At 36.1% G+C, this 57671-nt stretch carries 56 protein-coding genes and 2 other annotated features (1 of these 58 only partly in view); of the genes, 15 read left to right on the forward strand and 41 right to left on the reverse strand.

The genetic code is table 11. From position 1 onward, the window contains the following. Together HMPREF0072_RS11200 and HMPREF0072_RS00370 are read left to right on the forward strand one after the other, a co-directional pair. Window positions 1-229, forward strand: a 229-nt coding sequence (locus HMPREF0072_RS11200; protein WP_004826653.1) for a branched-chain amino acid transporter permease, incomplete at its 5' end; no start/stop codon positions are given. 49 nt (window positions 230-278) lie between these two features. After that, window positions 279-2015, forward strand: a complete 1737-nt coding sequence (locus HMPREF0072_RS00370) for a hypothetical protein (RefSeq protein WP_004826654.1) — start codon at window positions 279-281, stop codon at window positions 2013-2015. Window positions 2016-2422: 407 nt separating this feature from the next. Here the strand turns inward: HMPREF0072_RS00370 and HMPREF0072_RS00375 are convergent, their stop codons facing one another. The 7 genes from HMPREF0072_RS00375 to srtB form a co-directional block, all read right to left on the reverse strand. Then, the gene (locus HMPREF0072_RS00375) at window positions 2423-3970 is read right to left on the reverse strand and encodes a hypothetical protein (RefSeq protein ID WP_004826656.1); all 1548 of its coding nucleotides are present in this window, start codon (window positions 3968-3970) and stop codon (window positions 2423-2425) included. A 9-nt stretch (window positions 3971-3979) separates the two neighbouring features. Next, entirely contained in the window at window positions 3980-5425 is a 1446-nt protein-coding gene (locus HMPREF0072_RS00380; protein WP_004826659.1) for a TFIIB-type zinc ribbon-containing protein, read from the reverse strand. A 19-nt stretch (window positions 5426-5444) separates the two neighbouring features. Beyond that, window positions 5445-6671 carry an SPFH domain-containing protein gene (locus tag HMPREF0072_RS00385; RefSeq protein WP_004826660.1) on the reverse strand — a complete coding sequence of 409 codons (1227 nt, stop codon included), beginning with the start codon at window positions 6669-6671 and terminating at the stop codon, window positions 5445-5447. A 223-nt stretch (window positions 6672-6894) separates the two neighbouring features. Then, entirely contained in the window at window positions 6895-8502 is a 1608-nt protein-coding gene (locus tag HMPREF0072_RS00390) for a helix-turn-helix transcriptional regulator (RefSeq protein ID WP_039930908.1), read from the reverse strand. A gap of 15 nt (window positions 8503-8517) precedes the next feature. Then, window positions 8518-9837 carry an ABC transporter substrate-binding protein gene (locus HMPREF0072_RS00395; protein ID WP_004826664.1) on the reverse strand — a complete coding sequence of 440 codons (1320 nt, stop codon included), beginning with the start codon at window positions 9835-9837 and terminating at the stop codon, window positions 8518-8520. Window positions 9838-10028: 191 nt separating this feature from the next. Next, the gene (locus HMPREF0072_RS00400) at window positions 10029-10934 is read right to left on the reverse strand and encodes a DNA-3-methyladenine glycosylase family protein (RefSeq protein ID WP_039930909.1); all 906 of its coding nucleotides are present in this window, start codon (window positions 10932-10934) and stop codon (window positions 10029-10031) included. Beyond that, window positions 10931-11713, reverse strand: coding sequence for a class B sortase (gene srtB / locus HMPREF0072_RS00405; protein WP_004826667.1), 783 nt, complete (start codon window positions 11711-11713; stop codon window positions 10931-10933). Before srtB ends, HMPREF0072_RS00400 begins: the two co-directional genes overlap by 4 nt. A gap of 87 nt (window positions 11714-11800) precedes the next feature. On the opposite strand from srtB, the gene HMPREF0072_RS00410 reads away from it, so the two are divergent. Beyond that, window positions 11801-12037 carry a glutaredoxin family protein gene (locus HMPREF0072_RS00410; protein ID WP_004826670.1) on the forward strand — a complete coding sequence of 79 codons (237 nt, stop codon included), beginning with the start codon at window positions 11801-11803 and terminating at the stop codon, window positions 12035-12037. 8 nt (window positions 12038-12045) lie between these two features. Beyond that, entirely contained in the window at window positions 12046-12852 is an 807-nt protein-coding gene (locus tag HMPREF0072_RS00415) for a Cof-type HAD-IIB family hydrolase (RefSeq protein ID WP_004826671.1), read from the forward strand. Window positions 12853-12967: 115 nt separating this feature from the next. Here the strand turns inward: HMPREF0072_RS00415 and HMPREF0072_RS00420 are convergent, their stop codons facing one another. The 14 genes from HMPREF0072_RS00420 to HMPREF0072_RS00485 form a co-directional block, all read right to left on the reverse strand. After that, the gene (locus tag HMPREF0072_RS00420) at window positions 12968-13222 is read right to left on the reverse strand and encodes a hypothetical protein (protein ID WP_004826674.1); all 255 of its coding nucleotides are present in this window, start codon (window positions 13220-13222) and stop codon (window positions 12968-12970) included. 142 nt (window positions 13223-13364) lie between these two features. Beyond that, window positions 13365-13844 (reverse strand): ferritin, encoded by a 480-nt coding sequence (locus HMPREF0072_RS00425; RefSeq protein WP_004826676.1) that lies wholly within the window; start codon window positions 13842-13844, stop codon window positions 13365-13367. After that, window positions 13837-14142 (reverse strand): hypothetical protein, encoded by a 306-nt coding sequence (locus HMPREF0072_RS00430; RefSeq protein WP_037327834.1) that lies wholly within the window; start codon window positions 14140-14142, stop codon window positions 13837-13839. The genes HMPREF0072_RS00425 and HMPREF0072_RS00430 overlap by 8 nt, the downstream gene beginning before the upstream one ends. 42 nt (window positions 14143-14184) lie before the next feature. Continuing rightward, window positions 14185-14808 (reverse strand): epoxyqueuosine reductase QueH, encoded by a 624-nt coding sequence (locus tag HMPREF0072_RS00435; protein ID WP_004826682.1) that lies wholly within the window; start codon window positions 14806-14808, stop codon window positions 14185-14187. A gap of 54 nt (window positions 14809-14862) precedes the next feature. After that, window positions 14863-15255 (reverse strand): 30S ribosomal protein S9, encoded by a 393-nt coding sequence (gene rpsI / locus HMPREF0072_RS00440; protein ID WP_004826683.1) that lies wholly within the window; start codon window positions 15253-15255, stop codon window positions 14863-14865. A gap of 10 nt (window positions 15256-15265) precedes the next feature. Beyond that, complete coding sequence (gene rplM / locus HMPREF0072_RS00445; protein ID WP_004826685.1) at window positions 15266-15706, reverse strand: 50S ribosomal protein L13; 441 nt, start codon at window positions 15704-15706, stop codon at window positions 15266-15268. 178 nt (window positions 15707-15884) lie between these two features. Then, window positions 15885-17348 (reverse strand): TrkH family potassium uptake protein, encoded by a 1464-nt coding sequence (locus tag HMPREF0072_RS00450; protein ID WP_004826688.1) that lies wholly within the window; start codon window positions 17346-17348, stop codon window positions 15885-15887. A 2-nt stretch (window positions 17349-17350) separates the two neighbouring features. Beyond that, complete coding sequence (gene trkA, locus HMPREF0072_RS00455) at window positions 17351-18712, reverse strand: Trk system potassium transporter TrkA (protein ID WP_004826689.1); 1362 nt, start codon at window positions 18710-18712, stop codon at window positions 17351-17353. A gap of 65 nt (window positions 18713-18777) precedes the next feature. Then, entirely contained in the window at window positions 18778-19971 is a 1194-nt protein-coding gene (locus HMPREF0072_RS00460) for a M20 metallopeptidase family protein (RefSeq protein ID WP_004826691.1), read from the reverse strand. Window positions 19972-20078: 107 nt separating this feature from the next. Further along, a complete protein-coding gene (locus HMPREF0072_RS00465; RefSeq protein WP_004826693.1) occupies window positions 20079-21158 on the reverse strand; it encodes an ABC transporter substrate-binding protein in 1080 nt (359 codons plus the stop codon). Continuing rightward, window positions 21142-21945: an ABC transporter permease gene (locus tag HMPREF0072_RS00470; protein WP_004826695.1), complete on the reverse strand. Its 804-nt coding sequence runs from the start codon at window positions 21943-21945 to the stop codon at window positions 21142-21144. Before HMPREF0072_RS00470 ends, HMPREF0072_RS00465 begins: the two co-directional genes overlap by 17 nt. Beyond that, a complete protein-coding gene (locus HMPREF0072_RS00475; RefSeq protein WP_004826697.1) occupies window positions 21935-22732 on the reverse strand; it encodes an ABC transporter permease in 798 nt (265 codons plus the stop codon). The genes HMPREF0072_RS00470 and HMPREF0072_RS00475 overlap by 11 nt, the downstream gene beginning before the upstream one ends. Beyond that, complete coding sequence (locus HMPREF0072_RS00480; protein ID WP_004826698.1) at window positions 22725-23837, reverse strand: ABC transporter ATP-binding protein; 1113 nt, start codon at window positions 23835-23837, stop codon at window positions 22725-22727. Before HMPREF0072_RS00480 ends, HMPREF0072_RS00475 begins: the two co-directional genes overlap by 8 nt. 142 nt (window positions 23838-23979) lie before the next feature. Continuing rightward, complete coding sequence (locus tag HMPREF0072_RS00485) at window positions 23980-24729, reverse strand: hypothetical protein (protein ID WP_037327819.1); 750 nt, start codon at window positions 24727-24729, stop codon at window positions 23980-23982. Window positions 24730-24834: 105 nt separating this feature from the next. Between HMPREF0072_RS00485 and HMPREF0072_RS00490 the strand changes: the two genes are divergently transcribed. After that, window positions 24835-25107, forward strand: coding sequence for a GNAT family N-acetyltransferase (locus tag HMPREF0072_RS00490; RefSeq protein ID WP_004826702.1), 273 nt, complete (start codon window positions 24835-24837; stop codon window positions 25105-25107). 107 nt (window positions 25108-25214) lie between these two features. After that, window positions 25215-26375 (forward strand): MFS transporter, encoded by a 1161-nt coding sequence (locus HMPREF0072_RS00495; protein WP_004826703.1) that lies wholly within the window; start codon window positions 25215-25217, stop codon window positions 26373-26375. Window positions 26376-26500: 125 nt separating this feature from the next. Here HMPREF0072_RS00495 and HMPREF0072_RS00500 read toward each other — a convergent pair whose 3' ends face one another. Both HMPREF0072_RS00500 and HMPREF0072_RS00505 read right to left on the reverse strand, forming a co-directional pair. Continuing rightward, window positions 26501-27796: a HAMP domain-containing sensor histidine kinase gene (locus HMPREF0072_RS00500; RefSeq protein ID WP_004826705.1), complete on the reverse strand. Its 1296-nt coding sequence runs from the start codon at window positions 27794-27796 to the stop codon at window positions 26501-26503. Between the two features lies 1 nt (window position 27797). Next, a complete protein-coding gene (locus HMPREF0072_RS00505; protein ID WP_004826706.1) occupies window positions 27798-28493 on the reverse strand; it encodes a response regulator transcription factor in 696 nt (231 codons plus the stop codon). A gap of 128 nt (window positions 28494-28621) precedes the next feature. Between HMPREF0072_RS00505 and HMPREF0072_RS00510 the strand changes: the two genes are divergently transcribed. The 3 genes from HMPREF0072_RS00510 to HMPREF0072_RS00520 are packed head-to-tail and all read left to right on the forward strand — an operon-like array spanning window position 28622 to window position 30982. Continuing rightward, window positions 28622-29515, forward strand: a complete 894-nt coding sequence (locus tag HMPREF0072_RS00510) for an ABC transporter ATP-binding protein (RefSeq protein WP_004826708.1) — start codon at window positions 28622-28624, stop codon at window positions 29513-29515. Between the two features lies 1 nt (window position 29516). After that, on the forward strand, window positions 29517-30269 hold the full coding sequence (locus tag HMPREF0072_RS00515) for an ABC-2 transporter permease family protein (RefSeq protein ID WP_004826710.1): 753 nt from the start codon (window positions 29517-29519) through the stop codon (window positions 30267-30269). A gap of 8 nt (window positions 30270-30277) precedes the next feature. Beyond that, the gene (locus HMPREF0072_RS00520; protein ID WP_004826712.1) at window positions 30278-30982 is read left to right on the forward strand and encodes an ABC transporter permease; all 705 of its coding nucleotides are present in this window, start codon (window positions 30278-30280) and stop codon (window positions 30980-30982) included. A gap of 133 nt (window positions 30983-31115) precedes the next feature. On the opposite strand, the gene glsA is transcribed toward HMPREF0072_RS00520, so the two are convergent. After that, a complete protein-coding gene (gene glsA, locus HMPREF0072_RS00525) occupies window positions 31116-32048 on the reverse strand; it encodes a glutaminase A (RefSeq protein WP_004826713.1) in 933 nt (310 codons plus the stop codon). Between the two features lie 97 nt (window positions 32049-32145). Here glsA and HMPREF0072_RS00530 point away from each other — a divergent pair, with 97 nt between their 5' ends. After that, on the forward strand, window positions 32146-32736 hold the full coding sequence (locus HMPREF0072_RS00530; protein WP_004826715.1) for an HD domain-containing protein: 591 nt from the start codon (window positions 32146-32148) through the stop codon (window positions 32734-32736). A gap of 54 nt (window positions 32737-32790) precedes the next feature. Then, the gene (locus HMPREF0072_RS11025) at window positions 32791-33954 is read left to right on the forward strand and encodes a C40 family peptidase (RefSeq protein WP_004826716.1); all 1164 of its coding nucleotides are present in this window, start codon (window positions 32791-32793) and stop codon (window positions 33952-33954) included. Between the two features lie 39 nt (window positions 33955-33993). Here HMPREF0072_RS11025 and HMPREF0072_RS00540 read toward each other — a convergent pair whose 3' ends face one another. Both HMPREF0072_RS00540 and HMPREF0072_RS00545 read right to left on the reverse strand, forming a co-directional pair. Further along, window positions 33994-35001: a DUF1002 domain-containing protein gene (locus HMPREF0072_RS00540; protein ID WP_004826718.1), complete on the reverse strand. Its 1008-nt coding sequence runs from the start codon at window positions 34999-35001 to the stop codon at window positions 33994-33996. Continuing rightward, the gene (locus HMPREF0072_RS00545) at window positions 34998-35792 is read right to left on the reverse strand and encodes an Mrp/NBP35 family ATP-binding protein (RefSeq protein WP_004826719.1); all 795 of its coding nucleotides are present in this window, start codon (window positions 35790-35792) and stop codon (window positions 34998-35000) included. The genes HMPREF0072_RS00540 and HMPREF0072_RS00545 overlap by 4 nt, the downstream gene beginning before the upstream one ends. 172 nt (window positions 35793-35964) lie before the next feature. Beyond that, window positions 35965-36193, forward strand: a binding site (T-box leader). 66 nt (window positions 36194-36259) lie between these two features. On the opposite strand from HMPREF0072_RS00545, the gene HMPREF0072_RS00550 reads away from it, so the two are divergent. From HMPREF0072_RS00550 to murJ, 4 genes are read left to right on the forward strand one after another with little or no spacing between them, the layout of a single operon-like run. Beyond that, entirely contained in the window at window positions 36260-37834 is a 1575-nt protein-coding gene (locus HMPREF0072_RS00550) for an ABC transporter substrate-binding protein/permease (RefSeq protein ID WP_004826721.1), read from the forward strand. After that, window positions 37812-38546 carry an amino acid ABC transporter ATP-binding protein gene (locus HMPREF0072_RS00555; RefSeq protein WP_004826723.1) on the forward strand — a complete coding sequence of 245 codons (735 nt, stop codon included), beginning with the start codon at window positions 37812-37814 and terminating at the stop codon, window positions 38544-38546. Before HMPREF0072_RS00550 ends, HMPREF0072_RS00555 begins: the two co-directional genes overlap by 23 nt. Continuing rightward, window positions 38546-38710, forward strand: coding sequence for a hypothetical protein (locus HMPREF0072_RS11920; protein WP_004826726.1), 165 nt, complete (start codon window positions 38546-38548; stop codon window positions 38708-38710). The genes HMPREF0072_RS00555 and HMPREF0072_RS11920 overlap by 1 nt, the downstream gene beginning before the upstream one ends. After that, a complete protein-coding gene (gene murJ / locus HMPREF0072_RS00560; protein ID WP_004826729.1) occupies window positions 38703-40202 on the forward strand; it encodes a murein biosynthesis integral membrane protein MurJ in 1500 nt (499 codons plus the stop codon). The genes HMPREF0072_RS11920 and murJ overlap by 8 nt, the downstream gene beginning before the upstream one ends. 671 nt (window positions 40203-40873) lie before the next feature. Here murJ and HMPREF0072_RS00565 read toward each other — a convergent pair. The 15 genes from HMPREF0072_RS00565 to hydG form a co-directional block, all read right to left on the reverse strand. After that, on the reverse strand, window positions 40874-41158 hold the full coding sequence (locus tag HMPREF0072_RS00565; protein WP_004826730.1) for a GIY-YIG nuclease family protein: 285 nt from the start codon (window positions 41156-41158) through the stop codon (window positions 40874-40876). A 14-nt stretch (window positions 41159-41172) separates the two neighbouring features. Then, the gene (pepT, locus tag HMPREF0072_RS00570) at window positions 41173-42414 is read right to left on the reverse strand and encodes a peptidase T (protein ID WP_004826733.1); all 1242 of its coding nucleotides are present in this window, start codon (window positions 42412-42414) and stop codon (window positions 41173-41175) included. Between the two features lie 75 nt (window positions 42415-42489). Next, window positions 42490-43758 carry a hypothetical protein gene (locus tag HMPREF0072_RS00575; protein ID WP_004826734.1) on the reverse strand — a complete coding sequence of 423 codons (1269 nt, stop codon included), beginning with the start codon at window positions 43756-43758 and terminating at the stop codon, window positions 42490-42492. Window positions 43759-43879: 121 nt separating this feature from the next. Then, window positions 43880-44914 carry a lipid II:glycine glycyltransferase FemX gene (locus tag HMPREF0072_RS00580; RefSeq protein ID WP_004826736.1) on the reverse strand — a complete coding sequence of 345 codons (1035 nt, stop codon included), beginning with the start codon at window positions 44912-44914 and terminating at the stop codon, window positions 43880-43882. Window positions 44915-45089: 175 nt separating this feature from the next. After that, window positions 45090-45539: an 8-oxo-dGTP diphosphatase gene (locus tag HMPREF0072_RS00585; protein WP_004826738.1), complete on the reverse strand. Its 450-nt coding sequence runs from the start codon at window positions 45537-45539 to the stop codon at window positions 45090-45092. A 104-nt stretch (window positions 45540-45643) separates the two neighbouring features. Further along, a complete protein-coding gene (gene ileS, locus HMPREF0072_RS00590; protein WP_004826739.1) occupies window positions 45644-48763 on the reverse strand; it encodes an isoleucine--tRNA ligase in 3120 nt (1039 codons plus the stop codon). 242 nt (window positions 48764-49005) lie between these two features. Then, complete coding sequence (locus HMPREF0072_RS00595; RefSeq protein WP_004826740.1) at window positions 49006-49497, reverse strand: hypothetical protein; 492 nt, start codon at window positions 49495-49497, stop codon at window positions 49006-49008. After that, complete coding sequence (locus tag HMPREF0072_RS00600; RefSeq protein WP_004826741.1) at window positions 49490-49972, reverse strand: glutathione peroxidase; 483 nt, start codon at window positions 49970-49972, stop codon at window positions 49490-49492. Before HMPREF0072_RS00600 ends, HMPREF0072_RS00595 begins: the two co-directional genes overlap by 8 nt. Window positions 49973-50071: 99 nt before the next feature. Next, window positions 50072-50956, reverse strand: a complete 885-nt coding sequence (locus HMPREF0072_RS00605; protein WP_004826742.1) for a MetQ/NlpA family ABC transporter substrate-binding protein — start codon at window positions 50954-50956, stop codon at window positions 50072-50074. A gap of 380 nt (window positions 50957-51336) precedes the next feature. Then, window positions 51337-52215, reverse strand: a complete 879-nt coding sequence (locus HMPREF0072_RS00610; protein WP_039930911.1) for a MetQ/NlpA family ABC transporter substrate-binding protein — start codon at window positions 52213-52215, stop codon at window positions 51337-51339. A gap of 67 nt (window positions 52216-52282) precedes the next feature. Beyond that, window positions 52283-52948, reverse strand: a complete 666-nt coding sequence (locus tag HMPREF0072_RS00615) for a methionine ABC transporter permease (RefSeq protein ID WP_004826744.1) — start codon at window positions 52946-52948, stop codon at window positions 52283-52285. Continuing rightward, window positions 52935-53966 (reverse strand): methionine ABC transporter ATP-binding protein, encoded by a 1032-nt coding sequence (locus HMPREF0072_RS00620; RefSeq protein WP_004826745.1) that lies wholly within the window; start codon window positions 53964-53966, stop codon window positions 52935-52937. Before HMPREF0072_RS00620 ends, HMPREF0072_RS00615 begins: the two co-directional genes overlap by 14 nt. Further along, entirely contained in the window at window positions 53963-55168 is a 1206-nt protein-coding gene (locus HMPREF0072_RS00625) for a M20 metallopeptidase family protein (RefSeq protein WP_039930912.1), read from the reverse strand. Before HMPREF0072_RS00625 ends, HMPREF0072_RS00620 begins: the two co-directional genes overlap by 4 nt. 49 nt (window positions 55169-55217) lie before the next feature. Then, window positions 55218-55448 (reverse strand) — a binding site (T-box leader). 64 nt (window positions 55449-55512) lie between these two features. After that, complete coding sequence (gene hydF, locus HMPREF0072_RS00630; RefSeq protein ID WP_004826747.1) at window positions 55513-56670, reverse strand: [FeFe] hydrogenase H-cluster maturation GTPase HydF; 1158 nt, start codon at window positions 56668-56670, stop codon at window positions 55513-55515. Beyond that, on the reverse strand, window positions 56654-57671 hold the 3' portion of the coding sequence (gene hydG, locus HMPREF0072_RS00635) for a [FeFe] hydrogenase H-cluster radical SAM maturase HydG (RefSeq protein WP_004826748.1). 401 nt of this gene lie beyond the right edge of the window; only the last 1018 of its 1419 coding nucleotides appear in the window; its start codon lies off the right edge, out of view; the stop codon is at window positions 56654-56656. Before hydG ends, hydF begins: the two co-directional genes overlap by 17 nt.

The following is a 57671-nucleotide window of genomic DNA, read 5'->3' on the forward strand; positions in this document are numbered from 1 at the left end:
CCCGGACCTTATTAAATATTTTGGGAAATACTTACCCTTTGCCCTCATGCCCCTACTTGTAATCTTTGCCATTAGAAATATAAACCTTATGGTTTATCCCTACGGGCTGCCTGAAATTATAGCTTCTTTATCAGTTATAATCCTTCATGCCAAGTTCAGAAAACTCTTTCTTTCAATTTCTATTGGCACTTTTATATATATGGTCCTCATTCAATTAGTGTTTGTCTAAAATAGTAGTAAAGTATTAATATAGAAAAGAATTAATTAATGAGGTTCATATGAAAAAAGAAATAAACATTTCAAACAATAAGGCCGTGATTAACTTTTCAAAGGCCTTTTTTAATGACACTGATGACCTACTAAAGAGCGAAGGATTTTTTGAAGTAATCTGTTCTTTTGTAAGGTTCCACAAGGAAAACCAGACAAGGATCTATACATATCTTGAAAAATTTTTCAGGGCTAGTGATATAGAAGTCCTTGCAGGAGAAATTAGGGATATCACTAAAATCCTAACAGTCATGAGTCTTGATGAGATTTCAGAAAAAATCAACAAGTACCACGATCTTGATAAGGAAAGAGATGCCCTAATCAGGATAGTTGAAGACATATATGACTATTGGAGAAAGCTTGAAAGATACTCAATTATCGAACAATCTGATTATGAGAGAGGCCTGGAGGTAGAAAACTTCCTAAGTTCTAATATTAGATTTAAGGACCTAATCCTAGATGTCTACAGGAAAGCAGAATTTTCTGTTACAGGCAAGGTTCCAAAAGTATTTAGGCAAGTGCCAGCAGGTGCCAACGCTTCTGTAATAGTTAAAAATTTTGAAATTTCTTATCCGGAAGAATTACAATTTTTAAATGAAATACCTTTTATAACCAAGGTTATGATTGAAACACCTTACATCACCTATACCAAGTCAAACAAGAGGGATGGTTACTTCAAGGAAGTTTTTGAAAACCCAATCGAAGGCCTTGATATAGATACAGATGAGTTTTTATGTTATCCAGCTAAGGTTGGTGACAATCTCATTTATATCTACTTCCACCAAGACCTAATCACCCACGGTATTTCTGCATCAAACCTCTTTGACCTAGCAGATGAAGAAGAAATTTTAAATAAAAGACCAGATGCTATCTACTTATTTGGCGGAGAAAATTCTAAGGACCAAAACGTATTTTATGAAAATAAAAACGGACTTCTAATTGGTTATGTAAACTATACTGACAAGAAAGATTACTTTGGCTATTTGAAAAAAATGTGCCTCACCCTTTCAAACATCATTTCAATGAAAAAATCCTACCTCCCTATCCATGGAGCAGGGGTAAACATAGTTTTACAAAATGGAAAGTCTGCCAATGTAGTAATCCTCGGAGACTCTGGAGCAGGTAAGAGCGAATCAATTGAAGCCTTCAGAACCCTTGCCAAAGACTACATCAAGGATATGACAGTAATCTTTGACGATATGGGTACATTTAGAATAAAAGATGATAAGGTAATGGCTTATGGTACAGAAATCGGTGCCTTTGTAAGACTAGACGACCTAGATGCAGGCTATGCCTTTAAGCAAATAGATAGGTCCATCTTCATGAATCCTGATAAGGTAAACGCAAGACTAATCATGCCAGTTGCTGATTATGCAACAATCATGCAAGGCTATGAAGTAGACTTTTTCCTCTATGCTAACAACTACGATAAGTTAAAAAAGGACGAAGACTCAATCTCAATTCTAGATGATGAGAAAGAAGCTATCAAAATCTTTAAAAGAGGTGCAAGATTTGCTAAGGGCACAACCACAGAAACAGGCCTCGTAGAATCCTACTTTGCCAACCCATTCGGCCCTTACCAAAAACAAGATACTTGTGATAAGCTAATCGAAACATATTTCAATAAACTATACGAAAACAATAAGAAAGTCGGTCAAATCAAAACCCAACTTGGTGTTAGTGGCATGGAAACAGACGGTCCACTAAAATCAGCTAGGGAACTTTTTGAAATAATCAAGGCCCTATAAAATAGAAATTAAAAATCATCTCCAATAGACAAGGAGATGATTTAGGCTATAGACAAAGTCATATTCTGATGTCATTCAGACGAACGAAGTGAGGAAGAATCCTGTAATTTATAGGATTCCTCGTCGAATCCTGATGGATTCTCTGTCGGAATGACGTATGTTTATATACTTTGTAGACATTCTGAATCATCTCCAATAGACAAGGAGATGATTTTTTTATTGAAGCTAAAACTTGGTCATTTTTATCCTGGGGTTAAATTTTTATTAATATTCAAGATTATTTTAGCATAACTATTTTTATATTTACTTAAAAAACTATTTTCATTGTTTTTTTGAAATAATCATTTCTATACTCCAAACGATAAAGCTTATAAAAACAAGCTAAAATCATTAATCTTTTACTCTTTTTATCCCCTACCCATAATTGTTAGGATCTTTTCGTAGAGTGGCCCTGAGAATGAATATTCTAGGACTGTTTTATCCCAATCTAAAATCTTTCTTGCATCTATTATCTCTGGATTTAGACCAGTAAGATTGCCATTTTTATCTAAACTTACAAGGCTTTCTATTTCCTTATCCCTGTAGGCGATTTTGATTTTCACACCTGGAGTGTCTTTTTCTTGGCTCTGGCAAATGAGAACTGTTGACCTCTGGCAAATCCCATCAAGAAAGTCATTATCTTTTTCGATGACTTTTCCATCATTACGCTTCTCAACAGACCTTAGACTTACTACTGCATTCTCCCATTTTGGTACGACTAGGTAAAAGTCATTACCAGTTAAAAATGCATTATTATCATCATAAGGATCTCTCTGGCCTTCTAAGATTAGTCTTGGGTCTTTATAGTCTGCAAAACATGCTTGCCAGGCAAATAGTTTGCTCATTACATTAGGTAGAGTATCTTCAGCATTGGCCCTGCCCATATAGATTATAAAAGCATTTACCTTTTCATCATCTGGGTCTATACCAAGCTTTGTAGCCATCCTTACAAAGTCATCTGAGTATCGATTAGTTTTATAATCAGGTCCAGCAAGGGTTTGGGTTTCTATTACTTCCCCTATGCCTGTATCTGGATAGATTTTGCTAAAAAACATTAGCCTACCTACTTCATTTACATAAAATATATTAGGATTATCTTGCCACAAGTCTTTGATGGCAAAACCTTCTTTATTTCCCATGTCATACTGGTAGGAAGGATTTGATAAATAACTGTCATAATGGTCAATTATGTGCCTATAGTAGTCCGCTAAGCTTTTTTCCATGAGGTCTAATTTCTGGTCAGGACTAATAGCAAAATAGGATAAGAGCTCATCATCTGTAAGACGCTTGCCATCCTTAATTGAAAAATTATAGGTCCTATATACTTGAAAACTTGAGTCAATATTATTGTAGAGATGGATAAAGAGGCTTAGGATTTCTTCGTCTTGGTAGGTTGAAAACTCTGCATGAACAAAGGGTTCATCGCTATTTTTAGAATATTCGTCCGCATCCTTATACATGGTCTTTAACTCTTCAAGGTCCTTTTCTATTTCCTTATTGGCTAGGTCCGCATCCTTTGAATCTAGCAAAATTTTTGGTAGGTGGATACCAAAGCGGAGGCCCTTGGCCTTTTCCATTTGTTTTTTAGTTACAAAATCCTTCCGGGCTTGCCTATCTTCTACTAGGGTTGACTTACTACCTGCCTTTGCTCCTTCTAGGGCCTGAGCCTTTATTGGTTTTCTTTTAAAATTTATTTCATTTACTAATTTTATATCTTCATTGCTTTCTTTCTTGGCCAGGGTTTTTTCTTTAGGATTTTCTTCTTCATCTTCAGATTTTTCTGCCAAGGTATTTACTTTTTTATCCCTTTCTTCTTCGCTTACCTTTGTAAGTTCTTCGTCAAGCTTTTCTTTACCACAGCCTACTAGAGCCAAGGCTAGAAAAATAAAAAGAACTTTTTGCTTTTTGCCTATCATAACCCCTCCTTACTCAAATTTAATCTTATTTTCCTTGATTTCACAGCTATTTTCTCCATCAATACAAGAGTTTTTAAGGCCGTATTCATGCCTTATAAATTCATCAATGCTTATAAGATTAGTCACTTCGTGTTTGTTTTCAACCTCATAGGAGTGCCTTGCATCCTGATTCCTATATTTGCTGTAGACATTAAAATAATATATGAAGCCAGCAACTAAGAGTACCCAGAAAAAGTTTCTGGAATCTTGAAACTTTGTATCATCAAATATATCAAAAGCTGCAACGAACCATAGGACAAGGGCTATTAAGAAGCTTATAACTTCCACAAGGGCTGATGCCATAAAAAGTTTTTTGAAGTTTATAGGCACTGATCCCATGGTTTCCTTAGTCCTTGCATTTACTGCAACATAGTGTAAAACGTGTTTATCGCCCTTATTTTCCATATAGGAGTAAAGCCAAACCGGCAAATAGGAAGCCTTCCAAGAATCGCCTTTTACAATAAATTCTTCTTCTTGCCAGTTAACTCCTCTGTCATATTCTTCGATGGTATCTTTGATGGCAAATCTAGCCACATCTGAGCCCCACACGTCTGTAATTTTTTTAAGGTCAGATACATTGGTATCTCTCTTTTCGGATGTATAGCCCTTAAGGTAGTTGGCATTGTATTTGACACAATTTTCTGTATCAAAAGGCATGATTGAATTTATGATATTTGTTGTCTTTTCCTTTGAAGAATAGTCAAGTTTATCCAAACTTGATTCTATTGTTAAATCATCAATGCTTATGTCAAAGTCCCTGCCTACCCTGTAAAGATCAGCATCATAAACGGTTTTTTCACCATCACCATCTTTTACTTTCCTAGTATTGGTTAAGATTTCTCCCTTGCCACTAAGTTTCATATGGCCGTTTATATCAACAAGCATATATGGAAAATACACCCCACATATATTTTCGGCATTAAATTCCTTGATAAATTGTGGGTGAGCAAAGGTCTTTCTTTGACCAACAAAATTTTCAATCTCTTCTTTTGCTTCATTCCTAGTCACAGAAAATGGCAAAATCACATCAGGTACAGCTCCATTGTCAATTTTAGAATTTATTGAAAGGGTATTTCTGCACCAATGACACCTGGCTTGGGTAGAAGTTGCTGTATCGATAACTACCTCAGCCCCACAACTTTCACATTTTAGGGTAATGATATTACTAGCTTCTAAGTCTATATCTGCTGCCCCACTATGGGACTTGCTCCCTTCAAGACTTGATATTTCATCATCTGCCTCTGCTAAATCTAAGTCAAATTCATTCCTACAGAAATTACACCTAAGCTTGCCTGTTTTGGTATTAGTAGAAATATCAGTAGAACCACACTTCGGGCACTTAACCTGGCCATCTTTTACTTGGTCTGTGTCTTTAATAATGTTTATGTTTTCATTATTATCTCTTTCGCCTACCATAGCCTCCTCAGCCTCCTCCTTATAAACCTAAAAGATCAGATTTAACCTTATCAAATTCTTCCTGGCTAATAACTCCTGCATCTAAAAGTTTTTTCATTTGGATTAATTTTTCTGTTGGATCGACTTGTGAGTTATTTGACGCTTGTTGGTTTTGTTGATTTTGGTTTGGCATATTTTGTCCAACGCCAAAATTAGGTTGGTAAGAATTTGCTCCCTCTGGCTGGTTAAGTCCACCTGCCATGGATCCTGCAGCATTCATTCCCATGCCCATAAAGGCCATTCCTGCACCACCGCCATTTTCTCCTGCACCTTGCATACCCCTAGCAACTGATTGTTGGAAGAATGAATTTCCACGATTTCCAGAAAGAGCATCCGCTTTTTTGACATCTGATAATAATTTTTTTGTATCTTCGTCATATTCGATAGCAAGGATTGCTGTTTTTATAATTTCTAGTCCCCTATCTGTCTTCCATTGGCAGGCATCCTCAACAGCCTTGGTTAGGGACTTCGCAAAACCAATTTGATCCCCCTGGATTTTGCTCATCCTATTTCCCCTTGAAGGGTCATTTGTATAATTAGAAAAAGCTGCGGAAAGGCTGCCTACAACTTCGTTAAAGAGTTGTTCACCTAGCTCATTATCCATATCACCAAAGTCAAAAACAGGTGCATCCTCAATTAAGTATTTTTGAGGAAGGAAATTTTTGACAAAAAGAAGGGGATCGACAATCTTAAGTGTATATGTTCCCCTGGTTACAGCCCCTACTTGGGTACCAAGATAGGCATCATCCCAATAAATTTCACTTTGGGTGCCAAAGCGGTTGTTTGGAATTTCTTTTAGGTTAACATAGAAGGCAAGTTGTTCAGCTCCTGGTTGGCCGCCAAACTTAATCTTTTCCCAAGTTGACTGAATTAGCGAACTCATGACTCCATCACCTACGAAAATTGACTGGGAACTTGTTTCGTCACTTGAAAATATAAAGCCACCGGCTTCTGCAACTATACCAGTAATCATCCCATTTTCGATGGTAATGAGAGCTGTACCTTCTGGCACGATTATCTTAGACCCATTAGAAATAATATTTTTACTGGCCCCTGTATTTGTTCCTCTATCTTGATTAGTTCCTTGGCTTACTGCTGGAAAAATTCCTGCTGTGGCAGAAATTCCTGGCATAGGTTTGTAAAAATCTAGCCATTGGTCTGCAAAACTTCCTCCGAGTGCTCCTGTAAATGCTCTAATAAATCCCATCTTATCCTCCTTATTTTTTGTTATTTTTGATAAATCATTGTAAACTTGTCTAAGTTTTTCTTATCACTTACATTAAATCACAGTATTTAGGTAAAATAAATAGACCAAAGGTCAATCTTTGGCTAAATTTACAAAGATAGACCTTTGGTCTATATGAAAAAATAATAAAAAAACACCTCCCTATTGCTAGCATATTAATAAAATAAGGAAGTGATTTTTTCTTTTATTCTATTTTTTCATTGACCTGGTCATTTTCTTCATTAACATTTCCTATTATCTGATCAACCATTCCACATCCCTTAATAAGGTCAAGGTAAAGAAGCAATTCACCCCTAGATGACACATTAAGTTTTTTATAAATTTTCAAAATGTGGTGTTTGGCAGTGCTCTTGCTAATGTAGAGTATTTCAGGTAGTTGATCTACGTCATAACCCTTTATCAAAAGAACTAAAACATTTAACTCAGCGGGAGTGAGGCTTGAAGTTGCTTCAATAAATTTCTTGAACTTGTATTCTAGATAAGGAGGTAGCCCCTTGATAGACCTATCTTTAATTTTCTCCCTAACATTTTCCAAAAACTTATTTATCTCGTAAAAACCAGAGTCTAAAATATCTTGCCTGTAGTCTTCGTCTAAGATTTTCTCCTGGTTTTCTATTAGGGAAAGTCCATCTGTAATTGGACTTATGTACCTTCTAGTAAAATTCAAGCTAATGACTATGGCAAAAAATAAAAATAAGACAACAGAAATGGCAATATTGGATATATTTTTAAAAATATCCCTATTATATTCATCAAGAGGAATCATAGAAATAATTAAGGACTTATCCCCGTTTTCTATTAGGGAAACTTCTCTCAATAAACCTATGTATTTGGATTTTGAGCCTACAAACTCCTTTAAATCCCTACCATGATTTTTGATTTCTAAAATATCATCTGGAAGAAAATAATATCCCTCCTGGGTTCCGCTGCTAAGAGCCTTCTCGGTATCTATTTTACCATCTGCTACTGGCAAAAATACAGAACTTAACCTCTTCATCTTGGATGGTTGGGCAATCTTTTCCTTAAAATACATTTCTTCTACTTCAAAGCCACAGACTCCATAAAGCTTGCCATCCCTGCTCACAATAGGAAGGCTTATTAACATAACCTTTTCACTTGTTCCAGGTAGGGTAAATACTTTGGTCATCCTATAAGAATCATAAATAGACTTATTTACATTTTTAGCAAGGAGAGCGTAGGCAGGTAGATTTGATAAATCATATTCTAACTTCCACTTCCTATGGGGCATTGCCGAGTGTTTCTTAGCCACCTCTGCATCTCCCCTATATACAGTAACAGACGATTCCTTCAAGCTCCTAGAATCAAGTTTTAAATACAAACCAGACCTAGAATCTTTTGCCCCCTTATTTTTAGAATTAACAGTGGTATTGAACAAGACAAAGGCTCCTGATGTATCTGCGTAAAACATGGAGCTTTTCAGGTTTTCGAATATCCTATCCTGTATTTGACTAAGGAGTTTTTGATTATCTCTCAAATCTTCAAAAGAAATTTTCTCCTTATCCAAAATCTCTTCTAGGCACTCACTTGTATCTTGGGATAAGTGCATGGCAGAAATAGCTGACTTATCAAAATAACCCTTTATTTCCTTATCCAGTATAGATACTTGGATATCAAGGCTCTTTACATAATCTTTTCTGACATTTTTGTATTGGTCAAATAAAACCAAAGCCAAAACTATGAAGAATAGCAAAAGCCCAGCAAAAATAATCATATAGATAAAAAGCTTTCTATACATTGAATTTTTTTGATATTTCTTATTTATATCAAACAAGGGCTGCTCCTAAAATTATCCTATCAGCTTTTCCCAGCATTCTTCTATCAGACTATTAACATCTTCGCCACTTTTATATCTTTCTTCAAAGGATTTTTGATTAGCCCTAAGCCAATCATAAAAATTTAGAACCCTATTATAATCATAAGACTCAGAGAGAAAGCTGTAGTCTTTTTCCATCTTTGATAAGCTATGGTATAGGTCTTTATAATCGTGGTTTTCAAATTCCATAGATAAAACTTTGTTAAAGGCCTCATTTCTTACAGGCATATAGCCAGTTTTTGTAACAAAATCTAAGTTTCTTTGGCTTTCTGTAATCCATTTGGCAAATATGGCTGCCGCCTTTGCCTTTTCATCGGTAGTCTTATAGGCGCAAAGCCCTGTACCAGCTAGGGTATCAACCTTATTACCACCCTTACTTATTGGCAAAGCTAAAACTTTTAGATCCATAGGCTCAGACCTATTGTCTGGGTAGGTCACCGTATCATTATAATACAAAACAGCGGCAGATGAACTTATCCCTGCTAAGCTCTCCCCTGTCATCATCTGGGTATTGGCATAAAGATCTGACACAATGATATGGCCCTTTACCAGGGAGGTCATAAATTTATCAAATTCTTTTTTAAATTCCTTATTATTTTCATCATACCAACCATGGTCGTTATGGAGTTTGGCATTTGGATTTGTTGAAAGACAAGCAAGTTCAATTTCTCTTAAAATGTAGTCCATGGCACAAAAAGCCTTGCCATCTGACCAGTCATAAAATATCTCAGCCGCATCAAAAAATCCATCCCAAGTTGATAAATCTTCATAATCAAGGCCTGTATCTTTAGAAAACCTAGCAAACATAGACCCATTTATAAAGAGCATATGGGTCGATTTTGAGATAGGAAAAACTAAAAGCTTATCTCCCACCTTGCCATCTTCTAAAAAATCTTTCTGATAATCACTGAGTTCTTCTTTGGTAAAATAATCTTGCCAATCAATTAGGTTTTCACTCCCCAAATCATCGGCATTTCCACTATGGCAAAAGAACAAATCTGGCATTTTTTTTGCCCCGGACTTGCCCGCCTGTGAATCTAAAAGCTCATCGCCAATTTCTGCTGAATTACTTGTCGCAGTGACATTTATAACAATTCCTTCCTTACTACCCACAGTTTCGTTAAAGTCATCAACGAGCTTATCCATAGGAGATGAAGCCTGTTCGCCATAAACGTGCCACATTGTAAGACTTACTGGTTCTTTTTTATTATTTAAAAGTATAACAAATAGGGTGATAATTATAAAAACAAATATAATAATTATAGCCAGCCTTTTGTTTTTGCTCTTTTTCATAAAGTCCTCAATTCATAAAAAAACATCTTCTCTATTTAAAACTAACATAGTTTTTTTACAATGTCAAGATAAGTTCATATAGGAATTAGTTAAAATATTATCATTAACTCTAGCATACTTTAAATATTTTGTATCAAAAAAAGATGAAATATCAAAATAGACTTCTCTATTCTAATCTTTCATCTTTATTATTATTTGCCTATAGCATTTTCCCTACCATAATAAAATAGGTATTGTTGGGCGTAGCCGGCAAGGTCTCCAAATATTTCTCTAGCGTAGTTGTCTACTTGTTTTTTTGGTACTTCCTTGCCTATAAAAAGTGTTTCCATTACCCTTTTAATCCATACGTCAACAGGGAAAGTCTCCCTCCTGTGGTAGGCAAAAAGCATGATACAATCAGCCACCTTTGGACCGATACCTGGAAGGTTGTTAAGTTTATTGTGCAGATCTTTATCTGTGAGAGTTTTTTCATCTTCAAAATTTAAAAATCCGTCCACAAAGGCCTTTGCTGTTTCTACTATCCTCACATCACGAAAACCCACTCTCGCATATTCTCTTAGCTCCAGTGGATCAACATTTGCTAGGACTTCTGGAGATGGAAAAGAATAATATTTTTCGCCCATATATTCTCCAAGGTAGGTGCCGTACCTCTCAGAGATTATCCTCACAGCCTTTTTTATCCTAGGAATTTGATTGTTGGCAGAGATTATAAAAGAAATTGTTGTTTCAAATAATTCTTGATTTAAAATCCTAATTCCGTAACCATAATCACTCGCCTCTTTTAATATTTCTGATTCTGACAATGCTTGTTTGATTGCCCCATAGTCAGTGCCCAGGTCAAAGTAATCGTAAAAAATATCGTAAAAGTCATCAAGACTTACATTACGGACTAGGGTGTAACCATCACACTCTAATAAGTTTATAATTTTCCCTAAAAAAACAGCTGTAAAGGAACCGTCATCATTTTTTCTAAAATTAAAACATTGACCACATTCGAAAATATGGTCAACCTTAAAAGAATCCTCCCTGAGGATAAGTCCCTCAGGAGACTCTTTGATATTTAATTTTCTTTTTTCATCAGTAATATATCTCATTATCTAATCCTAACAGCATGGATAGCTAGCCTTTGATCAGCATAATCATACTGGCAAGTTGATAGGGTTATAATTGTATCTTTTTCAGTGAAAGGTCTAGTCTCAAGCTTAACCTCAGAACTTGACCTAAGTTTATTGAAGTAAGGAACCTTGTCCCCATCATAGGTGAAATCTAAGGTCCTGTAGTCTGAACTAGAAGGTGTTCCGTAGGCTGAAAATATTTCATATTCCCTTAGACCGTCTTTTGTTGTTAGGTAGATAGTTCTATTTTTCTCTGCGAATTCTTGCTTCCTATATTGGTCAAGTGGTGTAAACATCGAATCAATCTCTAGATGGTGACCATATATTACAGAATTGTCGTCATTTATATCTGGCGAATTATATACATCCATAAATATAGAACCAGCTATGTCGTATTCTTTGTTAAGTCCCTTTCTTAGATAAAATTCATTATCAGGTCCTTGGAGAACTGGATATTTAATACCTGTTCCAGGAATCTCTATTATAGCTATAACATCAGGATTTTGTTCTTTTAATTTTTTAAGAAGGCTTAGGTGAATTTTCTCAAGTCTAGCCAGAGGGTTTTTGACAGTTTCAACATCGACATCACCGTTACTATCCTTATCTACATCTGCTTCTACTTGTTTTGATAAGTCTTCTATGTATCTATTGTTTTTCATGTTTGTCCAATAATCAAGGCCCCTCTTACCCAAGATAGATATGCAGGCTAGGATTATCAAAATTAGGACAAATCTAATTAACGCCATTATTTTTGATTTCATTTTACCACCTTTAAAAAGTATGTTTCATTAGTATAATATACCATAACAGAGCATAATTAAAAGTATTTTAGAAAAAAAGGAGAGCCTATGAAAGATTACAAGTTATATGTAGGAACTGTTTGTAGATTTTGCAAAAAAGTTGAGACTTTCTGTGAAGAAAATAATATAGATATTCCCCTAGTAAATATAAACGAAGATAGAGAAGCTATGTTGGAACTAATGGAAAAGGGTGGCAAAAGACAAGTGCCATGCCTCTACCACGACGGCCAATACCTATACGAATCTGATGATATAATAAAATATCTAAAAGAAAATTATAAGTAAGGTTATATATGATAAAATTAATAGCATCTGACATTGATGAAACCATAATAAGCCGAGATCAAAAGGTCCCAGAAAGAAATAAGGAAGCCATAAAAAAAGCCATAGAAAAAGGCATAATTGTCATCCTCGCAACCGGAAGGGGTCCTTATGAAATCTTTGATATACCAGACCAGGCAGGAGTTGTAGCTGATGACAGGTATATAATTTGTTGTAATGGTGCAGTTATAATGAATGTGAAAACCAAAGAAATTGTAAATGTTGTAGATATGGATTTTGCCTATGCGAGAAAAATTTTCGCCTACGCCTATGAGAATAATCTCACATTTTATCTTTATACCTTAAATAAAAAATACGGAATCAACCTATCCGATGAATCAATCGTAGCTGAAAAGCATATCAATATCCTAGATACTGACAACATTGAATTTTTAAAAGATGAAACCATCCTAAAGGTAATAATAAAAAACAAAGACATGAACAAGCTCCAAGCTCAAGAAGTAGATATAGCAAAGATAACAGACTACAACCTCGAAATTTCCTATTCTTCAAATATGTATATGGAAATAAATGCCAAGGGAGTAAATAAGGCAGTTGCCCTAAAAAAAGTCTGTGACTACTATGGCATAGATTTAAAAGACGTCCTAGCCATCGGAGATAACCACAACGACGTAGCCATGCTAGAAGAAGTAGGCAGGTCTGTCGCAGTAAATAACGCAAGACTACAAGTAAAACAAACAGCCGACTACACCACCAGCCTAGACAACAGCAAAGGTGCCGTAGGTGAAGCCATAGAAAAATTTGTTTTAAACCTATAAATCCCTCCACCTGCATAGCAGGTGGTTTTTTGTTTCGCTCTTTTTGTTTGCTTGTCTCTCTTAGATGGGCAATAAAAAACTAAGCTAGGAAAACCAAGCTTAGTCTATTTTTTCTCTAATAATATTCTCTATTTGTCATATACCTATAGCCCATATATATAAGTCCTCCGACAATAAGGATAGGTAGAAGTTGGGTTAGGATTCCAAAAATTATTACTATTGGCAAAATTATTAACCCACCGACTATTAATAATGGTAGGCTTACAAGACCAATGGTGATACCTAGGACTCCTAAGATCAATTTAAAAACTAATTTTATAAGTGGGATGCCAATGAAAATGGCACCTATGATTAAAAGTAAGGTTAACATAGTGAACTCCTTTTGTTAATATTATACATATATTGAAGTTTTATGTCAAGTATCTTAATATTATTTTGGATATTCTTTTATATCTTAAGTTCGGTTTTAATATATGTAAGGAACAAAAAAAGGGAGCCTAGCTCCCCTTAAACTATTTTCTATAACCAAGTTCGTGGTCAAGGATGTAGATTCCACCCCAGTTGCCGTTAATTCTTTCTAGTCTTGTTACAATCTTGCCTACTGTATCTTCTTCTTCAACTTGTTCATCAATAAAGCCTTTGATAAATGAAAATACTCTTAGATCTTCTTCTTTGGCAAGTTCTGCTATTTCATAAATTCTTCTTGATACTTCTTTTTCATGAGCTAGGGCTGCCTTAAATACGTCTACTAGGCTTTCATAGTCATATTGTGGTTCAGCTATTGCCTTATATCTAACATCATAGCCTACTTCTTGAAGGAAGTGTTTTATGGCTTCGCCATGTTCGATTTCTTCTTTAACTTGACTATCAAACCAATGTGTGAATCCATCAAGCTCAAGTCTGTCTGTATAAGCAGCCATTGCTTTATAGATGTATGCTGATTCATACTCAAAATTCATTTGTTCATTTAATAAATCTAATACTTTACTCATTTATTTCTCCTTTTTCTAGCATTTCACCGTAAGGAATATATACACCGTATATATCTAGGTTTCTTGCTAATATCTCCTTTATTACTTGTGTTGTATTTTCGGAATTTATATTGACTGTGAAACTCTTATCCTTAATCATAAATTCATCCCCAGCTATTATTCCCTTTGATTTTAAGCCACAGAAAATCTCCATCGCCTTCTTCTTAGTGAATTTTCCATCTAGTTGGAAGGTTATAGGAAATACTTTTGTAGAATCTATTAGAGGATTTAATTTTTTGATTAAAAGTAAGTCTTTCATAGCCATCTCCTATTAATAAAGATACCCATTTTTAAAAAAAATTTAACAATTATTTTCTTCCATTTCTTTTTTTGAGAAGATACAGCCACAATATTCCTGCCTGTATATCCCATATTTTTTTGAAAGTTCTATTGATTTCCTATATCCATCCTTCTTTTTAAAGTCTGCATATAGGTATTTAACGCCATATTTTTCCTCAAGTTCTTTGCCAATTTCGTTTAGCCATTGAGCGTTTTTATAAGGAGATATTGATAGACTGGTTGTGAAATATTCATAGGATTTTTCCTTGGCAAGTCTTGCAGTTTCTTCTAACCTTAATTTATAGCAATCATAGCAAGCCCTACCAAACTCCTTGTCGTCTTTTCTTTTTTGGGCGACTTTTTCAAAATCCCTCATATCATTAGCTGGAATTATAACTTCGCCGTCGAAAGCAGATTTTTCTGCAACTATTTGTAAATTTTCTGCACGTTTATCAAGTTCTTCTCTTGGATAGATCATGGGATTGTAAAAGTATAAGTCCATAGCAAAATATTCCCTAAGTCTTTCTATGACTTGGGTTGAACATGGGCCACAGCATACTTGCAACAACAAGCTTGGCTTTCTTCCTTCTTTATCAAGTCCTTGTATGATTTCTTCCATCATCCTATTATAATTAATTTTGTTCATATAAACCTTTCAAGCAAAAAAATCGCAAGAATAAACATTCCTGCGATTTGCATATTATCTCTTTGAGAATTGTGAAGATTTTCTCGCCTTTTTGAGACCTGGTTTTTTTCTTTCCTTTTTACGTGAATCACGTGTTAGGAAGCCAGCTCTCTTTAGGGCTATTCTTAGGTCAGGGTTTGCTATGATTAGCGCTCTTGCGATTGCGTGTCTAATAGCTCCTGCTTGACCATTGAAGCCACCGCCGTTTACATTAACTCTGATGTCAAAGCTTGTAAGATTTTCTGTTAATGTTAGTGGGCTTCTTGCTATAATTTTAAGAGATTCAAAATCAAAATATTGATCTAAATCTTTTCCGTTTACTATTATATTTCCAGATCCTGGTACCATTGTTACTCTTGCAACAGAGGTTTTTCTTCTACCAGTTGATTGTATAATGTTATCTGCCATATTTTACTCCTTACTTAAGATCTAAAGCTTCTGGGAATTGTGCTTCATGACCATGGTCAGGGCCAGCGTAAACTCTTAGTTTTTTTGCCATAGCACGACCAAGTTTGTTGTGTGGAAGCATTCCTACAATTGCATTTTCTACAATTCTTTCTGGGAACTTAGCTTTCATGTCTTTAAACTTAGTAATTTTAAGACCACCTGTGTATCCAGAATATCTCTTGTATTCTTTTTGATCTTCTTTGTTTCCTGTAAGCACTACCTTGTCAGCATTAACAACTATTACATAGTCTCCTGTGTCAAAGTGTGGAGTAAAGGTTGGTTTGTTCTTTCCTCTTAGTATTGCTGCAACTTGGCTAGCTAGTCTACCTAGAACCATGCCTTCTGCATCAACAACATACCATTTTCTTTCGATGTTTGATGGAGTCGCAGTCCATGTCTTTTGATGTTTCATCTCATCCTCCTATAATTTTTTCGGCTACTATATTTAGACACCGCATTAGTAGCTTGCGGCTGTACTCGTCCTGGCACTTATCTATCGCTCCCAGGATATGCGATTCGTCTCGATTCCTTATGAAGGTCTGAGTCGACTGATATATAATACCAGCTTTTAGAGCTTTTGTCAATATTTTCTATTTTCTCTTTGCAAGTTTTTTATAAGAATAAGGTGAAAATAGTAAAAGCATAGGATATAGCTCAAGTCTTCCAAATAGCATGGCAAAGGTCAGGGTAAATTTAGATGTTGGTGCCATGGCTGCAAAGGAAGATACGGGACCAAAATCTTTTAAGCCTGGTCCTACGTTATTAAAGGTTGTAGCAACAGCTGCGAAGGCTGCTTCGAAATTTTCTACGTCCCTACTAACTATTACCATAAAGAGGATAAAGAGCAAGATATATGAAACCAAATACTTGTTTACTGCTTCTTCTAATTCCTCATCCATCTTTTTGCCGTCAAGTTTTGTGATAGTTACTCTTCTTGGATTGATAACTTTTTTTATGTGGTTGATGGTTGCTTTAAATAAGATTAAAAATCTTGAAACCTTAAAGCCACCCGCAGTAGAGCCTGCAGATGCACCTATAAACATTAACAAGATTAAAATGTTTCTTGAAAACATCGGCCAAGCACCATAGTCTGCCGATACATAACCTGTTGTTGTCATTATTGATGAGACAGTAAATAGGGATTGAATGCCAGTGTAGGCTAGATCATCATAATAGCCTCTGATATTAAAGAAGATTAAACCAGTAGCGATGGCGATTATTCCCAAGTACCAATAAAGTTCTTCTGACTTAAAGCCCTCTCTTGCAGACCTAATTAGGGCGTAATAATAGAGGTTAAAGTTCACCCCGAATAAAATCATGGCAACAGAAAGTACTAATTCAATATATCTTGAGTCATAATAGCCTACTGATAGACCCTTATTTGCAAAGCCTCCAGTACCTGCTGCACCCATAGCATAAATTATTGCATCAAATAGGTTCATTCCTCCAAACATTAAAAATATAACTGTAATGAGGGTCATTACCAAATAAATTATGTATAAGACTCTGGCAGTTTTACCAAGCTTTGGTGTAAGTTTGCCAAAAGATGGCCCTGGCATTTCTGCTTGAAGGAGGTTTGATGATTCTTTATTTGATTTTGGCAAAATCGCTAGGGTAAATACCAAAATCCCCATACCTCCTATAAGGTGGGATAGGGACCTCCACATAATAATTGAATGAGGCAATAATTCCACATCATTTGCTACAGATGCCCCACAAGTTGTAAAACCACTTGCCATCTCAAAAAAAGCATCTAGGAAGGTGTGGTAATTTGTCGGTGTAAGGTAGAGGGGAATGGCTCCGATTATAGAAAAAATCACCCAACATGCCGCTGTAGTAAAAAGTGCTTCTCTGGTGTAGATATGACCTTGTTCGTCGCCTATTTTTACAAGTAGGCTTCCACCTAGACCAGAAATTAATATCGGCAAAATAAAGTATAACTTATCCTTAAATCCTTCTTGGTAGATAAAGGCAACCAAGAGTGGGACCAACATTAATAGTGCCAAGACTTGAAGGAGCCTACCCAGAAGATAATTTATCGTCTTAATATTCATACTTACTCCAATATATCGTCTAAAACCTTAAAGCTGTGGTTGGTTGTCGCAACAAGAACCGAGTCACCAAGATTAATCTTTGATGACCCATTTGGGATTTCTATTTCAACCTGACCATGGTCAATTGCCAAAACCAAACTATCGTCTCTAATACTTAAATCTTTTAGAGGTCTGTTTAGTATTCTAGAATGGTCGATGGCTTTAAATTCTATCACCTCAACTTCACCTTCCTCTAGCCTATATAGGGATGAAATTGACTTGCCTCTAGCGTTTACCTTGCTTCTTACCAACCTATTGATCACATCACTTGCTGCCATCTTTGGTGCAAAAGTTGTATCATTGTCTAGGATTCCAGTCATTTTTAATAGCTTAGTCCTATTAACCTTGGCAATTACCTTTTCAAGTCCTGATTTTTGGGCAAGAAGGGATATCAAAATATTTTCTTCATCTATACCTGTTAGGGCAAGAAGGGCATCAAAATGATTTAACCTTAATTCTTCTAGGACTTCGGGACTGGTACCATCAGCATTTATTACTACAGCTGCTTCGTGCATCTCGCTGATATCTTCTGCTTTTTTTCTATCAATTTCTACAACAGTCACCTTAAAGCCTCTGTCGACCAAAAGACCAACAAGGTACTTAGAAATATTTCCAGCTCCTATTACCAAGATGTTTTCTATGTCGTAGGCACCCTTTTGTTCGTGCCTATAAAAACTATCCACAGCTTCCTTTGCACCTATTACATAAATCTTGTCCCCAGCTTTTAGGATATCATCACCGTGGGGAATATTAACATCTCCATCAGAATTTATGATACCGATTAGGGTGTGATAATTTTCTGAATAGGTTCTTAAATCTGAAAGCTTTCTACCATCAAGGTCTGAGCCTTCATCTATTACAAGCTCCATCATTATAGCCCTATCCTTAAAGAAAGATTCTACGTTGAGGGCATGAGAATATTTAAGGCTCCTTTGTAGGTCCTTGGCTGCTATGTATTCTGGGTTCACAATGGACATGGCATCGGTGACTTCACCTATAAATCTCCTGTGCTTAACATAGCGAGGTTCCCTTAGCCTTATAATAATGTTTTTGGCTCCTAAATTTTTGGCGAAAGTCGATGCAATTAGGTTTACATCATCAGACTGGCTTATTGCTATAAAGAGGTCACAATCCTTTGCTCCTGCTTCAACTAGGGCCTCCACATCTCTGCCATCGCCCACTAAACCCATTACATCATTGGTCGCTAAAAGCTCTTCTAAAACTTCCTTATTTCTGTCAATTACAACTATATCGTGCCCCTCGTTGGAGAGGTCTTTTGTCACAAAAGAGCCGACTTTGCCGGCTCCTAAAATAATTATTTTCATCAAAGCTCCTTAGGAAATTCAAAAATCTTACTAATACCTTACCTCATTTATAGATTTTCCCATATTTATTTCTTTAGATAATCGTAAGCGTAGCGAGCCAAAAGTTCTGCACCATATTTCATAGCTCTTTCATCTGGGTTAAAGTCTGTGGCGTGGTTTTGTGGATAGGTCGCCTTGTTTTCTGGGTCCCTGCCACCTATAAACATATAAGTACCCTTGATTCCTGGCACATCCTTATAACCTGATAAATAAAAACCAAAGTCCTCAGACCCAGCGAGTTTTAGGTCAGTTGAAACATTTTCTTCACCAAAAATTTCTCTTGCTATTTTTACTGAAAGGTCAGTTGATTTTTCTTCGTTGATTACAGCACCTGCTCCCATGTGGTAATCAAAGTCCGCCTCTCCTCCGTAAATCTCTGCAGAAAGTTTGGCCACTTTTTCAAGTTCCTTCACCATAAAATCTACTGATTCATTTGAAAAAGACCTGAAGGATCCATCAAGTCTTATATCAGCTGCAACTGCGTTTGATGCAGATCCACCTTCTACAACTCCCAAGTTAAGCACAACTGGATGAAAGACATTGTCAATTTTTCTAGCCTGGATAGCGTAGGCTACGTTTATAAAGTTTGCAAGCATAAGCATGGCATCATTGCCTTGGTAAGGAGTGGATGAGTGGGCAGACGTACCCTTAAATTTCACTGTGAAGAAGGTATTGTTTGCCATGACTTCCCCGTAACCAGTAGCAGCTTTGCCTAAATCCCAAGCAGTGTGGATGTGGATAGCAAAACCTGTATCTACATCCTTTGTATAACCCCCACTAACAACAGCCCTTCCACCTTCGCCAGTTTCTTCACCAGGTTGGAAAATTATTCTCACCCTTCCATTTAGGTCATCTTTCACCTTCAAAAGAGCCTTTGTCGCATTTAAAAGCATGGCTGCATGGATATCGTGACCACAAGCGTGGCTTACACCTTCCACTTGGCTTTTAAAATCAAAGTCGTTTGTTTCTTTGATTGGAAGTGCATCTATATCTGCCCTTAAAAGTACAGTCTTGCCCTTACTTTCTGGATTTATTTCAACCATAAGACCTGTCGGGTCGATTTCTACAGGATTAAAACCCATAGCCTCAAGTTCTTTTTTTATAAAAGCTGTGGTTTTCACTTCCTTCATAGATAGCTCAGGATTTTCGTGCATACATCTCCTATCTGCTATCATTTTTTCTTCATTGGCTAATATTGATTTTTTTATAGTATCTGTCATAAGTTTTCCTTTCTAATTATCGTATTATATATACCCAAAACAAAAAGACTTAGTCTATAATAAATCGCTCTTATCTATAAAAGCGCTTTAAAACTAAGTCCTTTTTCCTATTCTGCTTGTGGAGCAATCTTTAAATCCAAATACAAATCATTGTATAAAATAGTTGTTTCCTTGCCCAAATCTTTAAAAACTGTTAATTTGTCAATAATATCATCATCTGGATAAAGAGTCTTATCTATCCTTGGATTAGGTTTTACTAATTTCATTGCTTTTTTATTTGGAGTTGCATAATGTATATAGTCTGCGTTTTTAGCTGCAACTTCAGGTCTTAAAAGATAAGAAATTAGGGCATAAGCTCCTTCTTTGTTTTTGCTAGTTTTTGGAATAACCATGGTATCAAACCAAATATTTGACCCTTCTTTAGGTATAATATAGGCAAGCTTATCGTTTAAGGCCTCTGCCTTGGCAGCTTCGCCAGAAAAAGTTATTCCTATGTCAGCTTCGCCCTGGGCCACATACATCCTTATTTCATCAGCAAGGATAGCCTTAACATTTGCCATAAAAGGCACCAGGTCGTTCTTAACCTTCCTTAAGATTTTTTCATCCTTTTCATTTATATCATAACCATTTTTTAACAAACCAATGCCAAGGGTTTCTCTCGCCCCATCAAAGGAAAGAATCTCTCCCTTAAACTTAGGATCCCAAAGCTTAGCCCATGAATCCAAATCTTTTGCTCCATACTTTTCGGTATTGTAAATTATTCCAAAAGTCCCCCAAAAATATGGTACTGAATATTCATTGCCCGGGTCATAAATCTGGTCTAGAAATCTCTCATCAATATTATCAAGCCCCTTGATTTTAGAATGGTCAAGCTTTTCCAAAAGCCCTTTTTGCTTCATCATCTCAACTGTATATTCTGAAGGAAAGGCGAGGTCATAATGGGTCTTGCCCTGCTCGATTTTGGCCATCATGGCCTCATTGGAGTCGAAGGTTTCGTAGACTATCCTATAGCCTGTTTCCTTTTCAAAATCTCTAAGGATTTGTGGATCAACATAGTCTCCCCAATTGTAAAAGTATATATCCTTGTCACTTGAACCTGTAGAGCTCGCATTTAATCTATCTTTACAAAAAACTAGGAGAAGGGTTAGGCCTAAAATTCCTAAAATAAATTTATAAACCTTGTTCATATTTCTTTGTCTCCCTTCTTTCGATTATATAATAGATAATTACCATAACTAAGGAAATAGCAAAAATTATGGCTGATAAGGCGTTAATTTCAAGAGAAATTCCACTCCTAACCCTAGAATAAATTTCTATGGAAAGGGTCGAAAAACCTGACCCGGTCACGAAAAATGTAACAGCAAAATCGTCAAGCGAATAAGTAAGGGCCATAAAAAATCCTGCAAAAATCCCACTTGCTATATTTGGCAAGATTATCTTATTTAAAATCATCATATCACTAGCGCCCAAATCTTCGGCAGCCCTTATCATATCCTCATTTAGAGCATAAAGCCTTGGCAAAACCATAAGGACAACTATAGGAATTGAAAAAGCAATGTGAGCAAGAAGGACCGAGAAAAATCCCATAGGAATTTTCAATAAAATACTAAACAAAATCAAGAAGCTAGCACCCATCATGATGTCTGGAAGAACCATCAAAACTGAATTTAGACTTAGAAGCTGTTTTTTGATTTTTTTATTTTTTGTATAGTATATAGAAATCGCTCCTAAAGTTCCAACAATACTTGCAATTAGAGATGACAAGAGGGCTAAGATTAGGGTATTCAAAACAATATTTAACAACCTCTTGTCAGAAAAAACTGCTTGGTAATGTTCAAGGGTAAATGATTCAAAAGAATTCATATTCCCACCACTATTGAAGGAATAAAAAATTAAATATGCCAGAGGAAGGTACATAATGATAAAAACAAAAATCAAAAATAATTTAGATAATTTGTTTGATTTATTTTCCATTTACTTCCCCCTTCTTGTTCAAAAGCGAAATCACTGCAAACATAATCCCGATTAGGATAAGGCCTATGGTTGAACCCATGCCCCAGTTTTGAGTCACAAGATAGTGCTGCTCAACAGCTGTGCCTAGGGTGATTATCTTGTTGCCTCCAATTATCCTTGTAATCAAAAACAAGGACAAGGAAGGGATGAAAACTGCCTGAAATCCAGCTATAACTCCGTCCATTGAAAGGGGTAGGATAATCTTCCTAAAAGTTTGAAGCTTGCTTGCTCCTAAGTCTTCGCTTGCAATTATATACTCCCTAGGAATAGTATCAATCGATCTAAAGATAGGCAAAATCATAAAAGGAAGCTCTACATAAGAAGCTACTAGGATAAAGGCTGGATTTGTAAATAAAAATCCTTGGCTTGCAAGGCCCAAAAGACCCACTATGGTTCCATTTTTATTAAAAAGTCCTATAAAGGCGTAGGCTTTAAGAACGAGGTTTATCCAAGTTGGCAAAATTACCAAAAGCAAAATCAAATCCTTGTGCTTGGACTTAGTCAAAAAATATGAAAATGGATAGGCCCACAAAAGTGTAAAGGATGTAATTAAAAAGGCAGTCAAAAATGAATTTAGGGTCATGATTATATAGTTTTTGTTGGAAAAATAAGCTATATAATTATCAAAGGTAAAGTTACCATAAATATCAAAAAATGACTGGTAAAGCAAAAGCAGAATTGGAGCTATTATGAAAACTAAAATCCAAATGTAATATATAAAGGTTAATTTTTGGTATTTTTTAGTCATCACTTTCTCCAGTAGCGTACTTTTCGATTCTCTTATCGAAAGCCTCTTCGGTTTCGTTGTAACGCATAACGTGGATATTTTCAGCATCTATCTTAATTCCGATGTCATCGCCTTCTTCAAAACGTCTAGTTGTATGGATTTTCCAAGAAAACTCCATCTTATCAATGGCAATTAATTCATTAAAGACACCACGGAAAAGAATATTGTCAATGTTTACAACTATGTCTGCTTGATTAAGTGGAACAACTTCAATGTCTTCAGGCCTTATTACAACTTCTACCCTCTCACCCTTGGCAATACCTGCATCGGAACAGTCAAAGACCTTGCCAGCAAATTCTACCTTATAGTCATCAACCATCCTTGCCTTTAGGATATTAGATTCACCAATAAATTCTGCAACATAACGGTTGATTGGCTCGTCATATATATCTTTTGGAGGACCTTGTTGGACAATTTTTCCCTTGTCCATGACAAAAATATGGTCACTTAAGGCTAAGGCCTCTTCCTGGTCGTGGGTTACAAAGACAAAGGTAATTCCAAGCTCCCACTGGATATCGCTTAGTAATACCTGCATAGACTTTCTTAATTTCATATCAAGGGCAGAAAGAGGTTCGTCAAGCAAAAGTACATCTGGTTTATTTACAATAGCACGAGCAATCGCCACCCTCTGCTTTTGTCCACCAGACATCTGGCTTACCTCACGTCTTTCAAAACCAGCAAGGTTTACCATTTCAAGGGCCTTCTCCACCTCTTTTTTGATTATAGCCTTGTCAATTTTTTTAATTTCCAAGCCAAAAGCTACATTGTCGTAAACATTCATATGTGGAAAGAGCGAATAATTTTGAAAAACTGTATTGACAGTCCTCTTGCTCGCAGGCACATCACCAACATTTTTTCCATTTATGTAAACAGAACCCTTACTAGGTTCCAAAAATCCAGCTATTAAATTTAAAATTGTAGTCTTGCCACATCCAGAAGGACCCAAAAGAGTATAAAACTTTCCCTTTTCAAGCTCCAAGTCAACGGATTTTAAAACTTCCTCGTCTCCAAAAAACTTTGAAACTCCATCAAGAACTACAGAATATTTCTCATAATTTTTATCCATACAACACCCCCCAACATTTTCTCATTATAAAAAGTATACCTCTTTTTCAAAAAATTTATTATATAATTTGTAAAGCTTTATTAGATTATAAATTTTTCGCTAATAATAGGCAAAAAAATACTGGTCACTTGGACCAGCAAATTTATGATTGGATTTCATATCTATCATCTAAATATGCATCGGATAATCTCGCCATTAGGATAATAGTTGTAATTACCATTATAACTGCAAAGACTAAAATATAGAAACTAAGCAATCCCCATACAAGAAATTCATCCTTTATTAAAAATACGGACGCTATTAGACCTAAAAATATTATAAGTGGTATGCCAACCCATTTTAAACCTAAGATTAGGGTCTTTTTAAAGAGTTTCTTGCCTTGGCTAAAAATCTTTCCTATAATTGTCATAACTCCATCTTCACTATCATAATGATCGGCTAGATAAAAGTTTGAGTAGGCAAAAAATATAGCAAGAACTAAAAATATTATGGCGCACACTATAGGAAGGATTATCGTACCAATAGCAAAAACAGACTTATTGCTTGGACTTGCTACAGCTGAAAATACACCGACTGCCCCACTTGCTGAAAAAGCGTATTGGGCAATAGCTTGCGCTATAGAAATTAAAAATCCTACTGTAAGGACCTTTCCATTTAAATAATTTACCTGGTTTAGGTAGTCTCCTACTGAACCCATCCTATTTCTAATAAGACCACTTGATAAAGAGAAAACAAATACAAAGGAAATTATTCCTGTAAGTAAATCTCCTAATATATCTACGATGAAATTATCTCCACCAATAGCAGATATTAGCTTAATCAAAAGGTAATTTGTAAGCCCACCTATAATCATTATCCAAAGTATAGACGAAAATCTATATTCTCTTTTCATAAAATTCTCCATTGTTAATTTTTTTCATTTATATTAATTTAGCACAATTTATAAAATTTTACCATATTAATCTATAATTGGGTATTAATTTACTGAGGTGATATAATGATTAAAATAAATAAAGATAAATCCAGAGCTGAAGCGATTGAAGATGATAAAATAATCGGTCTCTGCGAATACAAAATTAATGACGGGGTAATTGACATCTACCACACAGAAGTCGATAGGGCCTATGGTGGCAGGGGAATCGCAAAGAAGCTCCTAGATGAAGTTGTAAATTTGGCTAGGAATGAGAACAAGAAAATTTTTCCAACCTGTTCGTACGTAGCAAAAAAATTTGACGAAGATAGAAAATATGAGGATGTTGACGCCAGATAAAATCTCGACCCAATTTTTGGGTCTTTTTCCTTGTTAAAATTCTCCCCTTTCTAGCTTTAAAGATTTTTAGGTGGTATTATAAGGGTAGTTAACAAGGGAGGTGAAGAATGGAAAATTCTAATAAAAATTGGCTCAGAAAACCAGGAATCTTATCTGTTTCCATCATTTTGGCTGTAAATGCAATCATAAGTGGTGGTCTTATTTTTATTAAGGATGAACTCGGCATTTCCCTTGCCCAAGCAGAATTTTTGGTAAGCCTTCCATCAATTACCACCATCATCGCAATCCTTTTAAGTGAACCGATTAGCCAAAGGATTGGCATTAAAAAATGTGTGAGCCTGGGGCTTTTTTTAGTTGGATCTTCTGCCTTTCTGCCCCTCCTTTCAAGGACCTACCTAAGTATTTTTATTTCTAGACTCATACTAGGCTTTGGGGTAGGACTTTACAATGGTCACGCAGCCAGCCTTATAAATATTTTTTACAAAGGTGATGAGGCGGCAAGTCTCCACGGAATTAGGAATTCTTGTGAGTACATAGGATTAATGTTGCTCTTATTTATAGCTGGACTCATCCTAAAAATATCCTGGCACTACGTTTTTCTAACCTATACCATAGCCTTTTTGATTTTGATATTTTTTAACCTCACAGTTGAAGATGTTGTCCATCCCAAAACCCTAGCTGAGGAAAAATTTAAAATCACCCTCCAAACCATCTTTTTTATGGTCTTTGCAGGGGTGACTTTGATGGATACCACAGCTGTCACAATCAGGTTTTCAACCATAGCCACACAAGGCCTAGGTCCTAACGCAAACATCAATATGCTAACCATGGTTATACCAATATTTGGGATGACAACAGGGTTTTTCTTTGGCAAGATAAATAGGAAATTAAGGTCAAAAACCATTTTACTTGGCCTTCTCATCTATATATTTAAAAATATTATCCTAAGCGTTTTTGGGCAAAATGTTTATGTTTATATGGTAGGCATGGCCCTTACTGCCGTCTCCCAAAGTTTGTGTTTTCCTTATATTTTCGCAGAAGTTGCGAGAGTTACCAGGTCATCCTCATCAAGGATTGTAAATAACCTAATCTTTGTAGGATCAAACCTAGGTGGATTTTTGGCATCAAGCTTCTTAAGTTTAGTGACCTTGTTTTTCAACCTAAAGGGCCCAACCACGGCCTTCATGGGCTTTTCAGTCCTCTATCTAGGATTTTTTGCAGTTTACTTCTACGAATATTTAAGTGTAAGGTCTTTTAGACTTAGGTAGAAAAAAGCTTATAAAAATTCCAGAGTCCTAGCTCTGGAATTTTTTACTATTTAAAACCCTAATCTTTCCAACGTATTTTTCTAGATTTCTCCTAATCAAACCTAAATTATAAATCCAAATCATATTTAATTCATTAGATCAAATATAAAAGATACTTCAAGACCAGTCTTTCTATTTCTTATTAAAAAAGAGCCCCCGTGCAATTCTGCTATTTGTTTGGCGATAAAAATACCCAGACCATGACTTGTTATATTGGTTAGATCTTCCTCATTGATTCTTTTTATAATACTTTCGTCAACTCCCCCACCCTCATCTAAGATGGTAATTATTAGCTTATCGTCAGCATCCATTATTGTAGTCCATATTTTCCCACCTGTATAAATAAGTGAGTTTTTTAAAATATTTTCTAGCATCCTATAAAATAAGTTAGAATCCATTTTTATTTCTTGATTTTGCTTTGCTAATTTATTTTCAAAAATAAGTTCCCTGGTTGGATTTTCATTTAACTTATCAACTATAAGTTTTCGAATTAGCTTTACTGGACTTTTTTCCACAAAATTTTCCTTATCCAAATTGGCAAGCGACATAGTCAGGTTTAGACCCTCTAAAATATTAGAAATTTTTAAGACTTGGTTTTGGATATTTCTAATGTCAAGGTCTTTTCTATCTGCTTTGCTAAGCTCCCAGGAAATCTTTGCAAGAGGAGTTCTAACATCGTGGCTTACTCCCCTTATCCACTTACTTTGCGATTGTTTTAAGGTCTTATATTTTTCATTTGCCTCATTAATAGATAAGGCCAGATCTCTCAATTCTCCATTTTCATCTAGTTTTTCAAAATCGTCTTCAAAAAGCTCATCAATCGCCTTTTGAAAAGGACTTATATTTTTAAGGATATCCCTTATATCCAACCTATAAAAAATATAAACAAAGAGTAAAAATAAAATTATAAATAAGACAACTAACCACAAATTAAAAATAAGGTTGTGGTAGTTATAGTAATTAAATGGCAACTTATCTAGAGAATTTTTCGGGTAGGCAAAGACAAGCAGGCCATCACCTAGGATATAAGTAAATACAGGGTAGTCAGCCAAGTAATACCTGGTGAAACTTGCAACATCTGTTAGGTTAAATTTATCTTTTACTTCCCTTGGCTTGCCAAAAGATTCGGTGACTTTCCCACTCTTATCTAGCCTTAACGCCCATATATTTTTTTCTTTTAAAAATCCCCTATTTTTTTCGTTAAGATAAACGTCCGTCTTATTATCAGTTATATAAGTATAAACATCATTTGGGTTTGGATATTCAACACTTAACTTGTAGTTTAAATATAAAAAGGTCATGAGCAAAAAAATCAGAAAAAATAGCAAGAGCAGTATTCTAATTACAATTTTTTTAAATCTTTTTATTATATAGTTAAACATCCTAGTCTTCTTTCACAAGTTTATAGCCCAGACCCTTTATGGTTATCAAGATTTTAGGCTCTCTCGGATTGTCTTCGAGTTTTTCACGAATCCTATAGATGTGAGTTATCAATGTATTTTCATATCCATAGGAATCTTCCCAAATATTTTCCAAAATGCGGTCAATCGAGACGATCATATTCATGTTATCGGCTAGGTAGGCTAGGATTTTAAATTGGGTGGCAGTTAGGGGAATCTCTTCACCATTTTTGATAAGGATACCCTTGGCCTTATCGAAAATTACCTTGCCTAAGGATATTTTCCCATCATTTTTTATTTTTTTACTGCGTCTTAAAACTGCATCGATTCTCCAAAGGAGTTCATCAGGGAAAAATGGCTTTACTAGGTAGTCATCAGCCTTATTTTCAAAGCCTTCCTTCCTATCATCTATCCCATCAAGGGCAGATAGGATTATGACTGCCATATCGGATTCCTTCCTTATTTCCTTTAGCAAATCAAAACCACTCCCATCTGGAAGCATTAGGTCAAGGACCACTAGGTCAATTTTGAAGTTTGCGAGTTTAAACCTAGATTCTTTGATGTTTTTTGCAGTATAAAGTTTTTCAAAACCCTTATCTTTTAAAAAATTATATAAATTTTCCAATAAACTTGCTTCATCATCTACTATTAATATAGAAAAATTATTTCTAAAATCCATTAAGCTCCTCCTTGTTACCCTAATTATACACCATACTTTTAGATTTTTACTTTTTGTGATGTAAAAGTGACCTGACTTAAAGCTTATTTTTATCTTAGCCTGGTATCCTTTTTGTAGGAGGAATAATTATGAAAAAAATCTTAGAAATAAAAAATTTACAAAAATCATATAACAAGAAGAAAGTCCTAGATATTGACTACCTAGAAATTGCTCAAGGTTCAATTTACGGTCTTATTGGAAAAAACGGAGCTGGTAAGTCAACACTTATGAAGCTTATACTTGGTCTTGTGAGAAAAGACGGAGGGGAAATTAGGGTTTTTGGTCAAGAAGTAGGTCCAAAAAACCAAAAAGACCTTAACAAAAATCTCGGAGCCCTAATAGAAAATCCTTCCTTTTATGACCACCTAAGTGGCTATGAAAACCTAGAAATAATTTGTAGCCTTAAGGGAATAAACAAGGCAGAAATCTCAAAAACTCTTGACCTTGTTGGTCTTTATAATGTAGGCAAGAAAAAGGCTAGGGATTATTCGCTGGGCATGAAGCAAAGACTCGGTATTGCCATCGCTCTTATTGGAAATCCAAAACTTTTGATTTTGGATGAGCCTATAAATGGTCTTGATCCTCAGGGAATCGAAGAGATGAGAAATTTATTTAAAAACATAGTGAAAAACACTTCTACTAGCATTTTAATTTCTTCCCACATCCTTGATGAAATAGAAAAAATTTCCACCCACATCGGTATCCTCAAGGAAGGGAAATTAACTTACAACGGAAGTTTGGAAGAATATAGAAGACTCCATCCGCCATTTATTTCCCTACAAACATCTGACAACCAAAAGGCCCTTGCCCTTTTAGATATGGGGCAAACAAGGATAGATGGTAAAAAGATTATTTTGGGCAAAGTTTCAAACAAGGAAATATCAGAAATTGTGAATTTCCTACATGGTAAGGTTGATATATACAGGATTGAAGAAGAAAAAGAAAGCCTAGAAAAACTCTTCATCGAAGAAAGCAGGTCTTAGCATGGCAAATTTAGAAAGAAAAAAATATAAGAGACTGGGGATAAATTTTTTAACACTAATAGTATTTTTTGCTCAAATGCTAATGGTGGCAGGGGTCAGCCATTCAAAATCATTTGCAGAGGGAAATTATCCCCTAGCCTACATCCTAGACACATATCTATTTATTTCCTTATTGATAAATCCGATTTTAATCTCATCTTTGGTGAAAAAAGTGATTGAAATCGAGGAAAAAAACAAGATGTGGCAGTTGCAAGTAAGTCTTGGGGAAAAAGTAAACTCTATACTCATAAATAAATTTAAAAACCTATCCCTAAAGCTAGTTTTATTGCAAATAATAGAAGCTATTGTCTTTCTCCTACTAGCAAAAAAGTCATCTCATTTTAATATGGACACTGACATGATATTAAGATATGCCTTGGTAAATATATCTGCCATAATAATAAATTTATTTTTTATGGCCCTATTTATGATAATAGAAATGAAATCAAAAAGAGTCTACACCCTATCATTTATAGCGATAATTGGAGGGCTAACTGGAGTAATCACTATGCTAACATCAGAGACTCTCGCTTTTGTAAATCCCTTTGCTTGGATGGCAAGTTTATTAAATATTTCTTATGTAAGCGAAGGTGGGAAATTTATCCAGGTTCTAAATCCAATAAATTTTTATACACCAATAATTGCCCTTATCCTTTTAATAGCCTGCCTTGGATACTTGAAGGCAATGAAAACTTATAATCTATACAAGGACTAGGAGGACTTATGTTAAAGTTAGAATTAAAAAAAATAAAATTTACAAATATCTTGTTGGTAAGTCTGATAATACCCCTACTAGCTAACGCATTTGGCCTTATAAACTTTATGGGAAATAGGGAGACCTTGACCCAAGAATGGCAATCTTTGTGGACCCAGGTTAGCTTGTTTTACTTTTCATTTTTCTACATCCCATTAATTGCAATAATAATAGCAAGTCTTTGGGCTACAGAACACAAGGCAGGCCTAAAATTTATTAGGCTAAGCCCAAAGAAAAATATGGACTTTGTAGGAGCAAAATTGGCTTTAGCCTTTATAATAATTTGCCTTTGCCAAATATATTTTCTTGGACTTTTCTACCTGGGAGGAAAATATATAGGAGGATTTTCGACCACTGATTTTTCTATATATTTTTATTATATAGGTCTTAGCATCTTGCTTGCTCTTCCGATAATAGGGATATTCGGCGCCCTTGCCATAAGGATAAGGTCTTTTGGGATCATAGTTCTCTTATCTACAATCTTTACCATATTTGGTTTTGCAACAGCCTACAGGGCCCTAAAAATAATCGGCCTAAGCTATTTGGCAATTGAAGCTAACAACTTTAGGTTTATAAGTCCACATGATTTAATCTTGCTGGCTATTTTTGCCCTAGCTGAATTAATAATATCCCTATACCTATCCAACAAATTTTTAAAATACGAAAATAAATAATGCTAGATAAGTTTTGTAGCAAGTATTGAGCCTAACTTAAGGCTTAAGCGGTCTGCAAGATTTCCATACAAAAACTGCCCCTCAAGTTATTTTTTAAATAACTTTGGGAGCAGTTTTTTACTTCTTAGCATGACTACCTAATAAAAATATTAAGATCCAATTCGTAGGATAAAATTTTTAACAATTCCTTACCCCTAACTGAGTTGCCAGTTTTATCGAGTCTTGGGGAATATACTGCTATGCCACAAAGTCCTGGGACTATACCTAAAATCGCCCCACTGACTCCTGATTTTGATGGGATGCCTACGTTCATTAGGTATTTGCCAGAATTTTCATACATACCACAAGATGACATTTGGCTTACAATTATGGATACAATTGATTCTGGAATTAGGTCTTTGGTTTCATATAGGCCGTAGCCTTTATTGGCTAGGATGGCTCCAAAATGTGATAGGTCTACTACATTTGTACCTATGGAGCATGACCTTATATAAAGGTCTAAAACCTCGCTTGGGTCTTCATCAAAAATTCCCTTAGATTTTAGGTAATAGGCTATGGCCTTGTTCCTATCAGATGTTTCCATCTCTGACTTATAGATATCTTCCATAAGCCTTGCCTTGTCTGTGCCTGATATCATCTTATAAAAATCTAAAATTCTTTGGAATTTATCATCCACATCCCTTCCCCTAATCATAGATGATGTTGTAATCGCACCTGCATTTATAAAGGGGTTGGCTGGTTTATCCGTAATTGGAACAAGGGAATTAAATTCAAATTTGGTTGGCTCGCTTCCGACCTTAGAATAAACTTCTTCTATGGTGTTGTCATGGAGGGCAAGCAAAAGATCTAGGATTTTTGATATGGATTGAACGGAAAATTCCTTGTCGATGTCTCCATAGCTATATGTGTCCCCACTTGTAGATGTGATAGAAAGGGCAAAAGTGTCAGGCTCTACATTCAAAAGTTCCGGTATATACGAAGCCACTTCCCCCTGACCAATAAACTTCTCACTCTTCCTAATGGACTGCCTTATTCTCCTATCAATTTCATTTCTATCAAAAAACATAAAGTCATACTCCTAAATTTTATTATCTACTAACCTTAATGTACTTTAATAGGATAAGTGATACAATATAAGTAGGAATTAAAATTAGGAGAAAACCATGAGAGTTATAGATATATTAGAAAATGAAAGATGGATTAGAAAATATGATTTTTACCAAGATTTCATGAAGTCTACCTATTATGAGAGTCTAATCGATTCTTACAAAAGATTAAACCAAAAAATTCTTTTTAAATCCCATGTCCACGGCCCAGCCCATATTGAAAGGGTGATTTTTTTCGTCCACCTCTTGGCTTTTTACAACAAACTCGATTTTTATGACCTAGATGTTTTAAGAAATGCCGCAAGCCTCCACGATACTAGAAGGCGAGATGATTCCTATGATCCTGGCCATGGTCCGAGAGCAGCTGTTGAATCTATTGGCTATTCATACGCTAGAGATGAAGATAAAAAAATAATCCAAGCCGTAATTGCCGCCCATTCTCCAGAAGATGAGGCCATGGATAAGATTATAAAAAATTTCATAGGTCCAGAAGATGATTTTGCCAGGACTAAATTTTTGGCAGAACTTTTTAAGGATGCAGATGCCCTTGATAGGGTGAGAATTAACCACCTGGACCCAAGGTATTTGAGAAATTCTTTCTCTAAAGACTTAGTTGAGTTTTCCTACGACCTCTACAAGCACTTTTAGCTATTGACTTATTTGTAGAAAAAATATAAAATTAAAGTGTATAAGGAGAATTATATGCTGAAAAGATCAAAGGCATATCTCGCTGGCCTTGTTTTGGGCCTAGGACTCTTCTTTCCAAAAACTTCTTTAGCAGATTCTGTTATGATAAATAAGGAAGTAGCTGATTCTGCTAGCTTCTATACAGAAGAAAATGGAAGACTCAATCCTAGTGCAAACATTGATACTACCGACCTATACAATATGGTTAGCGAGGATGATAATTTTTATAAAATCGAATATAAGGGAAAGATTGGCTATGTCGATAAAAATAATTTTTACAAGCTAAACCACACCAGCCTTGTAAGTGATTGTGAAATTAAAAAAGATCCGACTGACGAAGCTGATAACCTTACTTCCTATAAGTTAAAAAAAGGAACTAAGGTTACAATCCTTGAATTTATAAATGTAGATGACTTTGTGAAAGTTTCCTATGAACAAGATCGTTTTGACAATAAATTTATAAACCTAGCTGATAGGGTCAAAAAAGCCCGTCAAGGTTTTGTCGAAACCTTAACCCTAGATCCTGTTCCTGTCGAAACCATTGGCAGGGATGGCAAAAGTCCAACTACAATCACAGTTGACGACGAAGTTGCAAATGCAAAAGAGAAAATTGGCTACATACATTTTAAGGACCTAGCCCTTGCCCACAGGGACCAAGATGTCATTGATAAGCTCTATAATTATTACCATTTGCTAAATGCATCTATGACCTATAGGCAGACACCTAGTTTTGAAAATGGTCCGGTTTATAACCTATATCCTGGCGAAACTTACGAAGCTACTAGCAAGTTGCCACAAATTACAGTCCACATGACAGGCTCACAAACTGGAATTGACCTTTATTCCTATGCTGTGAAATTTTTAGGCAACCCATATGTATTTGGTGGCGAAGACCTCTATAATGGAATCGACTGTTCAGGTTTCACCATGAGAGTCTACCAAACAATCGGAATTGGCCTTCCACACTTTGCCCAAAGCCAGCAAAGATATGGTATAGAAGTACCATTTGGCCAAGAAAAAGCAGGAGACTTGGTATTCTTTGGTAGTAGCCTAGATAATATCACCCACGTTGGTATAGCTGATGGCTACGGCAATATGGTCCATGCCTCATCTCCAAGAGTCGGCATAATCATAAGCCCAATCAGAAATCCAATCTCAATTAAAAGAATAGTAAATTAAAAAAATTGCTGAACTCGACTTACCGAGCCAGCAATTTTTTTAGTTATTTGAAGAATCACTATCCTTACTGAATACTTTGATTATTGAATTTACTACATCTTTTAAGAAATTAATAACCTTATCCAAAAGGCCGGAGTCCTTGGCGTCTTTGGCTATTTTTTCAAAATTTTCCTTATTATCCTTGGCAAATTTGTCTATAGATTCTTTGTTATCTTCATAAAATTTCCCTGCCTTGCCACCGATGTCTTTAGCAAGTTTAAAAAGATTGTCCCTTACTTCTGGGTTGGTGATGCCTGAAAGGTCTTGGTAGGACTTAAAATAAGTTATCAAGCTATTTAAATTTTCATCTGAGAGAACATCTTTCATGTCAACATTTTCTAGCGCATTTAAAACAAACACTAATATTTTATCTTCTGGTGCAGTTTGGCCATTTTTTTCCTTATAATCAGCGAGTTTTTCTTTAACTTCAATCACAGCCCTATCAAGCTTCTTGCTATCAAAATTAGGGTTGGATTCATTTTCTTTTGACACTTCGATTACAGTTTTCAATTCCTTTTGTGCTGTTTTTGTCCTTTGTGGGTCAAGCTTTGTGCCGTGAAGCTCTTCTGACTTATAAACTCCGACTAGGGCAGATTCTCCTGTAACAGGTTTTGGACTTGCTACAAAAATCTCTGCATCAGTTAGACCTGCAGTTATGGCTGCATTTGTGTATTGGGCTTCGGTGATTTGGTTGATATTGCCTGGTGTCTTTATCATAACTCTGATTCCAGATCCCTTTTCGAGCCTTTTTACAACTATAGATGAAATCATATTTGAATCACTTGTTCCATAGCCTAAATATTTTTCAAGGTCAGCTCCATTTACAGTTCCAACATTAAAATCTTCTGAATTAATCTCCACTGCATTGTCTACAATTTTTCTTTGTTGGTCATTTAAGGCCACACCATAGATGACATCATCTTTATCTTTGTCAAAACCTACTGCATAGGCGACATTTGATAAAATTATTGAAAAGCTTAATACTAAGCCAAAAATTTTCTTTTTCATTTTTTAAGTCCTTCTATTTTTTCTAAAATTGGGTTTAGGAGGTCATTGTTAATATCACACGCCTTTCCCTCATCGATTTTTGCTGCCACACTTGGGTCGATTGGAAGTTTTACTATGGTATCTACTCCGTATTTTTCTGCAACACCTTCTATATTAGATTCGCCAAAAATTGCATGCTTGCTACCACAATCTGGACATTCATAATAGGACATATTTTCAACTATGCCTATGATATTTTTGCCCATCATCTTTGCCATTTTTAGAGATTTTTCTACAACCATTTCCACAAGACCTTGAGGAGTGGCCACAGCTACGACCCCGTCAATTGGTAGGGATTGGAAAACTGTTAGTGGCACATCTGCAGTTCCTGGTGGCATATCAACTACAAGATAGTCAATTTTTCCCCAGTCTACATCAGTATAAAATTGTTTGATTACACCAGTGACTATAGATGCCCTCCATACAACTGGGTCAGTCTTATTTGGGATAATCATATTAGTAGAAATAAGTTTTATTCCATTTTTAGCTACAGCTGGGTTTATTATGCCATTTGCTGTTGCCATCACAGGCTCATCTATACCAAAGGCTTCTGCTATTGATGGGCCAGTTATGTCTGCATCGAATACTCCTACTTCGTAGCCCTTGTTTTTTAGGCCAACAGCAAGCTGGCTTGCAATAGATGATTTTCCTACTCCTCCCTTGCCACTCATAACTGCGATAATCTTACCGATTTGAGTGCCTGGTTGGGTTTCTATTTTAAATTTATCGAAATTTGGTGTTTTGTTAGTCATAAATTCTCCTTCTTATCAACTTCATGTCTTAATTATATTGGTTGTGAGTTAAATTTCCATTAAAATATTTGTAAGCTTGGATCTTCTTGATATTTAATTATTAATATTTTTCCAAATTTTTAAATATTTTCCCAAACAACTTGACAAAAAATTACTTATGATGTAACATAATCGAAAGACGAAGAAGAGACGAGTAACTAAAGAAATAGATTTAAGAGAGTCCCTGTTGGTGCGATGGGATATCGAAAGCTTTGGCGAATAAAGACTCGGAGTCTTCTCGGGGATATTTGATCCGGGAACGAGTTTTGCACGTTATAGCAAAGGAGTATGATTGTACTTTCAGAGGTGTATTTTGTGAAAAATACATGAATTAAGGTGGTAACGCGATTTTCGCCCTTATTATCCAGCAATGGATAGTAAGGGCTTTTTTAATTCTACAATCAAATATATTTTAAGAAAGGAATATTATGAAAAGACTTGTTAATTTACTGCTTGCAATTATTCTCTTATTTCCAATAGGTAATACATACGCAAGTGAAGACGTACTTAGGGTTGGTATGGAGGTAAACTACGCTCCTTACAACTTCTCAGAGACAAATGATTCAAACGGAGGCGTGCCTGTAGCTAATTCACCAGGAGAGTTTGCCAACGGCTACGATGTAAGATTTGCAAAAAACATCGCTGATAAGCTCGGCAAAAAGCTAGAAATTTATAAAATTGAATGGGACGGACTTATACCTGCCCTAACCAGTGGCAAGATTGATGCCATCCTTGCAGGTATGAGCCCAACAGATGAAAGACGTGAGCAAATCGACTTTTCCCTTCCTTATTACAGGGCAAAGATGGTCGTAGTTGTACCAAAAAATTCTAAATATATAAATGCTAAGTCAATAAACGACTTTAAGGGAGCAAAGATTACAGGCCAGCTTGGTACCTTCCACGCAGATGTGGTTGACCAGATGGAGGACGTAGATAAACAAGAACCTATGGATTCCTTCCCAACTATGATTGCTGCAACAAACGCTGGCACCCTTGATGGTTATGTTTCTGAAGAAGCTGGTGCAGAATCTGCTATTTCTTCAAATCCAAACCTCACTTATATAAAATTTGACGATGCCCATAACTTTAAAACTTCTGATTCTGATACAACAATTGCAGTTGGTCTTGCCAAAGGTTCACCAATGACAGAAGAGATTAACAATTACCTAAAAGATCTTGACATAGACAAGGTCCAAGATGAAATCATGACTGAGATGGTAGCTATAACTACCAAGGATGAAGCGCCAAAATCTTTCATCACAGAAGTAAAAGATATTTGGAACAAATACTCCTCCCTCTTCCTAAAGGGTGTTGTTAATACCTTATTTATAGCCATTTTATCAACCATTTTAGGTTTTATAATCGGTCTACTTGTAGCTATTATTAGAAGAATAGATGTAAATAAGAAGACAAATCCAATCGGATTTTACTTCCACAAACTTGTAAATATCTTGCTTTCAGTTTATGTAGAAGTATTTAGGGGCACCCCAATGATGGTTCAATCCGTAATCATCTTCTACGGCTTAAAGCAATATTTCGACATCGACCTATCAACCATGTTTGCAGCGATTTTAATCGTTTCAATAAACACTGGTGCTTACCTTTCAGAGGTTGTCCGTGGTGGTATAAATGCGGTCGATAGTGGACAATTTGAAGCTTGTAAGGCAATTGGCCTTACCAACTGGCAGGCTATGACTGGTATCATCCTTCCACAAACTATTAAAACCATCCTTCCATCTCTTGGAAATGAGTTTGTTATTAATATCAAGGATACATCAGTTCTTAACGTAATCTCTGTTACAGAATTATTCTTCATGTCTAAGTCTATTGCAGGATCAACCTACCAATATTTCCCAACCTACCTAATCACAGCAGTAATTTACCTAGTTCTAACCTTTACTATTACTAGACTATTACTACTAATAGAAAGAAGATTTAATGATAGGGACTTTATCTTAGAATCATCAACAGGAGCGATAAATGTTAATACTCAAAGTAAATAATTTAGAAAAAAAATTCGGGGACAACCTAGTCCTAAAAGATATAAATATGGAAGTTGAAAAGGGCGAAGTAGTTACAATCATTGGCTCATCAGGTTCTGGTAAATCTACACTTCTTCGTTGCCTAAACCTCCTAGAGGAACCAACCAGTGGAGAAATCATCTATGAAGGCGACAACATCCTAGACCATTCCTTCGATAGGAGAAAATATAGGTCCAAGGTTGGCATGGTTTTCCAAAACTTTAACCTCTTTGCCAACAAAAACATCCTAGAAAATTGTATGGTTGGGCAAGAAAAAGTCCTTGGCAGATCCAAGGAAGAAGCCAAGGCTACTGCCATGAAATACTTGGAATCTGTAGGCATGGCCCAATATATAAATGCTAAACCAAGCCAAATATCAGGTGGTCAACAGCAAAGAGTTGCCATAGCCCGCGCCCTTTGCATGGACCCAGATGTCCTTTTATTCGACGAGCCAACAAGTGCTCTTGACCCAGAAACAGTCGGCGAAGTTCTTGACGTTATGACCTCTCTTGCCAAATCAGGCATGACCATGGTAGTTGTAACCCACGAGATGGATTTTGCAAGAGATGTATCTGATAGGGTACTTTTCATGGATAAGGGTATAATCTTAGAAAGCAGTTCTGCTAAAGATATGTTTGAAAACCCTAAACATGAAAGGATACAAGAATTCTTAAAGAGATTCTTAAACAACTAATGACTAATATTACAAATTTTAAAATAGGAAATTTTCTAAATCCAACCTATAAAAAAAATTTAATAAAAAAAATAAAAGTAGATAAGCTAGGAATTTTCCTTGCTTATCTACTTTTTGTTGAGATTTTTAGCTTTTTTATTAAGCTTGGAGGCTACTATGAATAACACCCTCATTCTCATGGTCCTAAACCTCATAGGCAAGCTCTTTTCTTTTTTCAGAGAAATGGTCTTTTCCTACTTTTATGGGACAGGTGCCATCACAGATGCCTTTAATACATCGACTACCGCAGCGACTTTGATTTTCTCTGTAATAACCTACGCCCTATCAAAGACTTATATCCCTACTTTTTCAAAAATAAGTAAGGAAAGGGGCGAAGCAGAGGGAGATGCCTTTACCAATAAGCTATTAAACTTCTCCCTATTTTTGTGCACTGTAATTATGATCTTAGGTCTTCTCTTTGCACTTTTTATAGTAAAGATGTTTGCCATTGGCTATGACGGAGAAAAGCTTAAAATCGCTTCACTTTTCATGAGAGCAGTGATTTTAACAATGTATCCAAATATTTACGCAGCTATCTTTTCATCATATTTACAAATCAAGGGCGATTTCATAACTCCAGCCTTTCCCCTACTTATCTTAAATATAATTTTGGGAATCACCGTTGCGTTTTCAAAGGGAAATATTTACATCATGGCAGGAGGAATTTTCCTAGCCTACTTCATCCAATTTGCAGTTTTCCCAAAAAGAATCAAGGAAACTGGTTTTAAGAGAAAAAGAGCCAAGGCAAAAATCGATGAAGACATCAGGACTTTGATCAAATTATCAATCCCTACCATCTTTTCCATGGCTGCAGTTTATATTTCAACAATAGTTGACCAGTCCTTTGCTTCTATTGTTGCCAATGACGGGGGTGTGTCAGTTATAAACTATTCTTTAAAAATTTTAAGAATAGTCTCATCAACCTTTATCGTGCCCTTCCAAATCACAGCCTATCCCCTTATAGGAAAACTCGCTGCTGAAGGCAAGTTTGATGAAGTGAAAAATATCACCTCAAAGACCTTGGTTAAGATTATGATATTGTTTATCCCATCTCTTGTAGGACTCATGGTTTTATCAAGGCCAATAATTTCCTTCGTCTATATGCGTGGAGCCTTTGGTTACGATGACATGGTGAGGACTGCTGATGTGCTTTTTTATTACACCATCTACCTCATAGGACCAGCTGTTGCGGACCTCTTGTACCTATCATTTTTCTCGGTACAAAATACTAAAATCCCAACTATCATCTCCTTTATACAACTTTGTGTAAACGTGTTTTTGGACTATGCCCTAAACGGAAAATACGGCCTAGTAGGTCTTGCCCTTGCCACAACTCTAAGTCAATTTGTTCTTGTAGGACTCGCCATAATCATGTATAGGAAATATTTTGGCAAATTAAACCACGCCTACATCATTAAAAATATTGGAAAAATTGCTATAGGGGGACTTGCCCTCGGATTTGTGACAAATTATACCTATAAGCTAAGGCCATCAAACTCCTGGCTTCTAGTTACAATCCTTTGTGGAGCCATAGTTTACCTAGCGATAATTTTCGCCCTAAAAGTAGACGGTGCGGATGAATTGAAAGAAAAGTTTTTAAAGAAAATAAAAAGATGAGAAATAATTATTAGAATAATGACAAACGCCTAGTACTTGATTAAATACTAGGCGTTTTGGTTTTAAATTTATTTTTGAATTTGGTTTTGAATTTGGTTTTGAATTTGGTTTTGAATTTGGTTTCTATAAAATATCCCGATGCAAACACAAAATCACCCGACAAAGGCGACTATGGAGACCTCTCGTCGCTTCGCTCACTCGAGGTGGGTGTCACCTGCCATGTCGAGCATCGCGAGACATCTCCATAGTTCTCTACATGAATGGTTCCGTCTATACATCGTTAACACCTTAATCAAAATTATTTCTAAAACAATATCCCGGTGCAAACACAACCCCCCCGACAAAGGCGACTATGGAGACCTCTTGTCGCTTCGCTCACTCGAGGTGGGTGTCACCTGCCATGTCGAGCATCGCGAGACATCTCCATAGTTCTCTACATGAAGGGTTCCGTCTATACATCGTTAACACCTTAATCAAAATCATTTCTAAAACAATATCCCGGTGCAAATACAAAATTCCCCAGAACAAAGGCGACTATGGAGACCTCTCGTCGCTTCGCTCACTCGTGGTGGGTGTCACCTGCCATGTCGAGCATCGCGAGACATCTCCATAGTTCTCTACATGAATGGTTCCGTCTATACATCGTTAACACCTATATCTGGCCCTATGCACTAAAACAAATCATAGTACAATTCCCTAAAGTACGGATTTTCTTTTTCTATTAGCGCATACTTTTTCAATCGACTATATTTTTTTATCTGTTTTTCCCTAGCCCTTGATTCATAGAAGTCTTCCCCACATTCATAGTAAACCAACTTTGTAATATTATATTTTGCTGTATGACTGTATGGATTTACATGGTTCTTATGCTCCCAAATTCTCTTTTTTAGATCATCAGTATGGCCTACATAAGTTCTGTCATTGCTTTTATTAAGCAAGATATATACGTAATACATAATATCCTCTTTTACTATATATAATCCCTATCCTTCATCAGCTCTAGGGTCACTAGGAAGGACTTATAGAGGCTTGATATTGGCAAAAATTCTTTGTTTGAGTGGAAGTTATGGGCTCCTGTGAAATAATTTGGGGTAAAAATCCCTACTGTAGATAAGAATGAGCCATCAGTGCCCCCACGCATAGGAATAATTTTTGGCTCTATTCCTAGTCTATCGAAAATTTCCCTTAGCCTTTCTACTGCAATTTTATTTCCTTCATCCATTGAGTCGGCTATATTGGCGTAAACATCTTTTATCTCAATTTCAATTTCAGCTTTTTTATACCTCTCTTTAATGATTTCAGTAATTTTATATAAATAATCCTTACTTGCTTCAAATTTTTCCCTGCTGTGATTTCTTATATTAAGTTCTAGGCTTAGATTCAAAACATCAGAATTTATATCAGTAACCCACACATAGCCTTCCCTATTTTCAGTGTTTTCTGGCATCTTTGCCCTATCAAGCATGGCTATAAAGTCATGAGCTATCATGATTGGATTTACTAAATTTCCCTTTGCTGACATTGGGTGGGCAGGTACGCCTTTTATTTTTAAAGTCCCACTTGCTGCGTTAAAAGTTTCATAAATTAGTTCTCCAAGCTCGCAACAATCTATAGTGTAGGCGTAATCTACCTTAAACTTGTCAAAATCAATCTTTCTTGAACCCCTAAGTCCAATTTCCTCATCTGGTACAAAGGCTATATATATTTCAGCGTGGTCTATATCTGGATTTTCTTTTAAAAACCAAAGAGCTGTCATGATATTTGCTATAGCCGCCTTGTTATCAGCTCCTAGGACTGACGACCCGTCTGTAAAAATTATGTCATCGCCGATATAAGAAAGGACTTCGGGATTATCCTTGGTAGAAAAAACCACATCTCTCCTTAAGTTTATATCCTTGCCATCATAAGCTTTAATAATTTGTGGGTGGATTTCATCTGAAAGACCGACATCCACAGTATCAAGATGAGCAACCCAACCAAGTTTTTTTGTTTTATCTCCTCTTTTAGGAAGTCTTGCCTGGACAACACCGTATTGGTTTATGCTAATATCTTCTAAATCAAGTTTTTTAAGATCAGCTGCGAGTGCCTTACCCAAGGCTAATTGTCCATCACTTGATGGCACTTGCAAATTTCTATCATTGGACTGGCTTGGAATTGCCACATATCTTAGGAAATATTCTACTAATTTTTCTTTAATTACCTTCTCATTCATAATCTTCCCCTATATCAAATTTCTTAGATAAAAAACCACAGCATGGCTGTGATTTTCTTCGTTTTATCTGTAATTTTATAGACCAATATCCAAACTTTGGACTTTTTTATCGTAGTCTATATAATAAAGTTTGCCCTTGTAAACCCTATATCCATAGGATTCTAGGTCTTTTTCTACGACATCTCCTGTCAGATAGTTTATTATATCCATTTTAAAGAGGTATTTGGTGTCGTCAAATTTTGTTGGCTCTTGGATTATTAGATTTTGTCCAATTAGGGTCATCCTCTTGTCATCATTAATTGTATATTTTTCACCCTTTATTTCGATTTCATTGCCCTTTGATTTGAATATTTCATAAATAGCTTTGTCTTTTTCAAAGTGTTTAGATGATAAAAAGAAGCTTGCCTCAGTATTTTCTTCTACAAGTTTTGCTTTCTGGTCGTAGCCTTTTTCTAAATCTAGTTTATAGAGATTAATCTTTTGATCATCTTTCATTTTTGTAAATAAAATTTCCTTATCACTTATACCCTGACCAAGCAAACTTTCGTTTGACTTTGTATGGGTCGCTTTGAAAACTTCTAGCTTGCCAGTTTTAAGGTCAACAACCCCAATACCAGATTTTTCTGATACAAAATCACTATTTTTCTTCATATCGTAGTTTTCGTAATACTGGTATCTTCCGTAGATTTTATCATCTATCATGGCTAATGGATAGAAGGTCTCGCCTTCCTTAAAATCATACATGAGTGTAAGGTCTTGACCGTTAATTTTCTTTATAGAAAATTTCTTGTCTATGGCTGAGCCTACCACAAAAATATTGTTTGAAAATGGAACATAGTCAATATAATAGCCGTTGTTATCATCATCTTTATCATCTAAAGCGCTGATAACTTTGCCATTTCTTACAGTTACTAAAGAATAATAGGAGAAGAAATAATCATCTGCTGTTAAGGCTTTCTTTTTCTCTTTTTCATCCTTACCAGACTTTGCCTTATCTTTCTTCTTTTTGGACTTCTCCTTTTTGGGTGTTTCTAAGTCTTCTTTCTCATCTTCTTTTGAATCTTCCTCATCTTTTTTGGGTGAAGATTCGACAGAGATTACGTCTTTTTTTATCTCATCTTCTGGATAGGTCCTATTTATATCTTCATCTTCATTTTCATTTTCGTCTTCATTTTCTTTTTGATCATCTTGCTTATCTTCTTCATCTGAAGCTTGATCATCTTCTGTGTTCACATCTAACTTAGCTTGATTTAAAGCATCCTTCACTCTTGGGTCATCTAAATCTTTCCCCTCACAAGCCACAAGCCCTAGGGCTAGCAAAGTTAAAATAAGTATTTTTTTCATTAGTCACTCCTTAAAGATTCTATAGCTGATAACTTTGTTGCTCGCTACTTTCCTTACCACTTCCAAAATGAACACCATCCAAAGACTTAATCAGAGCCTTCCCTACTTGTTGTTTTTATAATCAAGAATTTCTGTTAAGCTCTTCTTCCTCTCTCTTAAAATGTGGGTTTAAATTTTCCATATAGAGTTCATATTTTTCATGATCAACAACCACATCTAACTCGCCAATGCTTTCGAATACATTATCTTCGGTGAATTTTTTCTTGAAATTATATAAGCCATCGCTGCCGTCAGTTTCAAATATTCCACCCATGTCATAGTAGCTAATATTATGGTCGATACAATATTTGATTTCCTCAAAGTTAAGCTGGTAATTTTGACCCATACTCTTGTAATCATCATTAGACCCGCCATAAAGCGATGTTGCCCTATTGCCGTAGCATAAAAGAAGAGACGAACAAACTGGTTCTTCTTGGTAATAGCCGACAGATAGTCTAATTTCATCTTTGAAAAGCTCGTATAGAGTTTTAAAATATTCATAAGGTCTATGGCCAATTTTTGCCCTTACAGCTGTATCTTCGATTTGTTTATAGAGAATATCTATACCATCTTCTGCTAGGGTTTTTGTAATAATCCCATCCCTATAAGATTTTTTAAGATGTTTTCTAGTATTTTTACTAAAGCTAGATAGAATCTCTTCTTCGCTCCTACCATCTATATCTAATACCATGTTTAGCAAAGGTTGGCTGGACCTGGTCTTATCTCGTCTAAAATTAAGGCCATGTTCTTCAAAAGATTTTTCTAGACCCTCATCATGTGGCAAGTAAGGGTCTATCCTTAGTAAAAATCCGTCATTAGACCTAGCAAAGTCGCTTGCTTCTTCTATGAGTTTGCAGAAATCCTCAACATTTTTAGGGTCGCAAACTGGTCCCCTTGGCCCATAGAAAAAGTTTTTACCTACACTTTTATCCTTGATGTATATAACAGATAAGCCTGCTTTAATATCGCCTGCTTCTTCTATATAAAAATATACACTCTCCCAGCCACTTTTAAGCTCTGCCCATCTAATATCCTGTTGGAAATGACCATATGGAGAATTTTTAATAAAGTTATTATATTTTTTTAATAAATTTTTATTATCTTTATCTAATATCATTTGTATTCCATTCTAAATTCAGTGTTTGGTATATAGTCTAACACTTACCATTATTTTATCACATGCCCCATACCTTTACAATAGTTCTAATTTAATTATATCATGAAATTTATTAAATCTACATTTATTTATGTAAGTTTTGATAGAAAAAAGACCTGGTTTAACCAAGTCATTGTTAAAAATAAAATATTTCTTCCTTCCCATTCCTAAAATCCCAGAAGACTTCCCTATAATCACCTTCATAGATGCCGAGAATCTTATCCATGGACATGGATTTGGGTTGTATATTTTTAAATTCTTCATAATCCATCCAGAAGAGTCTGCCTTCCCTATTTTCCTCTACCAATTCTCCATCAAAATCAGTAGTTTCATAGATAAGACCTACATCTTTTCCTTCATCAGAAATCCATGTAATGATTCCGACTAACTTCGGATTTTTTATATCAAGGTTGGTTTCTTCCTTGGCCTCTCTTATAACAGAGTCTACAAAAGATTCCCCAAATTCAACCTTACCACCAGGAAAGGTAAGTCCTTCCCAACCGTATTTTTTTACCTTATCAAGAACTAAAACTTGACCGGTCTTTTTATTATAAATTTTTACCATATTCATTAAAACTGTTTTCATATCGCACTCCTTGTGAGATTATATAGCAAAAGAAAAAAGCCTGCAAGTATAACCCCACCCAACACATGGAAGTTGGGGTCAATAAGTCACAGGCTTTTTTATATTTATAGTCTTTCTAGACTAATTTTAATTTCCTTATCGTTAAGTTCGATTGGATTTACATCTAAGTTTGTTTGTTCTAACTTATCTGCAAGAGTTTCTTTTTTGATATCTTCTGCAAACTTATCAAGTGACTTAGCTAGGTCTGCGTCAGCGTCATAAGAAATATTTATCCTATCAGTTACCTCAAAACCAGAATCCTTTCTTAGGTTTTGGATTTTTGAGATAAATTCTCTAGCGTAACCCTCATCTTTTAGGTCTTCGGTGATTTCTGTATCAAGGATAACAAAGACATTGCCGTCAATTTCTACATCGAAACCTTCCTTGGCTGTTATTCTTATATCTAGGTAATCTTTGCTAACTTCAAATTCTTCCCCACCGATTTCTACCTTAACAGGGCCTTCATTTACCTGGTCTATAAAGGTCTTAGCATCTGTATTGGCAAGGTATTTAGCAAAATCATTTACCTTTGATTGGAAAATTCTACCTACAACTCTGAAGTCTGGTTTTAGGAAATAATCCATGAAAGCTGAAAGATCATCTTCGAAATCAACTTCCTTAACATTTAATTCTTCCTTAATCAAACCAAGAAGATTTTCAAGTCTTTCCTTATAAGATCCATCTACAATTATCTTTGAAAGTGGTTGACGTACCTTGATTGATTCCTTTTCTCTAGAAGCACGACCAAGGTTTACAATCTTTCTTACAAGGTCCATATCAGCCTCTAACTTGGTATCTATTAGGCTTTCATCTACTTGTGGTAAGATTTCTGTGTGAACAGTCTTTCCTCCAGTTAATTTTTGGTAGATTTCTTCTGCCAAGAATGGTGTAATTGGCGCAATTAACTTAGATAGGCTTAGCAAAACATCATAGGTTGTCTTATAAACGCTCTTCTTAGAATCTGTTAATTCTTGAGACCAAAATCTCTTTCTATTACGTCTGATATACCAGTTTGAAAGATCTTCAACTACAAAGTCAGAAATTTCGTGAACTACCTTGTTATATTCAAAGTTTTCCATTTCTTCATAATAAGACTTGATTAGGGAATTTAATCTAGAATATAACCAGCGGTCAATTCCGTCTACTTTTACCCCCTCAAAAGATTTGATATCAGCCAAAGTGAGCCCATCTGTGCCTGCATAGAGGCTAAAGAAGTTATAGACATTTTCAAAAGTCCTAAAGAAGTTGTTTTTAACTTCAACAAGGCCTTTTTCGTCAAACTTAGTTTGCATCCAAGCTGGAGAAACATAGAGAGAATAAAATCTCACTGCATCTGCCCCATACTTATCAAAAAGTGCAAAAGGATCAAGGGTGTTGCCTCTTGATTTTGACATCTTTTGACCATTTTTGTCTACTACTAAGTCATTTACAAGGACATTTTTATATGGCGCCCTACCCATGGTAATGGTTGAAATTGCCATTAATGAATAGAACCAACCCCTAGTTTGGTCGATACCTTCGCAGATAAAGTCTGCTGGGTAATAGCCTTTTTCAAAAAGCTCTTTATTTTCAAATGGATAATGTAGTTGGGCAAAAGGCATAGCTCCAGAGTCAAACCAAACGTCTAATACGTCTGGCACCCTAGTCATAGTGCCACCACACTTGTCACACTTGATGTGGACATTGTCTACATATGGTCTATGAAGTTCAATATCTTCTGAAATATCTTCGATTGCACGCTCTTTAAGTTCAGCACGACTTGCAACTGTGTCTGTATGGCCACACTCGCATCTCCAGATATTTAGGGGTGTTCCCCAATATCTTGACCTTGAAATTGCCCAGTCTTTTACATTTTCTAGCCAGTTTCCAAATCTCTTATCACCGATAGTTTGTGGGAACCAGTTTACAGTCTGGTTATTTTCTACCATCTTGCCTGAGAACTTGCTCATTTCGATGTACCAAGATGGTCTTGCATAATAAATCAAAGGTGTATGGCATCTCCAGCAGTGTGGATAGTTGTGTTCCATTGTTTCCTTGGCAAAAACTTTTCCTTCTTCTTGTAAATGTCTCCAGATTTTTTCATTTGTATCAAAAACAAATTCACCCTTCCAAGGAGTTTCTGTAAACCTACCTTCAAGGTCAACTGGTTGGATAAAGTCTAGATCGTATTTTCTGCAGGCTTGGTAGTCATCCTCACCAAAGGCTGGTGCGATGTGAACTATACCTGTACCGTCTTCTGCTGATACATAATCAGCAAGGATAACCTTAAAGGCCTTGCCTGGTTGAGTCTTAACATATGGCATCAATTGCTCATATTCCAAAAGCTCTAGGTCTGTTCCCTTCATTTCTTCTACTACTTCATAGTCTCTCTTATCCATGAGTTTTGCCATCAAAGATTTTGCCATGTAATAATAACAATCATCTTCCTTGTCAAAGACTTTTACATAGTCAAGGTCAGGATTAACAGCAAGGGCAAGGTTTGATGGAAGAGTCCATGGTGTAGTTGTCCAAGCTAGGAAATATTCATTACTAGCTCCCTTTTTCTTAAACCTAACTGTAAGGGTGAGGGTCTTTTCAAATTCATAACCCTGGGCAACTTCGTGGCTGGCAAGTCCTGTACCACATCTTGGGCAGTATGGCATTACCTTAGCACCCTCATAAATATAACCCTTCTTGAAGGCTTGATCTAAAAGCCACCACTCAGTTTCTATGTAATTATTATCCATAGTTACATATGGGTGGTCCATATCATAAAGGAAAGCCATCCTGTCTGACATATCTCTCCACATATCAGAATATTTCCAAACAGATTCCTTACATAGGTGGTTGAATTTTTCTATACCATATTGTTCAATATCGTTTTTATCGTGGAAACCTAGCTGCTTTTCAACTTCGATTTCAACTGGCAAACCGTGGGTGTCCCAACCAGCTTTTTTTAAAACCTTGTAGCCTTTCATGTTTTTGTAACGGCTGGTCATATCTTTTAGGGTCCTTGCTATAACGTGGTGGATACCTGGCTTGCCGTTAGCTGTTGGAGGTCCATCGTATATTACGTATTCATCCGCATTTTCACGTGTCTTGAAGGTTTCTCCTAAAAGGTCAATTTCATTCCAATAATCTTTTAGTTTCGCTTCCCTAGATTTAACATCTTTGGAATTGACTTCTTCAAATTTTAAGTCGCACATAATTTTTCCTTTCTAATAAAAAAGGACCGTCCATACAGACGGTCCACTTATTTCCTAGTTTGCTCTTAAGGCTTGGCATTCCTGCTAGGCTAATTGATTCACCCAGCAAACAATAAAGATGATTTTCATTTATATCAACCTAGCATTCTCACCAACCATGCCTCTCTGAAAGTTTTTTATAAATTACTCTTCTTTATATAGTCATTATTCTTACTCTAATGTACTGTTTTACCCGATTTTTGTCAAATATGTCTTATAATCTTAAATTTTTCTAGGGTATAGATATTAAAGTCATCTACATTTGCCAAGTCCTTGGCATCTTCGAACATCTGGTAGTCTGTTTCGTACTCTTCCCTAAAAACAATCACAGGATTGTTGGCGTAGGAAAGAAGGAGTCCAGAATAAACTCCAAAATCTTCGATGTTTTCGATTTGCTCTACCTTATTTATCTCCAAAACTTGAATATAAATATCATCTAAGTCTGATAGCTTAAGGGCAAAGGCATTATCAAAAACTCCTAAATTTACCACTTCGTGGATAATATCTAGGGCGATGTTGGCCCTGGTTGGGTAAATTGAACCTGACCTTTCGTGCCTGTCACCCTTGCTAATTTGTATCAAAACTCCGTTGTGGTTATCCTTAAATTCCTCGTCGTACTCATCAAGGTATTTGCCTGTTTCAAGGTAATATCTCAATGAGTCGTAGGCTAAATCTACAAACTTATCCTTAAGCATCTAAAAGTCCCTCTATATCTTTCGCAATATTGGCTGGTTTTTTCATTGAATCGTATCTTTTGACAGGCACTCCGTCCTTACCTATCAAAAATTTTGTGAAATTCCACCTAATTTTTTTAGAGATTTTACCAGAAATTTGATCTTTTAGATAAGTGTAAAGTGGGGCTTCATTTTCTCCATTTACTTCTATTTTATCAAAACGATCAAAGCTTGTTCCGAAGTTTAATTCACAGAAATTGTTAATTTCTTCGATTGTGCCAGGTGCTTGGCCTGCAAATTGGTTGCAAGGAAAATCTAGGATTTCAAAACCCCTATCCTTGTATTTTTTATAAAGTTCTTCTAAACCATCATATTGCTTGGTAAAACCACATTTGGTCGCAGTATTTACTATTAATAAGACCTTGCCCGCATATTTGTCTAGGCTAACGTCTTCGCCCTTATCATTTTTAACTGTAAAATCATAAATTGTTGTCATAATAACTCCTCACCTTATATAAGCATTATACAGCTTTTTTGATGAAATTCAGTTTATATATTTTATAATAAAAAACCCAGGTTAAAGCCTGGGCTAGTTTTAATAATCAAAGACTGGTACTGATGAACCTTTTGTTTTTTCTTTAATTATTTTTGCAGTTTCTGCTGTTTGGTAATAATTTTCTACCAAGTCTTTTAAGGTAGCGCTGTTGGCATTTTCCTTTAGGCAAGCTACTATATTTACATAAATTGCCTTGGCTGGATCCTTATAATCTTCAAGGAAGATAGCATCTCTAGTTGGGATAAAACCAGCATCTACTGCCATTCCTGAGTTTATAACTGCTATATCAGAATCATCCAAACTCCTTGCTGTTTGGGCTGCTGATAATTCTATAATTTCCAATTTTTTTGGATTTTCTTTTATATCAGCAGGAGTTATAGCATCTCCCTCCTTGCCATTTACTTTAATTAAACCAGCAGATTGGAGAAGGAATAGGGCCCTAGCTCCGTTTGATGGGTCATCAGGAATAGTAACCTTGGCTCCATCTTTGAGGTCTTTTATATCTTTAATTTTTGATGAATAAATACCAAGTGGTGCTATGGCTGTATCGCCTATAGAAACTATATCAGAACCAGATGCTTGGTTAAAATCTTCTAAGAATTTTTTGTGTTGGAAGGCATTTATGTCAATATCTCCAGCAATCAGGGCCTCGTTAGGTTCTCTGTACTCAGAAAATTTAACTATTTCTAATTTTTTACCTGTTGCCTTTTCAAATCTTTTGGCAGCATCTTCCCAATCTTCGTTGTTTTCGCCAATAAGTCCAAGCTTTATTACATCCTTATCCTTAAACTTATCTTCGCTAGCTGCTTCTGTCTTAGTTTGTTCAGGCGCTTTTTCAGCCTTTGCTTCTTGGTTTTTTGCTCCACAAGCTGTAAAACTTGCTAATGCAAGTATAGCTATTAAAATTTTGCTGATTTTTTTCATATTTATTCCTTATCCTTTTCTTTTTTTCTAACTTATTCTTTTCTTATTAACTTATTCTTTTCTTATTAACTTATTCTTTTCTTATTCTTTTCTTTTTTAATCCTATGTAAAACTCAATTTGAGTTCTAGCTAGAATTACCCAACCTCGCCTTTTCTAAACAAGGATGGGCAATTAATCCCAAATCGCTTCGCTAATTTGCAAGTCGGTATCTTGTTTATTATAAAATATCAAAGTTTTGTTCTTTTCTTTTCTATAACACCACTGCGAAATCCCCATACAAGGGGATTTCTCGTTCATATAAAGCCAGCCTTGTTTTTTCTAAACAAGTCTGGGAATAAATCGCAAAGCGCTGCGCTACTTTGCGACCCACCAGGGCGGGTTACCAAGCAGGTATCCATGCTCCCTTGGTTATTCTTTCAAAGTCAGCCTTTGTTTCATCTGTTTGATAATATTTTACAAACTCTTTGTAGGCTTCGTTGTTTTCGTCTTCTTTTCTTGCTGCTATTAGGTTGATGTATTGTTTTACTGAGTCACTCTTTGGATTTTCTACGTAGATTCCTTCGTTTTTGTCTAGGCCTGCGTCTAGGGCGAAGGTGTCGTTTACTACTGCGCAGTCTACGTCATCTAGACTTCTTGCTGTTTGAGATGCGTCCATTTCTACAATATCAAGCTTTTTAGGATTTTCTTTTATCTTATCTACTCCAATTGTATCTCCAGGTTCGCCTTCAACTTTAATTAGGCCTGCATCTTGAAGTAGGAATAGGGCTCTAGATCCGTTTGATGGGTCGTTTGGTATAGCTATTTTTGCCCCTTCTTTTATGTCTTCAAGTTTTTTAACCTTATGAGAATATAGGGTTATTGGTGCAAGCATGGTATCTCCTATAGATACAAGGTCGCTTCCCTTATCTTCATTAAATTCTTTTAGGAATTTATAGTGTTGGTAGGCATTTAAGTCTATATCTCCAGCAAGGAGAGCTTCATTTGGTTGAGCATAGTCTGAGAATTTTACTAATTCAACAGTATTGCCTGTTCCCTTTTCATATCTTTTGATAACTTCTTCTAATACTTCGTTGTATTCACCAACAACACCTATTTTTATATGGACTGGGTCAGTTGATTTTGCTGTTTCTCCTGTGTCCTTGCTTTCTGTCTTGGCTTCTTCTTTGTGAGCTTCTTCCTTCTTTTCCGCTCCGCTTCCACAAGCTGTTAAAGTCACTATCAAGCCTAGTGCTAGGGCTATTTTGCTAGTTAATTTCATTTTATTCTCCTTTTTATTTAGCAACATTCCAACAAATTTATATGAAATCTCTCTCAAGATGATTTCCTTAATGACTTGTCTTTCTAATTAAGTAATTAGCTATACCTTGGATAAGGTAAACTACAATTAAAATTAGTATAACTGATACTATTACGACATCGTCTTTGTACCTTTGGTAGCCAACGGCTATAGCTAGATCGCCTATACCACCAGCTCCAACAGTACCAGCCATAGCAGTAAGGCCCAAGAGTGAAATTAGGGTGATAGATGAAACCCTGATTAAACTTGGAAGTCCTTCTCTAAGGTAAACTCTTGTAATAATTTCTACAGGGCTAAGTCCCATAGCTTCTGCGGCTTCAACCTTTCCACTATTAACATCTGCAAGAGCTTGTTCAACCTGTCTTGCAAAAAATGGAACTGCAGAAAATGTTAAAGGCACAATAGCTGCTGTAGCTCCTATCCTTGTTCCTATTATAGCTTTGGTAAAGGGAGCTATAAGGGCTAATAAGATTACAAAGGGGATGGCCCTAAAGAGGTTGGTTAATTTGTCTAAGATACTGTAAATTATCCTATTTTCTAAAATCCTATCCTTATCCGTAACTACCATTATTACGCCCAAGATTAGTCCCAGTATGCCTGCAAAAATAGCAGATATAACTAACATATATAGAGTTACTTTAAAATCACTTATAATCCTGTCTTTTATTGATAGGGAATAACTAAAAAATCCCATCCTTACCTCCTAATATTTCTAAGTTTGTACCCTTATCCTTTAGATAAGTGCTTACTTCTACCAACTTATCGTCATCGCCCTTAAAGCTTACGATTAAGTTGCCGACTGCTGTTCCGTTGATAAATTCTATATTACCTGCTAGGATATTTGTCCTAACTCCAAATTTTTCGAATAATTCATTGATAATTGGTTCTGTGGTTGCTTGGCCCAAATATGATAATTTAGCAAGGATTTCATCATCCTTAAGGATGCCTATATTGGATTTAACTTCATCTATAGTTTCTGAAATATTGGTAGAAGTTTCCACAAATTCCTTGGTGAGTTTGTTTTTTGGATCTGAGAATATATCCAAAGTTGAACCACATTCTATGACCTTGCCATCTTGCATTACTGCACATTTGTTGCAAAGGTCTTTTACCACGTCCATCTGGTGGGTGATTATTACTACAGTTAACCTTAGCTTGTCGTTTAAGTCCTTAAGCAATTTTAATATTTGCTTGGTTGTCTTTGGGTCTAGGGCACTTGTAGCCTCATCACAAAGTAGGATTTCTGGATCAGAAGCCAAAGCCCTTGCTATGGCACATCTTTGTTGCTGGCCACCTGATAATTCACTTGGATAAGCATTAGCCTTATCCTTGATTCCTACTGTTTCTAAGAGGTCTAAGGCCTTTTTTCTTTTTTCTTCCTTACTCAAAGACTTATCTTTTTTTATTGGAAATATTACATTATCTATAACTGTAAGATTGTTTAGAAGGTTGAAATGTTGGAAAATCATGCCAATCTTTTTTCTTCTTGCCCTTAAGTCCTTATTTGATAAGTCTAGGAGGTTTTCTCCGTTAATTAGGACTTGGCCCTTACTTGGTCTTTGGAGGAGGTTTATGGTCCTAACAAGAGTTGACTTGCCAGCTCCCGAAAAACCTACAATCCCAAAGGTGTCTTGCTCTTTAATTGTCAAACTAACATCATCTACTGCTTTGAATCCATCAAAGTCAACTGTTATATTTTTTAATTCTATCATTTATCGCTCTCTTTCAAAAAATCTATAGCAAACTTAATTGCAAGACCTAGTGCATAGTCAATCGCCCTTTCATCTAGGTCAAATTTTGCTGTATGAAGGTCGCTTGCCTTTCCCTCCGCTTCATTTCTAGTACCGAAATTTACGAAAATTGTGGGGCAAAGCTTGGAATAACCATAAAATGATTCTGAAATCCAAAGCTTAGGACTTGCTATTAAAGCATCTTCATACAAGCTTTTAAGACTTTCCTTAACTTTCTTCGCCAAGTTTTCATCATTGATAACTGGTTCTGCCACAATTTTGCTATAGTCGTTAAAGACTACAGAACAACCGTGGGCTTTTGCAGTTAGGTCTGCAATGTTTTTTAAAAGCTCAAGGGCCTTTTTGCCTTCATCTAGGTCGAAAAACCTTAAAGTTCCTTTAACATTTGCCCTATCGCAAATCACATTGGCAGCAGAGCCTCCATTGATAGCTCCAATTCCCAAACTCACAGGCTTTTCCAAATCCAACTGGTTATTCCAAGCTGAATTTAGGCCCGTAATAATGTGGGCTGTTGCTATTAGAGGATTGACTGCCTTGTCAGGTCTTGAACCATGACCACCCTTTCCTATTACATCAAAGTCAACCCCAGCACAACCCGCATAGGCAGGACCTTCTACGATGGAAAATTTCCCAACATCTAGGGCTGGGCTTTGGTGGTTGCCGTAAACTGCGTCAAGGCCCTTATCTTTTAAATGCTCTAGCATTGCATCAATGCCTGCTCCAGTTTCCTCAGCTTCTTCAAAGATAAGATAAAGTTTACCACTTATTTCATCTGCCAAGTCTTTGAGGATTTTCCCTGCAATCACTGCCACAGTCATATGGCTATCATGACCACAAGCGTGAGATACGCCAGGATTTTTGGATACAACCAGCTTTTTCTCTTTGAGATTGTAGGGGTCTTCTTGGATGGCAAGACCATCTAAGTCGGTTCTGATTCCAAGAGTCTTGCCAGGCCTACCTGTATCAAATAAGGCTGTGAAACCAGTTGAACCCGGCACATCTTCCACAACAAAGCCCAACTCTTCGCACCTTTTTTTAAGGTACTTGCTTGTTTCAAACTCCTTGCTTGACACTTCTGGGTTTTCGTGGAGGTATCTGCGAGTTTTTATTATATCTTCTTTATTTAATTTTATTGCTTGATTTATTTTGTCTCCTAAGGTCATTGTTGCTCCTTTTTCGTAAAAAAATAACGTCCCATATTCCACATAGGAATATAAGGACGTTTAAATCGCGTTACCACCTTATTTTATGCTTGGTCACCCAAACATACACTCATCAAGTACAAACATACTCTAATTCTATAACGGGAATTCCCGTACGGATCTCATATCGACCCATCCCATCCAAGGCCATCTTCATCTAGTCGCCTCTTTGCTCCTTTTCACCAACCGGAGCTCTCTAAAAAAGATTCTTCTAAACTACTCTTCTTGTCATATGGTTTTTTAAAACTTTTATCTCATTGATAATGGTATAATACCATTTAAAAATTTTCCTGTCAAATCTTTTTTTATTTTTCATCTGGAAGGCTGATTTTTTCAAGGATTCCATTTAATTTTGCAATGGCTATCCCATAATTAGTCATAGGAATGCCAGCCTCCTTGGCCTTTGCTACCCTAGATAAAACATGGGTCCTATTAAACATACATGAGCCACAAGCTATAATTAGGTCATATTTTTCATAGGCTATTGGATCATTTCCCCTAGCAAAATCTATATTTATATCTGGGTGAGTTCTCTTTATAAGCTTTGGAATCTTCACACTTCCTATGTCTTCATCTACCGGAGGATGACTGCAGGCTTCGGCAATTATAATATTTTTTATATCCCCATCCAAAACCTTAGCTGATTCTACAAAATATTCCAAATCCCCCTTAAAGGCTGAAAATAAAACTGAAAAGCTTGTAAGTTTTACATCGCTTGGTTTTTTCTCGTAGACTTCCTTAAAGGCCTGGCTGTCGGTAATTATTAAGTCAATTTTATTTAGGCTCTTAATAGTTGTTTCAAAATTAGAAAGGTCAGTGCAAATAGCACTTGCCCCCTTGTCGATAATTTCCCTGATAGTCATCACCTGTGGTTTTATAAGCCTATCCTTTGGTGCTGCCGCATCTTGGGGCATGACAAGGACTACCATGTCACCTTTTTTGACCAAGTTTTTGGTAATAGTGAGGTCTTCTTTTTTGTAAAGGGCTTTTATTTTAGAAAAAATTTCATCCCTTGATTTTGTAGATGCAAGGTCTACGCCGATTGGATTTTTTCCTGCAAAAGCTTTTAGGATTTGACTTCCTTCGCCAGTATCAACCTTCATTGCCATGTAGATTACCGGTTTGTCTTTGAATTTTGGGATGATTTCTAAATCATCTCCAGAACTTAAAACATAAAGAAAAACATCCACCTTGTCTATTTCTGCCAGAGTTTTTTCGTATCTTTCCTTGCCAAGCTGAGTTTCATCTGCAGTTCCTGCCGTATCTATAAAGACAACTGGCCCAAAATCAGTTATTTCCATCGCCTTTCTGATTGGGTCTGTAGTTGTGCCCTCAATCGGAGAAACTATGGCAGCATCTTGCCCTGTTAGGTAGTTTAACAGGGTAGATTTGCCTGAGTTGGTCTTACCAAAAATCCCTATATAGACTCTTTCGCTAAGGCTTGTCTTAGATATAGATGTCACGTTGACCTTCCTCAACACGTTTGATATTTTCCCTAGTATTCTCCCTCACTTCTGGATTTGGGATATTTTCTAGTTCTCTTTTTATTAGCATATCAGCATTTGCTACAGTTTTTTCACTTGCGTAGTCAACAGCGTATTCTTTTAGGGTCACAAGGGCGTTTGGATGGCAGATATTGCCTATACCATGTTTTTTGACCATGCCCATGAAGACTTCACCTGTCCTACCCTTCCTATAGCAGGCTGTGCAGAAGGATGGAACGTGATCTTTTTCGATTAGCCAGTTTACAACCTCATCAAGAGTCCTGTTGTCAGCTAGTTCAAATTGGTCACTTCCCTTGGTTTCATGTTCTGTATAGCCACCAACAGATGTCTTTGATCCACCAGAAAGTTGGCTAATTCCTAATTCTAAGAGCCTATTTCTCATAGCTTCTGACTCACGGGTTGAGACAATCATGCCTGTATATGGGACAGAAATCCTGATGCAGGCAACAAGTTTTGCAAACATATCATCTGATAGGGAGTTGTCAAAATCATCTGGGTCGATATCGTCAGCTGGTTGGATTCTTGGCACAGAAATTGTGTGAGGTCCAACATTAAAACGAGCTTCCATGTGCTCAGCGTGCATGAGTTGGCCAATAAATTCGTATTCATAAGAATCAAGTCCGTAAAGCACTCCCATGCCCACGTCATCAATGCCACCTTCCATAGCCCTGTCCATGGCTTCTGTGTGGTAGGCATAATTTGATTTTGGACCAAACTTGTGGAGGGCTTCGTAGTTTTCCTTGTTGTAGGTTTCTTGGAAGAGGATATAGGTACCAATCTCAGCTTCTTTTAATTTCCTATAATTTTCTACAGTTGTAGCTGCGATATTAACATTTACACGCCTAATTGCCCCGTTTTTGTGTTTGATATTATAAATTGTATGGATAGACTCAAGTATGTAGTCAATTGGGTTATTTATTGGGTCTTCTCCAGCTTCAAGGGCTAGTCTCTTGTGGCCT

It is taken from the genome of Anaerococcus lactolyticus ATCC 51172 (assembly GCF_000156575.1).
Classification (GTDB): Bacteria; Bacillota; Clostridia; order Tissierellales; family Peptoniphilaceae; genus Anaerococcus; species Anaerococcus lactolyticus.

Excerpts from the sequence above, each read along its gene's own strand:
- srtB (WP_004826667.1), bottom strand. The coding sequence starts at position 11,713 with ATGAAATCAAAAATAATGGCGTTAATTAGATTTGTCCTAATTTTGATA.
- HMPREF0072_RS00595 (WP_004826740.1), bottom strand. The coding sequence starts at position 49,497 with ATGCTTAAGGATAAGTTTGTAGATTTAGCCTACGACTCATTGAGATAT.
- HMPREF0072_RS00530 (WP_004826715.1), top strand. The coding sequence starts at position 32,146 with ATGAGAGTTATAGATATATTAGAAAATGAAAGATGGATTAGAAAATAT.
- HMPREF0072_RS00460 (WP_004826691.1), bottom strand. The coding sequence starts at position 19,971 with ATGACAGATACTATAAAAAAATCAATATTAGCCAATGAAGAAAAAATG.
- ileS (WP_004826739.1), bottom strand. The coding sequence starts at position 48,763 with ATGTGCGACTTAAAATTTGAAGAAGTCAATTCCAAAGATGTTAAATCT.
- HMPREF0072_RS00380 (WP_004826659.1), bottom strand. The coding sequence starts at position 5,425 with ATGGTAGGCGAAAGAGATAATAATGAAAACATAAACATTATTAAAGAC.
- HMPREF0072_RS00510 (WP_004826708.1), top strand. The coding sequence starts at position 28,622 with ATGAAAAAAATCTTAGAAATAAAAAATTTACAAAAATCATATAACAAG.
- HMPREF0072_RS00520 (WP_004826712.1), top strand. The coding sequence starts at position 30,278 with ATGTTAAAGTTAGAATTAAAAAAAATAAAATTTACAAATATCTTGTTG.
- HMPREF0072_RS00395 (WP_004826664.1), bottom strand. The coding sequence starts at position 9,837 with ATGAAAAAGAGCAAAAACAAAAGGCTGGCTATAATTATTATATTTGTT.
- HMPREF0072_RS00515 (WP_004826710.1), top strand. The coding sequence starts at position 29,517 with ATGGCAAATTTAGAAAGAAAAAAATATAAGAGACTGGGGATAAATTTT.
- HMPREF0072_RS00540 (WP_004826718.1), bottom strand. The coding sequence starts at position 35,001 with ATGAAAAAGAAAATTTTTGGCTTAGTATTAAGCTTTTCAATAATTTTA.
- HMPREF0072_RS00620 (WP_004826745.1), bottom strand. The coding sequence starts at position 53,966 with ATGATAGAATTAAAAAATATAACAGTTGACTTTGATGGATTCAAAGCA.
- trkA (WP_004826689.1), bottom strand. The coding sequence starts at position 18,712 with ATGAAAATAATTATTTTAGGAGCCGGCAAAGTCGGCTCTTTTGTGACA.
- HMPREF0072_RS00575 (WP_004826734.1), bottom strand. The coding sequence starts at position 43,758 with ATGAAAAAAATACTTATTTTAACTTTGCTAGCCCTAGGGCTTGTGGCT.
- HMPREF0072_RS00610 (WP_039930911.1), bottom strand. The coding sequence starts at position 52,215 with ATGAAATTAACTAGCAAAATAGCCCTAGCACTAGGCTTGATAGTGACT.
- HMPREF0072_RS00505 (WP_004826706.1), bottom strand. The coding sequence starts at position 28,493 with ATGGATTTTAGAAATAATTTTTCTATATTAATAGTAGATGATGAAGCA.
- HMPREF0072_RS00430 (WP_037327834.1), bottom strand. The coding sequence starts at position 14,142 with ATGAAAGACTTACTTTTAATCAAAAAATTAAATCCTCTAATAGATTCT.
- HMPREF0072_RS00490 (WP_004826702.1), top strand. The coding sequence starts at position 24,835 with ATGATTAAAATAAATAAAGATAAATCCAGAGCTGAAGCGATTGAAGAT.
- HMPREF0072_RS00550 (WP_004826721.1), top strand. The coding sequence starts at position 36,260 with ATGAAAAGACTTGTTAATTTACTGCTTGCAATTATTCTCTTATTTCCA.
- glsA (WP_004826713.1), bottom strand. The coding sequence starts at position 32,048 with ATGTTTTTTGATAGAAATGAAATTGATAGGAGAATAAGGCAGTCCATT.
- HMPREF0072_RS00415 (WP_004826671.1), top strand. The coding sequence starts at position 12,046 with ATGATAAAATTAATAGCATCTGACATTGATGAAACCATAATAAGCCGA.
- rplM (WP_004826685.1), bottom strand. The coding sequence starts at position 15,706 with ATGAAACATCAAAAGACATGGACTGCGACTCCATCAAACATCGAAAGA.
- rpsI (WP_004826683.1), bottom strand. The coding sequence starts at position 15,255 with ATGGCAGATAACATTATACAATCAACTGGTAGAAGAAAAACCTCTGTT.
- HMPREF0072_RS00545 (WP_004826719.1), bottom strand. The coding sequence starts at position 35,792 with ATGACTAACAAAACACCAAATTTCGATAAATTTAAAATAGAAACCCAA.
- HMPREF0072_RS00425 (WP_004826676.1), bottom strand. The coding sequence starts at position 13,844 with ATGAGTAAAGTATTAGATTTATTAAATGAACAAATGAATTTTGAGTAT.
- HMPREF0072_RS00420 (WP_004826674.1), bottom strand. The coding sequence starts at position 13,222 with ATGTTAACCTTACTTTTAATCATAGGTGCCATTTTCATTGGCATCCCA.
- HMPREF0072_RS11025 (WP_004826716.1), top strand. The coding sequence starts at position 32,791 with ATGCTGAAAAGATCAAAGGCATATCTCGCTGGCCTTGTTTTGGGCCTA.
- HMPREF0072_RS00580 (WP_004826736.1), bottom strand. The coding sequence starts at position 44,914 with ATGATATTAGATAAAGATAATAAAAATTTATTAAAAAAATATAATAAC.
- HMPREF0072_RS00375 (WP_004826656.1), bottom strand. The coding sequence starts at position 3,970 with ATGATAGGCAAAAAGCAAAAAGTTCTTTTTATTTTTCTAGCCTTGGCT.
- HMPREF0072_RS00555 (WP_004826723.1), top strand. The coding sequence starts at position 37,812 with ATGTTAATACTCAAAGTAAATAATTTAGAAAAAAAATTCGGGGACAAC.
- HMPREF0072_RS00475 (WP_004826697.1), bottom strand. The coding sequence starts at position 22,732 with ATGACTAAAAAATACCAAAAATTAACCTTTATATATTACATTTGGATT.
- HMPREF0072_RS00480 (WP_004826698.1), bottom strand. The coding sequence starts at position 23,837 with ATGGATAAAAATTATGAGAAATATTCTGTAGTTCTTGATGGAGTTTCA.
- HMPREF0072_RS00600 (WP_004826741.1), bottom strand. The coding sequence starts at position 49,972 with ATGACAACAATTTATGATTTTACAGTTAAAAATGATAAGGGCGAAGAC.
- HMPREF0072_RS11920 (WP_004826726.1), top strand. The coding sequence starts at position 38,546 with ATGACTAATATTACAAATTTTAAAATAGGAAATTTTCTAAATCCAACC.
- HMPREF0072_RS00370 (WP_004826654.1), top strand. The coding sequence starts at position 279 with ATGAAAAAAGAAATAAACATTTCAAACAATAAGGCCGTGATTAACTTT.
- HMPREF0072_RS00435 (WP_004826682.1), bottom strand. The coding sequence starts at position 14,808 with ATGAACAAAATTAATTATAATAGGATGATGGAAGAAATCATACAAGGA.
- HMPREF0072_RS00465 (WP_004826693.1), bottom strand. The coding sequence starts at position 21,158 with ATGAACAAGGTTTATAAATTTATTTTAGGAATTTTAGGCCTAACCCTT.
- HMPREF0072_RS00470 (WP_004826695.1), bottom strand. The coding sequence starts at position 21,945 with ATGGAAAATAAATCAAACAAATTATCTAAATTATTTTTGATTTTTGTT.
- HMPREF0072_RS00410 (WP_004826670.1), top strand. The coding sequence starts at position 11,801 with ATGAAAGATTACAAGTTATATGTAGGAACTGTTTGTAGATTTTGCAAA.
- HMPREF0072_RS00565 (WP_004826730.1), bottom strand. The coding sequence starts at position 41,158 with ATGTATTACGTATATATCTTGCTTAATAAAAGCAATGACAGAACTTAT.
- HMPREF0072_RS00625 (WP_039930912.1), bottom strand. The coding sequence starts at position 55,168 with ATGACCTTAGGAGACAAAATAAATCAAGCAATAAAATTAAATAAAGAA.
- HMPREF0072_RS00500 (WP_004826705.1), bottom strand. The coding sequence starts at position 27,796 with ATGTTTAACTATATAATAAAAAGATTTAAAAAAATTGTAATTAGAATA.
- HMPREF0072_RS00615 (WP_004826744.1), bottom strand. The coding sequence starts at position 52,948 with ATGGGATTTTTTAGTTATTCCCTATCAATAAAAGACAGGATTATAAGT.
- HMPREF0072_RS00585 (WP_004826738.1), bottom strand. The coding sequence starts at position 45,539 with ATGAAAACAGTTTTAATGAATATGGTAAAAATTTATAATAAAAAGACC.
- HMPREF0072_RS00605 (WP_004826742.1), bottom strand. The coding sequence starts at position 50,956 with ATGAAAAAAATCAGCAAAATTTTAATAGCTATACTTGCATTAGCAAGT.
- HMPREF0072_RS00495 (WP_004826703.1), top strand. The coding sequence starts at position 25,215 with ATGGAAAATTCTAATAAAAATTGGCTCAGAAAACCAGGAATCTTATCT.
- HMPREF0072_RS00385 (WP_004826660.1), bottom strand. The coding sequence starts at position 6,671 with ATGGGATTTATTAGAGCATTTACAGGAGCACTCGGAGGAAGTTTTGCA.
- HMPREF0072_RS00485 (WP_037327819.1), bottom strand. The coding sequence starts at position 24,729 with ATGAAAAGAGAATATAGATTTTCGTCTATACTTTGGATAATGATTATA.
- HMPREF0072_RS00450 (WP_004826688.1), bottom strand. The coding sequence starts at position 17,348 with ATGAATATTAAGACGATAAATTATCTTCTGGGTAGGCTCCTTCAAGTC.
- pepT (WP_004826733.1), bottom strand. The coding sequence starts at position 42,414 with ATGAATGAGAAGGTAATTAAAGAAAAATTAGTAGAATATTTCCTAAGA.
- murJ (WP_004826729.1), top strand. The coding sequence starts at position 38,703 with ATGAATAACACCCTCATTCTCATGGTCCTAAACCTCATAGGCAAGCTC.